This is a genomic window from Pseudofrankia asymbiotica (genome assembly GCF_001983105.1).
Classification (GTDB): Bacteria; Actinomycetota; Actinomycetes; order Frankiales; family Frankiaceae; genus Pseudofrankia; species Pseudofrankia asymbiotica.
In genome coordinates, this window is sequence record NZ_MOMC01000042.1 from 57,672 (window position 1) to 108,497 (window position 50,826).

Annotated in this window: 38 protein-coding genes and 1 tRNA gene (1 of these 39 cut by a window edge); 10 read left to right on the top strand and 29 right to left on the bottom strand. The window is 73.0% G+C overall.

The window, feature by feature from the left end; genetic code table 11:
- The 20 genes from BL253_RS20490 to BL253_RS20590 form a co-directional block, all read right to left on the bottom strand.
- Nucleotides 1-213, bottom strand: the 5' end (the start) of a protein-coding gene (locus BL253_RS20490; protein WP_076818742.1) for a F0F1 ATP synthase subunit gamma. 684 nt of this gene lie to the left of the window's left edge; 213 of the gene's 897 nt are visible here — the first part of the coding sequence; its start codon is at nt 211-213; its stop codon lies beyond the left edge, outside the window.
- Between the two features lie 4 nt (nt 214-217).
- Entirely contained in the window at nt 218-1,870 is a 1,653-nt protein-coding gene (gene atpA, locus BL253_RS20495; protein WP_076818743.1) for a F0F1 ATP synthase subunit alpha, read from the bottom strand.
- A gap of 171 nt (nt 1,871-2,041) precedes the next feature.
- Nucleotides 2,042-2,890, bottom strand: a complete 849-nt coding sequence (locus tag BL253_RS20500) for a F0F1 ATP synthase subunit delta (protein WP_076818744.1) — start codon at nt 2,888-2,890, stop codon at nt 2,042-2,044.
- 2 nt (nt 2,891-2,892) lie between these two features.
- The gene (locus BL253_RS20505; RefSeq protein ID WP_076818745.1) at nt 2,893-3,477 is read right to left on the bottom strand and encodes a F0F1 ATP synthase subunit B; all 585 of its coding nucleotides are present in this window, start codon (nt 3,475-3,477) and stop codon (nt 2,893-2,895) included.
- Nucleotides 3,478-3,490: 13 nt separating this feature from the next.
- A complete protein-coding gene (locus BL253_RS20510) occupies nt 3,491-3,733 on the bottom strand; it encodes an ATP synthase subunit c family protein (protein WP_007514724.1) in 243 nt (80 codons plus the stop codon).
- A 64-nt stretch (nt 3,734-3,797) separates the two neighbouring features.
- Nucleotides 3,798-4,691, bottom strand: a complete 894-nt coding sequence (gene atpB / locus BL253_RS20515) for a F0F1 ATP synthase subunit A (protein WP_076818746.1) — start codon at nt 4,689-4,691, stop codon at nt 3,798-3,800.
- Nucleotides 4,692-5,268: 577 nt separating this feature from the next.
- The gene (locus BL253_RS20520) at nt 5,269-5,574 is read right to left on the bottom strand and encodes an AtpZ/AtpI family protein (protein WP_076818747.1); all 306 of its coding nucleotides are present in this window, start codon (nt 5,572-5,574) and stop codon (nt 5,269-5,271) included.
- Between the two features lie 19 nt (nt 5,575-5,593).
- Complete coding sequence (locus BL253_RS43890; RefSeq protein ID WP_241834968.1) at nt 5,594-6,163, bottom strand: Cg1360 family ATP-synthase-associated protein; 570 nt, start codon at nt 6,161-6,163, stop codon at nt 5,594-5,596.
- A gap of 157 nt (nt 6,164-6,320) precedes the next feature.
- Nucleotides 6,321-7,454, bottom strand: coding sequence for an MraY family glycosyltransferase (locus tag BL253_RS20530; protein WP_076818748.1), 1,134 nt, complete (start codon nt 7,452-7,454; stop codon nt 6,321-6,323).
- Between the two features lie 224 nt (nt 7,455-7,678).
- Nucleotides 7,679-8,335 carry an L-threonylcarbamoyladenylate synthase gene (locus tag BL253_RS20535; RefSeq protein WP_076818749.1) on the bottom strand — a complete coding sequence of 219 codons (657 nt, stop codon included), beginning with the start codon at nt 8,333-8,335 and terminating at the stop codon, nt 7,679-7,681.
- A 148-nt stretch (nt 8,336-8,483) separates the two neighbouring features.
- On the bottom strand, nt 8,484-9,593 hold the full coding sequence (locus tag BL253_RS20540) for a N5-glutamine methyltransferase family protein (RefSeq protein WP_076818750.1): 1,110 nt from the start codon (nt 9,591-9,593) through the stop codon (nt 8,484-8,486).
- Nucleotides 9,594-10,679: a peptide chain release factor 1 gene (gene prfA / locus BL253_RS20545; RefSeq protein WP_076818751.1), complete on the bottom strand. Its 1,086-nt coding sequence runs from the start codon at nt 10,677-10,679 to the stop codon at nt 9,594-9,596.
- 284 nt (nt 10,680-10,963) lie between these two features.
- Nucleotides 10,964-11,200: a 50S ribosomal protein L31 gene (gene rpmE / locus BL253_RS20550; RefSeq protein WP_076818752.1), complete on the bottom strand. Its 237-nt coding sequence runs from the start codon at nt 11,198-11,200 to the stop codon at nt 10,964-10,966.
- Between the two features lie 185 nt (nt 11,201-11,385).
- The gene (gene rho / locus BL253_RS20555) at nt 11,386-13,710 is read right to left on the bottom strand and encodes a transcription termination factor Rho (protein ID WP_076818753.1); all 2,325 of its coding nucleotides are present in this window, start codon (nt 13,708-13,710) and stop codon (nt 11,386-11,388) included.
- Between the two features lie 697 nt (nt 13,711-14,407).
- A complete protein-coding gene (locus BL253_RS20565; protein WP_076818755.1) occupies nt 14,408-15,622 on the bottom strand; it encodes a homoserine kinase in 1,215 nt (404 codons plus the stop codon).
- Nucleotides 15,619-16,839 (bottom strand): threonine synthase, encoded by a 1,221-nt coding sequence (thrC, locus tag BL253_RS20570; RefSeq protein ID WP_076818756.1) that lies wholly within the window; start codon nt 16,837-16,839, stop codon nt 15,619-15,621. Before thrC ends, BL253_RS20565 begins: the two co-directional genes overlap by 4 nt.
- Nucleotides 16,836-18,119, bottom strand: a complete 1,284-nt coding sequence (locus BL253_RS20575) for a homoserine dehydrogenase (RefSeq protein WP_076818757.1) — start codon at nt 18,117-18,119, stop codon at nt 16,836-16,838. The genes thrC and BL253_RS20575 overlap by 4 nt, the downstream gene beginning before the upstream one ends.
- A complete protein-coding gene (gene lysA, locus BL253_RS20580) occupies nt 18,116-19,489 on the bottom strand; it encodes a diaminopimelate decarboxylase (RefSeq protein ID WP_476644117.1) in 1,374 nt (457 codons plus the stop codon). The genes BL253_RS20575 and lysA overlap by 4 nt, the downstream gene beginning before the upstream one ends.
- A 101-nt stretch (nt 19,490-19,590) precedes the next feature.
- Entirely contained in the window at nt 19,591-20,649 is a 1,059-nt protein-coding gene (locus BL253_RS20585) for a DALR anticodon-binding domain-containing protein (protein ID WP_076818758.1), read from the bottom strand.
- A 160-nt stretch (nt 20,650-20,809) separates the two neighbouring features.
- Nucleotides 20,810-21,196, bottom strand: a complete 387-nt coding sequence (locus BL253_RS20590; protein ID WP_076818759.1) for a response regulator transcription factor — start codon at nt 21,194-21,196, stop codon at nt 20,810-20,812.
- Between the two features lie 124 nt (nt 21,197-21,320).
- Between BL253_RS20590 and BL253_RS20595 the strand changes: the two genes are divergently transcribed.
- Nucleotides 21,321-21,392: transfer RNA gene (locus tag BL253_RS20595), tRNA-Arg, on the top strand.
- A 609-nt stretch (nt 21,393-22,001) separates the two neighbouring features.
- Here the strand turns inward: BL253_RS20595 and argS are convergent.
- Nucleotides 22,002-23,759 carry an arginine--tRNA ligase gene (gene argS, locus BL253_RS20600; protein WP_076818760.1) on the bottom strand — a complete coding sequence of 586 codons (1,758 nt, stop codon included), beginning with the start codon at nt 23,757-23,759 and terminating at the stop codon, nt 22,002-22,004.
- Between the two features lie 61 nt (nt 23,760-23,820).
- Nucleotides 23,821-24,594 carry a ferritin-like domain-containing protein gene (locus BL253_RS20605; protein ID WP_076818761.1) on the bottom strand — a complete coding sequence of 258 codons (774 nt, stop codon included), beginning with the start codon at nt 24,592-24,594 and terminating at the stop codon, nt 23,821-23,823.
- A 237-nt stretch (nt 24,595-24,831) separates the two neighbouring features.
- Between BL253_RS20605 and BL253_RS20610 the strand changes: the two genes are divergently transcribed.
- On the top strand, nt 24,832-26,607 hold the full coding sequence (locus BL253_RS20610; RefSeq protein WP_076818762.1) for an N-acyl-D-amino-acid deacylase family protein: 1,776 nt from the start codon (nt 24,832-24,834) through the stop codon (nt 26,605-26,607).
- 186 nt (nt 26,608-26,793) lie between these two features.
- On the opposite strand, the gene BL253_RS20615 is transcribed toward BL253_RS20610, so the two are convergent.
- Entirely contained in the window at nt 26,794-27,750 is a 957-nt protein-coding gene (locus BL253_RS20615) for a polysaccharide deacetylase family protein (RefSeq protein ID WP_081438493.1), read from the bottom strand.
- A 404-nt stretch (nt 27,751-28,154) separates the two neighbouring features.
- Between BL253_RS20615 and BL253_RS20620 the strand changes: the two genes are divergently transcribed.
- From BL253_RS20620 to BL253_RS20635, 4 genes are all read left to right on the top strand, one after another.
- Nucleotides 28,155-30,017: an ATP-binding protein gene (locus BL253_RS20620; RefSeq protein WP_096336053.1), complete on the top strand. Its 1,863-nt coding sequence runs from the start codon at nt 28,155-28,157 to the stop codon at nt 30,015-30,017.
- A 73-nt stretch (nt 30,018-30,090) separates the two neighbouring features.
- A complete protein-coding gene (locus BL253_RS20625) occupies nt 30,091-31,263 on the top strand; it encodes an exonuclease SbcCD subunit D (protein ID WP_076818764.1) in 1,173 nt (390 codons plus the stop codon).
- 156 nt (nt 31,264-31,419) lie between these two features.
- On the top strand, nt 31,420-34,776 hold the full coding sequence (locus BL253_RS20630) for an AAA family ATPase (protein ID WP_076818765.1): 3,357 nt from the start codon (nt 31,420-31,422) through the stop codon (nt 34,774-34,776).
- The gene (locus BL253_RS20635; RefSeq protein WP_081438490.1) at nt 34,773-35,948 is read left to right on the top strand and encodes a hypothetical protein; all 1,176 of its coding nucleotides are present in this window, start codon (nt 34,773-34,775) and stop codon (nt 35,946-35,948) included. The genes BL253_RS20630 and BL253_RS20635 overlap by 4 nt, the downstream gene beginning before the upstream one ends.
- Nucleotides 35,949-36,027: 79 nt before the next feature.
- On the opposite strand, the gene BL253_RS20640 is transcribed toward BL253_RS20635, so the two are convergent.
- From BL253_RS20640 to BL253_RS20660, 5 genes are all read right to left on the bottom strand, one after another.
- Nucleotides 36,028-36,999, bottom strand: a complete 972-nt coding sequence (locus tag BL253_RS20640; protein WP_241834969.1) for a TAXI family TRAP transporter solute-binding subunit — start codon at nt 36,997-36,999, stop codon at nt 36,028-36,030.
- A 318-nt stretch (nt 37,000-37,317) separates the two neighbouring features.
- On the bottom strand, nt 37,318-38,943 hold the full coding sequence (locus BL253_RS20645) for an esterase-like activity of phytase family protein (protein ID WP_076818767.1): 1,626 nt from the start codon (nt 38,941-38,943) through the stop codon (nt 37,318-37,320).
- Between the two features lie 231 nt (nt 38,944-39,174).
- The gene (locus BL253_RS20650; RefSeq protein ID WP_076818768.1) at nt 39,175-40,593 is read right to left on the bottom strand and encodes a sensor histidine kinase; all 1,419 of its coding nucleotides are present in this window, start codon (nt 40,591-40,593) and stop codon (nt 39,175-39,177) included.
- A gap of 7 nt (nt 40,594-40,600) precedes the next feature.
- Nucleotides 40,601-41,527, bottom strand: a complete 927-nt coding sequence (locus BL253_RS20655; RefSeq protein WP_076818769.1) for a response regulator transcription factor — start codon at nt 41,525-41,527, stop codon at nt 40,601-40,603.
- A gap of 540 nt (nt 41,528-42,067) precedes the next feature.
- Nucleotides 42,068-42,472: an MFS transporter gene (locus BL253_RS20660; protein WP_241834970.1), complete on the bottom strand. Its 405-nt coding sequence runs from the start codon at nt 42,470-42,472 to the stop codon at nt 42,068-42,070.
- Nucleotides 42,473-42,477: 5 nt separating this feature from the next.
- Between BL253_RS20660 and BL253_RS20665 the strand changes: the two genes are divergently transcribed.
- Nucleotides 42,478-44,931 carry a putative bifunctional diguanylate cyclase/phosphodiesterase gene (locus BL253_RS20665; RefSeq protein ID WP_241834971.1) on the top strand — a complete coding sequence of 818 codons (2,454 nt, stop codon included), beginning with the start codon at nt 42,478-42,480 and terminating at the stop codon, nt 44,929-44,931.
- The gene (gene aat / locus BL253_RS20670; protein ID WP_076818770.1) at nt 44,928-45,740 is read left to right on the top strand and encodes a leucyl/phenylalanyl-tRNA--protein transferase; all 813 of its coding nucleotides are present in this window, start codon (nt 44,928-44,930) and stop codon (nt 45,738-45,740) included. Before BL253_RS20665 ends, aat begins: the two co-directional genes overlap by 4 nt.
- Before the next feature lie 9 nt (nt 45,741-45,749).
- Here the strand turns inward: aat and BL253_RS20675 are convergent, their stop codons facing one another.
- Nucleotides 45,750-47,090, bottom strand: coding sequence for an aminotransferase class I/II-fold pyridoxal phosphate-dependent enzyme (locus BL253_RS20675; protein WP_338013731.1), 1,341 nt, complete (start codon nt 47,088-47,090; stop codon nt 45,750-45,752).
- 618 nt (nt 47,091-47,708) lie between these two features.
- On the opposite strand from BL253_RS20675, the gene BL253_RS20680 reads away from it, so the two are divergent.
- A complete protein-coding gene (locus BL253_RS20680) occupies nt 47,709-48,536 on the top strand; it encodes a class I SAM-dependent methyltransferase (protein WP_198946333.1) in 828 nt (275 codons plus the stop codon).
- A 139-nt stretch (nt 48,537-48,675) separates the two neighbouring features.
- Nucleotides 48,676-50,331 carry a hypothetical protein gene (locus BL253_RS20685; protein WP_241834972.1) on the top strand — a complete coding sequence of 552 codons (1,656 nt, stop codon included), beginning with the start codon at nt 48,676-48,678 and terminating at the stop codon, nt 50,329-50,331.
- Nucleotides 50,332-50,826: the final 495 nt, after the last annotated feature.

Below are 50,826 nucleotides of genomic sequence, written 5' to 3' on the forward strand. Positions count from 1 at the left end.
CCGTTCGGTCGTCAGCGGGTGGTTGATGGTCGACTGCGACGCCACCGCACTGATCACCCGGGTGATCTCGGCCGCGTACGGCCGGGACGCCGCGACCCGCGCGCGGGCCTTGGCGATCCGGGACGCCGCGATGAGCTCCATCGCCCGGGTGATCTTCTTCGTCGACTGGACCGTCCGGACACGTCGCCGGTACTCACGAAGCTGGCCTGCCACGTGATCAGACCTTCTCGACCGGCTTCGGGCGGTGCACCCGGATCGCTTCCTGCTCGATCTCTTCCGGCTCCAGCGCGTCGGGAGCGGCCTCGTTGACCAGCGGCTGGCCCGAGGAAAGGGTGAACTGCGACTTGAACTCGCCGATCGCCTTCTCCAGGTCCGCGATGGTCGAGTCATCGAGCTTGCCGGTCGCCCYGATGACGTCGTAGATGCCGGAGTACGACCGGCTGATGAAGTCGAGGAACTCGGCCTCGAACCGGCGGATCTCCCCGACCGGGATCTCGTCGAGCTTGCCGGTGGTGCCGGCCCAGATCGACACGACCTGCCGGTCGACCGCGAACGGCTGGTTCTGTGGCTGCTTGAGCAGCTCGACAAGCCGCGACCCGCGGGCGAGCTGGTCACGCGAGGCCTTGTCCAGGTCCGAGCCGAACGACGCGAACGACTCCAGCTCGCGGTACTGGGCGAGGTCGAGGCGCAGGCGGCCGGCGACGGACTTCATCGCCTTGACCTGTGCCGAGCCGCCGACGCGGGACACCGAGGTGCCGACGTTGATGGCCGGCCGCACGCCCTGGTTGAACAGGTCCGACTCCAGGAAGATCTGGCCGTCGGTGATGGAGATGACGTTCGTCGGGATGTACGCCGAGATGTCGTTGCCCTTGGTCTCGATGATCGGCAGGCCGGTCATCGAGCCGCCACCCAGCTCGTCGGACAGCTTGGCGCAGCGCTCGAGCAGCCGGGAGTGCAGGTAGAAGACGTCGCCCGGGTAGGCCTCGCGGCCCGGCGGGCGGCGCAGCAGCAGCGAGATCGCGCGGTACGCCTCGGCCTGCTTCGACAGGTCGTCGAAAACGATCAGTGCGTGCTGGCCGTTGTACATCCAGTGCTGGCCGATGGCCGAGCCGGTGTACGGGGCGATGTACTTGAAGCCGGCCGGCTCGTCCGCGGGGGCCGCGACGATCGTGGTGTACGCCAGCGCGCCGGCCTCGTCCAGCGTGTTGACGACCTCACGAATGGTCGACTTCTTCTGGCCGATGGCGACGTAGACGCACTTGACCTGCTTCTTCGGGTCGCCGCTCTCCCAGTTCGCGCGCTGGTTGATGATCGCGTCGATGGCGACGGTGGTCTTGCCCGTCTGCCGGTCACCGATGATCAGCTGCCGCTGGCCACGGCCGATGGCGGTCATCGCGTCGATGGCCTTGATGCCGGTCTGCAGTGGCTCCTTGACCGGCTGGCGCTGCACGACGGTGGGCGCCTGCAGCTCGAGGGCGCGCTCGCCGTCGGTGTCGATCGGCCCGAGGCCGTCGATCGGCCSGCCCAGCGGGTCCACGACCCGGCCGAGGAACCCGTCGCCCACCGGGGCCGCCAGGATGCGCCCGGTCCGGCGCACCTCCGAGCCCTCCTCGATGTGCGAGCCCTCACCGAGGATGACGCAGCCGATCTCGCCGACCTCGAGGTTGAGGGCGAGGCCGAGCACGCCGCCGGAGAACTCCAGCAGCTCGTTGGTCATGGTGTGCGGGAGGCCCTCGACCCGGGCGATCCCGTCACCGGTGAGGATGACGCGGCCGACCTCCTCCCGGTCGGCGGAGGTGGCCTGGAACGATTCGACATAGTCCCGGAGGGCGTCGCGAATCTCCTCCGGCCGGATGGTCAGCTCAGTCATCGCTTCGGTCCTTCATTGCGGGCAGGAGAATCGGCTGCCCAGCATGGGTATGTCCGGCCTTTGTCGGGACCGGAACGATCAGTTCGGAGCAGGCGAGGGACGCGGGGCCGCGCCGTCGGCGAAGATCGCCGGCGGCGTGGCCGCGTACCTGGTTCGTCATGCTCACCAGTGCTACCGCGCCAGGGCCTGGCGGGCGGCGGTGAGCCGGCGCAGCACGGACCCGTCGACGACCTCGTCGCCGACCCGCACGACGACGCCGCCGAGCACGGCCGGGTCGAGGTCGGTCTGCACCTGGATCTCCCGGCCGAAGTACCGGGACAGCGCCGCCCGCAGCCGGGTGAGCTGGCCGGCGTCCAGCGGCACCGCCGTACGCACGACGGCGACCACGCGGTCACGCCGCGCGGCGGCGATCCGGCTGAACTGCTCGATCCGCCGGGACAGGTCGCCGAACTCCCGGTCGGCCACGGCCTGCTTGGCCAGCCGCACCGTCACCGGGTGCGCCTTGCCGGTCAGCAGACGCTCGACGAGCGCCTCCTTGGCCGGCGCCGGCGCGGCCGGATCGGTGAGCGCGAGCGACAGCTCCGGGTTGTGGTCGAGGATCCGGCCGAACCGGAACAGCTCGTCCTCGACCTCGTCCAGCGCGCCCGCGGTGTCGGCGTCGACGAGCAGCGCCTCCACGGACAGCTCGATCAGGCCGAGCCGCAGGTCGAGGGGACGCTTCCAGCGGTGCGCCACGGCGGACTTGACGACGGTGAGCGTGGCCTCGCCGAGCCGGGCGGAGAACAGCCGGTCGGCCAGGTCCTCCCGGGCGCCGGCGGGCACGCTCGAGTCGGCGAACGCGCGCCGCAGCGTCAGGTCCCCGCCGAGCAGGTCGGCGACGGCGCGCAGCTCGGCCGCGATCCGCCCCGCGTCCGGCCCGGTGGCCCGACCGGCCGCGGTCCCGCCACCCGGCGGAACCGCGGTGAGCGCGTCAAGGGTGGCCCGCGCCGCGGCGAGAGCCGCCCGGCTGGGTCCCTCCATCGTCAGCCCCCCGACCCGGCGGGCGCGGCGGCGGTCGCGTCACCGGACGCGTCGAGCGCCGCGATGAAGTCGTCGATCAGCCGAACGTGCTCGTCCGGGCGGGCCAGCTCGTGTCCGACGATCTTGGTGGCGAGCTCGAGAGCCACGCCACCCAACTCGGAACGCAGCGAGTTGACGATCTGCGACCGCTCCGCGGCGAGCTGAGCCTCGCCGCGAACGCGGATCTCGGCGACCTCACGGTCGGCCTGGGCCCGCAGCTCCGCCACGATCTGGCGACCCTGCACAGCCGCCTCGTCGCGGATCCGCGACGCCTCGGCGCGCGCCTCGGCGAGCTGCGCACGGTACTGCTCCAGCAGCGCCTGCGCCTCCGCCTGGGCGGCCTCGGCGCGAGCCAGGCCCCCCTCGATGCGCTCGGTCCGAGCCGCGTAGAACGTCTGGATCTGGGGCTTGACCTTCCAGAAGAAGAAGGCCACGAGCAGCCCGAACGAAACAATGCCGATGATGAGCTCGCCCACCGGCGGAACCAGGACGTTCTCGTCGTCCGAGTGCTCCGCGGCGGCGAGCAGGACTGTCGACGTGACGCTCACGCTCGTCCTCGGATTACTTGAAGACGAACGGAACGACGAAACCGATCAGGGCGAGCGCCTCGACCAGGGCGAATCCGATGAGCATGTACCGGAAGGCGACCTGCTCGGCCTCGGGCTGGCGCGCGATGGCCTGCACGCCGAGGCCGAAGATGAGACCGATGCCGATACCCGGGCCGATGGCCGCGAGACCGTAGGCGACGGCACCGAGGTTACCGCTGACGGCGTCGGTGGCCGCCAGAACGACGGGTGAAGCCATGTGAGGTGTTCCTTATCCTGTCGGGCACCGGGACTCACCGGTGCGGGTCGGGGTGTCCGAAAACTCAGGAATGCGCCGCGACGGCCGCGACGGGCRCGGACTCGGGCTCGGGCGCTTCGACGCCGTGCTCGGCGTGCGCGTCCTCGTGGCCGCCACCGTGGGCAGCGATCGCGCCACCGATGTAGGCGGCCGTGAGCACGGTGATGATGTAGGCCTGCAGCAGGTCGATGACCAGCTCGAACCCGGTCATGATGACCGTCATCAGGAACGAGAAGGCGCCGAACACGTATGGCGGCCGCTGGATCATGTACTCCGCGCCGAGGCTGAAGATGAGGAGCAGCATGTGGCCGGCGAACATGTTCGCGAAGAGCCGGACCGCCAGCGTGAAGGGCCGCACGATCAGMGTCGACAGGACCTCGATCGGCGCGAGGATGAGCCGGATCGGCAGCATCGCCTGCGGCGCCGGGTCGACCATCTCCTTGAAGTACGCGCCCGCGCCGTTGGCCCTGATGCCGACCCAGTTGAAGAGCACCCAGGTGATGAGCGCCAGCACCATCGGGATGGCGATGCGCGAGGTGGCCGGGAACTGGGCCACCGGGATGATGGCGAGCAGGTTGCAGACCGCGACGAAGCAGAAGAGCACCATCAGGTAGGGCGTGTACCGTGGCCCGGTCTTCCCGATGATCTCACGCGAGATCTGGCTGTCGATGAAGTCGTAAATCGACTCGGCGAAGTTCTGCAGGCCACGGGGGACGATCGAGGCGCGACGGTACGCGAGCCAGAACAGGACCCCGACGAACAGCGCCGAGAAGATCACCAGCGCGGTGGCCTTGTTCAGGTAGAAGTTGARGGGACCCAGGTCCACGTCAAACCAGTGCGGCGGGTTGAAGACCGCTGTCGTGGGGCCTTCGAAGCCCTCGTCACTAGCGGCGAGGACGGCCACGCAACACACCTCCATGATCCAAATTTCAACGCAGTGTCATCGGGCGAACCAGGCCCGCCCCACGGCGGAGGGGACCCCACCCTACCGGCACCCTGAGCTCAGCCGCCCGAGTTGTACGCATCGTGAGCGTCGCCCGAGCTTAGAGACCAAAGATGCAGGTGGGCCACGGACGTGCGCGAAGGCATGATCGCATGTCCGTGGGCAGGCGCGGCCCAGCGACAGACCCGTCTCCGGCGGGGCCGACGGTGTCGGCGCCCGGTACCGCGAATACTATCCACACCTGCGCCATCGCGGCACGCGCTGCGATCCGCCCCGCGCCGGGTTCATCTACACGTTGCCGCGACGTTTCGGTCTGTTGTGCCCCCCTTGACGTTACGAGGGCGCGTGGACACGCGGAGCGACATTTCGGACAGTGGGTCGATCGCGCGAGCGCGCTGAGCGCCGGACCGGCGCCCATCTCCGGCCACACACCGCGACCACCATCGAAGACCGCGCCCCGGGCGCAGGCCTCACCTCCGGGATCAAGAACGACCCCGGGCCTTCTCGGCCGGTCCGGACCAGCCTGGACCAGCGCGGGCCGGGCGTGGAGTCGCTAACGGCRCAGCGCCTGGTAGATCACCAGGTAGAGCGCGGCGGCGAGGCCCAGGACGATCCCGATCGGCAGGAACACCTGGTGCAGGCCGGTCAGCCGGTCGATACCCCACCCGACCAGGCCCCAGAAGGCGATCCCGGCGCCGAGCGTCCCGACCGCGTTCCAGGCCTCCCCCGGAGCGTGCTCACGGTTCGGCGGCGGGTTCCCGCCCCCCGCCTGCCCGCGGCCCCCGCCCCGTCGGGCGTCGCCGGAGCGACGGTCACGCTCGCCGCCGCCGCCGGGCTCACGGCCTTCGTCCTTGTTCATCGCCTTTGCCGCCCGCCCGTCATCGACGCGAGTCCGGTCCCGGCGCGACGCGCGCCGGAGACGGGGCGGCACGTCGATCCGCCGAGCCGCCGGCGCCGGGATCGCGGGTGGCGAACGTGGCCGGGTCGAAGAACGGCACCCGGGTGTGGGTGGCGGCCCAGAGCTCGGCGCCGACCCAGCCGACCACGCCGGCCAGCACCGTCCAGGCCAGCGTCGGCAGGTTCACCGCCTCGACCCCGTCCAGCGCGACGAGCAACACACCGAGCAGGAAGATCTTGAAACCATAGATGCCGAGCGCGGCCGGCAGCAGCAGGTGGGGCGCCCGCCGGGCCACGAAACCCACCGCGATCTTGCTGACCGAGAAGAAGACCACGACGATGCCGATGCCGAGCGACGCCGCGGCGACGCCCGCCCAGCCCCGCAGGCTCGCGCCGAGCGCGACCGCGACGACGGCGATCACCGCGCTGATCATCAACCCCAGCCGGATGATCGGCGCGCTGGTCAGAGGAGACCGAGGGCCACCGCCCGCGCGAGGCTTCGTCCCCGCCGCGCGGCTGTCGGCGAGCACGTCGCCCGCTCTTCCCGTCACCAGCACGCTCCTCTTCGCGACCACCCGTGCCCGCCCGCCAACGCGGACGGGACGCTTCCACGGTATCGGGCGGCGGCCGGCGCCACTCCGGTCAGACAGGAGCACTGGCCCGGACAGGCCGGCGGCGAGACCGGGGAGCCGGGTGGCAGGTGTGGTGTCAGGTGGGGGTGCTCGTCGCGCTGGCMGCGCGGCGAGCGGTGCGTTGGCCGAGCAGGAGCAGCACCACCACGCCGAGCAGGCCGATCCCGAGAGTCGCCAGCAGGATCGGCAGCGGCGCCGACGAGAACGACGCGGCCACGACGCCGAAACCGACGAGCGCGGCCCAGAAGTACATGAACAGCACCGCCCGGACCTGCGACTTGCCGATCTCCAGCATGCGGTGGTGCAGGTGCATCTTGTCCGGCGCGAACGGTGAACGGCCCGCCCTGGTGCGGCGCACGACCGCGAGGCCGAGATCGAGGAACGGCACCATCAGCACGGCGAGCGGGATGGCGAGCGGGATCAGCGACGGCAGCGAGCGGGACGGGCCGGCGTAGCCGCCGTAGGCGACCTGGCCCGTCACCGTGATCATCGACGAGGCTGACAGCAGACCGATGAGCATCGACCCGGAGTCACCCATGAACAGTTTCGCCGGGTTGAAGTTGTGCGGCAGGAACCCGATGCAGACGCCGGCCGTGACGGCGGCCAGCAGCGCGGCCGGCGTGGCCCGGTAGATGCCGTTGAGGACCGCGAGCGAGTAGGCGTAGTAGAACGTCGCCCCGGCGGCGATCGCCGCGACACCAGCCGCGAGCCCGTCCAGGCCGTCGATGAAGTTCAGCGCGTTGACGAGGACGACGACGGCGAGGATCGAGATCGGGACGGCGGTCTCCGGGCCGAGGCTGAGCGTCGTCTCGCTGTCCCAGTTGATGGCGAACGAGAACTGCACCCCGAGCTGCACCATCACGGCCGCGGCGACCATCTGGCCCGCGAGCTTCGTCAGCGAGTCCAGCTCCCACTTGTCGTCGGCGACGCCCAGCAGGCAGATCAGCGTCGCCGCGACGAGCACGGCGCGAGGTTCGGACCAGTCACGCGAGACCTGGGACAGGAACGGCAGCCGGTCGGCGACGGCGAGGCCGGCGTAGAGGCCGGCCAGCATCGCGAGCCCACCCAGCCGCGCCGTCGGCAACGCGTGCACGTCCCGGTCCCGTACCCCGGCGACTGCGCCGATGCGCAACGCCAGCGCCCTCGCGACCGGCGTCGTCAGGTAGGTGACGGCCGCCGCGACCACGAAGACGAGCGCGTACTCACGCACGGCGCCATCCCATCCAGCCCCGACCTCCCATTACCGCGTTGACCGATGTGAGGGGTTCCCGCCGGTCCGTGCTCGCCGGCCTCGGTCGCGCGGGCCGGAGCGGACGGTGCCGATCGACGGTCCGCCTCAAGTGTCCCAGGGGATTCGTGGACCGGTGGTGGCGGCCTCCCAGGCCCAGCCGACCCGCGCGGCGGAGAGGACGGGGACGGCGAGGTCGGCCTCCGTCACGACGAGACCCCCGACGGCGCCTCGACCAGCGGCAGCACCGCGCGCAACGCCGCCAGGTCGATCGCGCCGAGCCGGACCACCCGGGGGACCTCGGTGGTGCAGTCGACGATCGTGGACGCGACGCCCACCGCGGCGGGGCCGGCGTCGAGATAGACCTCGACCTGTTCGCCGAGCTGGGCGACGGCCTCGTCCGCGGTGTTCGCGGCCGGCTGGCCGGACCGGTTCGCGCTGGAGACGGCCATCGGCCCCGTACGGCCGAGAAGGTCGATCGCGACCGGATGGAGAGGCATGCGCACCGCCACCGTGCCGCGGCTGTCCCCGAGATCCCAGCGCAGGGACGGAGCCTGCCGCACGATCACCGTCAGCCCGCCCGGCCAGAACGCCCTGGTGAGCTCGCGCACCGGCATGGTGACGTTGTTGACCAGGCCTTCCAGCGTGCGCCACGAGCCGATCAGAACCGGCACGGGCATGTCCCTGCCGCGCCCCTTCGCGGCGAGCAGGGCACGCACCGCGGACGCGTCGAACGCGTCCGCGCCGATCCCGTACACCGTGTCGGTGGGCAGGACGACGAGGTCGCCCCGGCCGACCGCCCCCGCGGCCGCCTCGAGGCCGGTCCGCCTCGCCGCCTCGTCCGTGCAGTCGAACAGCCGCATGACCCCTCGCCGAACTTGTCTCGCGCAGTCGTCCGGGCCGCCTGGACGGCGCCCAGACGTCGAGCCGCCCGTTCCGGGGGCTGGCCCGCCCCCTGGGCCACCAACCTACAGCCGGGGCCGCCGCGGCCGAGCCGCGAGATCGCCCGGCCTACGTCCAGCGTGCCGTGACGAAACGGTCGCGACCCACGAGATCGCGGTGCGTGACGATCTCGCGCCACCCACCGACCGCGGCCAGCAGCTCCCGAACGGCCGGGCCCTGGCCGTCGGCGTGCTCCATCGCGAACAGTCCGCCTGGGCGCAGCAGGCCCGCCGCGGCGGCGGCCACGGCGCGCGGGCCGGCGAGCCCGTCCCCGCCGCCGCCCCACAGGGCCCAGGGCGGATCGTGGTCGCCTACCTCAGGAGTGACCGCGGCCCGGTCCGCGTCCGGCAGGTAGGGCGGGTTCGAGACGACGGCGTCCACCCGCCCGGTCAGCCGGGAGAGCGCGGTCAGCACGGGCACGGCCGCCCAGCCCGCCGGCGCCGGAACACCCGCGGCGGCGGGCGTTCCGGCGCCGGCGACGTCGGCGGCATGCACCTCGACGGGCAGTCCCGTGCCGGCGGCGTTGCGCCTCAGCCACCGCAGCGCCGCGGGGTCGGCCTCGACCGCGTGCACCTCGGTGCCAGGCACCTCGTCGGCGAGCGCGAGCGCGATCGCCCCGGACCCGGCGCACAGATCCACGCAGACGAACCGGGGGCGACCGCCCGCGGGGGCGTCGGCGCCCGCGTCGGCGCCGGTGGCGACGTCCGTCCGCTCGCTCGGCCGCCGCGTCCCGGCCGTCAGTTCCTGGGACCTCGGCCGCCGGTCGCGCGAAGAAGGAGCATTTTCGCGCGCCCTTTGGCCCTTCAGCGCGTCGATCACCCAGCCGACGACCGTCTCGGTCTCCGGCCGGGGCACGAAGACCCCGGGGCCAACGGCGAGCGCGAGATGACGGAAGTAGGCCTCGCCGGTGAGGTGCTGCAGCGGCACCCGCCGCGCCCGGCTCGTGACCAGGCCACGCAGCCGCTCGGCGGCGCCCGGCGCGATCTCCCGAACCAGCGGGAGCCGCCCACGCGCGACCCCCAGCACGTGCGCGGCGAGCAGCTCGGCGTCGACGCGCGGGCTAGCGACACCCGCGTCGGCGAGCCGCCCGGTCGCCCAGGCGAGCTCAGCCGCCAGCGGGACGTCGGCGGTTCCGGCCGCGGAGCGCGCCGGGACCGCCGGGACCGCCGGGCCGCTCACTCAGCCGCCCTCGTCGGGGCTTTCCGCGAGCCTCTCGGCGAGGTCCGCCGCGACGAGCGCGTCGAGCACGTCGTCGAGCTCGCCGTCGAGAACCTGCTCCAGGTTGTGCGCCTTGTAGCCGACCCGATGGTCGGCGATCCGGTTCTCCGGGAAGTTGTACGTCCGCACCTTGTCCGAACGGTCCAGGGTGCGGACCTGGCTGGCCCTTGCCGCGGACTTCTCCGACTCGGCCTTTTCCCTCGCTATGGTCAGCAACCGGGCGCGCAGAATCCGCAGCGCCGACTCCTTGTTCTGCAGCTGGCTCTTCTCGTTCTGGCAGGAGACGACGACCCCGGTCGGCATATGGGTGATGCGCACCGCCGAGTCGGTGGTGTTGACGCTCTGGCCACCGGGTCCCGACGAGCGGAAGACGTCGATGCGCAGGTCGTTCGCGTCGATCTCGACGTCGACGTCCTCGGCCTCCGGCATGACGAGCACGCCCGCGGCGGATGTGTGGATACGCCCGGCCGACTCGGTCACGGGCACCCGCTGGACGCGGTGCACGCCGCCCTCGAACCGCAGCCGGCCGTAGACGCCCGGCTGGCCGGGGGGAACCTGGCCGCGGTACTTCACCGCGACGCTGATGTCGCGGTAGCCGCCCAGGTCGCTCGGGTTGGCGTCGAGGATCTCCGTCTTCCAGCCGCGCCGCTCCGCGTAGCGCAGGTACATCCGCAGCAGGTCGCCGGCGAACAGCGCGGACTCCTGGCCGCCCGCTCCGGCCTTCACCTCGAGAATCGCGTCCCGGCTGTCGTCGGGGTCGGCGGGCACGAGCAGGGCCCGCAGCCGCTGGCGCTGCTCGGCGATGGCGGCCTCCAGGTCCGCCACCTCGGAACGGAACGACGCGTCCTCGGTGGCCAGCTCCCTGGCCGTCTCCAGCTCGCCGTTCGTGTGCTCCATCTCACGCGCGAGTTCGACGACGGCCGCGAGCTCCGCATAGCGTCGCCCCAGCCCGCGCGCCTCCGCGGCGTCGTTGTGCACGTCGGGGTCGGCGAGCCGCTTCTCGATCTCGGCGTGCTCGGCGAGCAACTTCTCCAGCGCGGAGGCCATCAGCAACCTTTTCAACAAGTCGGCGGTATGAAGCAGGAACGGCGCTCGTCCGGTCCAAACCGGACGAGCGCCGCATCGCCGCGACACCAACCGCGGTCCCTGGCCCGTCAATCAGGCCTCACGAACCCGATCCCGACGCTCTGAGCGTCACTCAGCCGCGGGACGGCCCCGTTCAGGACCGACCCGATGCTGTGGACCAACTCCGGACCAGGTGGGAGAGAGCGCGGCGCCCGGCCGAAGGCTCCCGCCGGATCGGCGGAGCCGGCGGCGCCCAGGCGCCCCGCCTACTTAGTGCCGGATACCGGCTGGCCGGGCTGGCGCTTGCCGAACCGGCGCTCGAACTTCTCCACCCGGCCACCGACGTCGAGGATCTTCTGCTTGCCGGTGTAGAACGGGTGGCACTGCGCGCACACCTCGACGTTGATCGAGCCGTTGTCCTTGGTGCTGCGCGTCGTGAACGTGTTCCCACACGTACAGACCACAGTGGTCTCGTGGTACGTCGGGTGAATGTCAGCCTTCATGGTCCCTCTTCTCACATGGCCGCCGGGTCGCCGTCGCAGCCGCTACGGCGTGAACCGGAGCCTCCAACCGGCCCAAGTCTGCCAGACCTGGTGCCTGGGTCACGGTGCCAGTGGCCTCAACACCACTGGCACCGTTCCTAGTCCCATCCCGGCGCCGGGCGCGGAGCGCCGGGCACCGGACCGCGCTAGTCCTGCGACGGGGTCGACTTGGCTATCTGCATGAGGAACTCGTAGTTCGTCCTCGTCTGCTTGAGCTGGCCCAGCAGCAGCTCGATCGCCTGCTGCGGCTCGCGGGTGTGCAGGACGCGCCGCAGCTTGTGCATGATCGCGAGTTCGTCGGGCGCGAGCAGGATCTCCTCCTTACGGGTGCTGGACGCGTCCACGTCCACCGCCGGGAAGGTCCGCTTGTCGGCGATCTTGCGGTCCAGCTTGAGCTCCGCGTTACCGGTGCCCTTGAACTCCTCGAAGATGACCGTGTCCATCGTCGACCCGGTCTCGACGAGGGCCGTCGCGATGATGGTCAGCGAGCCGCCGTTCTCGATGTTGCGGGCGGCGCCGAGGAAACGCTTCGGCGGGTAGAGCGCCGTCGAGTCGACACCACCGGACAGGATCCGGCCGCTCGCGGGCGCCGCGAGGTTGTACGCGCGGCCGAGCCGGGTGATGGAGTCGAGCAGCACGACGACGTCCTGGCCCAGCTCGACGAGCCGCTTGGCCCGCTCGATGGACAGCTCCGCCACGTTCGTGTGGTCCGACGGCGGCCGGTCGAACGTCGAGGCGATGACCTCGCCCTTCACCGACCGCTGCATGTCGGTGACCTCCTCCGGCCGCTCGTCGACGAGCACGACCATGAGGTGGCATTCCGGGTTGTTCGTCGTGATCGCGTTCGCGATCGACTGCAGCACCATCGTCTTGCCGGCCTTCGGCGGGCTGACGATCAGGGCCCGCTGACCCTTGCCGATCGGCATCACCAGGTCGATGACCCGGGTGGTCATCACGTTCGGCTCGGTCTCCATCCGCAGGCGGTCCTGCGGGTAGAGCGGGGTGAGCTTGGTGAACTCGGGGCGGCCGCGGGCCTCCTCCGGGTCCATCCCGTTGATGGTGTCCAGCCGGACGAGCGCGTTGTACTTGTCGCGACGCGCCTCGCCCTCCTGCGGCGCGCRCACCACGCCGGTGATGGCGTCGCCGCGGCGCAGTCCGTGCCGACGGACCTGGGCGAGGCTGACGTACACGTCGGCCGGGCCCGTCAGGTAGCCACTGGTCCGGACGAACGCGTAGTTGTCCAGGACGTCCAGGATGCCGGCGACCGGGATGAGGACGTCGTCCTCGCGCAGGACAGGCTCGTTCTCGACCGTTCCGCCCTGACCGCGGCGGTTGCGGCCGCGCTCACGGAAACGGCCACGCCTGCGGCTGCTGTCGTCGTCGTCGTCCTGCTGCTGCTGAGCGGCCCGGCTGCCCTGGCGGTCGGGCTGCCGATCGGCCTGACGGTCCGAGCGGTCGGTCCTGTCGGGCCGGTCCGACGGACGGTCGCCCTGACGGGTGCTCTGACGGTCCGTCTGCCGGCCGTTCGCGCGGTCGGCACGCTCGTGCCGCTCGCCCTGCGCCCTCTCGCCACGATCCGGACGCTCACCGCGATCCGGACGCTCACCACGGTCCGCACGCGCCCGAGGGGCCGCGTTCTCGTCGCGATCCGCACGCTCGCCACGGTCCGCACGCTCACCGCGGTCCGGACGCTCACCGCGATCCGGACGCGCCCGAGGGGCCGCGTTCTCGTCGCGATCCGCACGCTCGCCGCGATCCGCACGCGCCCGAGGGGCCGCGTTCTCGTCGCGATCCGCACGCTCGCCACGGTCCGCACGCTCACCGCGATCCGCACGCTCGCCGCGATCCGGCCGCTCACCGCGATCCGCACGCGCCCGAGGGGCCGCGTTCTCGTCGCGCGCCACGACCGGCGCCGACGGCTCCTCGGCCTGGGTGGGCCGCTCGGCGGCGGGAGCCTCCGGCTCCGTCTCACGAGCGGGCATCTGAACAAGCTCGCCCTGCTCGGGGCTTCCGGTGGCGCGCACCACTCGCCGCCCGCGGGTGCGTGGCGGGGCGGTGGCCGGCGTCTCGGTGCTCGTAAGGACGGTGGCCTCCTGGCCGCTCTCGACGACGCCGTTCGGCGTGGGCGGGCCGCCGTTCTGCGCGTTCTGGATGGCCGCGATCAGCTGGCCCTTGCGTAGCCGGCCGGTGCCCGGGATTCCCAACGAACTGGCCATGGACTGCAACTCCGGCAGAAGCATCGCCTGCAGGCCCGTACCGTTGCGGCGACGGCGAGGAACGGCCGAGCCAGGAGTGTCCTCGTCGGCCGCGCTGGCCGACGGCGTACGGCCGTCCCCGGATACACCGCTGTCCATCGGCGCCGGCGCCGGCGCCGGCGCGGCCGGCGCGGCCGGCTGGCTGACGGGAAGCGGTGCGGGGGGCGCCGCGGACTCACGTGCGCTCTCAGGCAGCACGTCGGTGGTGTCGCTCAAGGTTTTCCTTCCCTGAAGGAACCGGCTCCTCTCGAGCCGGGTGATGCATATGGACCTTCGACCATCCGCTCCACCACCTACGTGGATGACAGATGAAGGAGATGTCGCCGCTGGCCGGCCCGAATGACGCGGCCGTCGACGAGGCGGAGGGCCCGGACCTCCCAGCGGACCTCCCGCTAGACCTGCTGGACCGGCTCCGCCAATCCGGCGGGGACCCGGGTTCCGTCGATCCGTCAGGAACCCGTGGCTTCGCCGATCCGGAAGGAGCCCGGGCCACGGACGAACCCGGAATCCCCGGGCAGAGGGTCCGGGGTCACCCCCGGGCAGACATCGCGGGTCAGCAGGGAAGCTGACCAAGGTCAGCGACCAGGCTCACCCACCACGTCACCGGTGTCGAGCCGAGGCAACGACGAGGAGGCGCGGGCACCGGAATCCTGTACCAGGACGGACCAGAGAGCTCCAGCCAGACCGGCGGGGCGAGCACGCGCCGCGGCGCGGCGGGTGCAGCCATCAGACTATCCAGACGGAGACACCTCGGCAACAACCTGGGGTTGCGCAGGCTTCCCGATGTGGGTTCCCCGTACTTCCACGGTACTCGCAGTTCGCCGCTACGCAACGGCCGTCACCTAACGTCACCGAGATCACGGTGCAAACCGCAAAATTGGGGCACAACCTCCCCCTAGAGGACAGGGCGCGCTCAGCGGCGTGTCATCACCCGGACACCGTCCCGGTCGACGGCCAGCGGGAGGACGGCGAATCCCGGCGCTGAGACGCCGACCGCGGCGGCCGCCTGCTCGCCACCGACCGCGAGCGCCAGCACGGTCGGACCGGAACCGGACAGGACCGCCGCCACTCCGGCGGCACGCAGCCGGTCCACGAGAGCGGCGGATTCCGGAACCGCCGGCRGCCGGTAAGGCTGGTGCAGTCGGTCCTCGGTGGCCGCGAGCAACAGCCGGGCCCGGGCTGCCCGGACGTCCGCGGCGTCGGCACCGCCCGCGCCGGGTGTCCCGCCCGCCAGGGCGGCCGCGGTGAGATCGGTCTGGGTGAGCGCGAGCGCGAGAAGGCCCGCGCGGCCGGTCGAGAACGCCGCGTCGGCGTGGGCGAGCCGATCCGGCAGGCGACCGCGCGAGTCGGCCGTGGAGGTACGCACCGAAGGCACGAAGGCGACCGGGCGCAGGTCCGCGACCGGCTCGGCCCGGTGCGCGACGGGACCCGCCGGCCCGGTCCAGGCCACGGTGAGACCGCCGAACAAGGCGGCGGCGACGTTGTCGGAATGTCCCTCGATCGCCGTCGCCACCCGCAGCGCGGCCGTGCGGTCGAACCCGGCCGTGTCCACGGCCGGGCCGCCGGGCCCACTGGGACGCGCGGCACCGGCCCGGCGAGGGCCGGCCGCGCCGCCGCCAGCCGCGCCGCCACCGGAGACGCCGCCGCCGGAGACGCCGTCGAGGTAGGCGGCGGTGTCGAGAACGCACGCGGCGGCCACGCCCGCGACGATCGCCGCGGCGGACGAGCCGAGCCCGCGCCCGTGCGGCACCCGGTTGACGCAGCGCACCGTGAGCCCCGGCTGCGGACGGCCCAGCTCGTCGAAGGCGGCCCGGATCGCCCGTACGACCAGGTTGTCCTCACCCCTCGACACGTTCTCGGCACCTTCGACGGTCACCGAGAGCCCTTCGGGGCGCAGCGTCACCTCGACGTCGTCGTAGAAACCAAGCGCGAGCCCGAACGCGTCAAAGCCCGGTCCGAGGTTGGCGCTGGTCGCCGGCACCCGGACCAGGACGCCGGCCACGGGCACGCCGGCAGCCGGCACGCCGCCGGCCGGCGCCGGCGCGCGAGCCGGCCCGGTGCCGGGGCCCACGCCGACGCGGCCCCCGGCACCGGAGGCACCGGAGGCACCGACGGTGGGCAGGGTCACGACCGCCGTAGCCCGAGCGCCTCAGCGGCGCCGGCGACCGTCGGGCGGATCGTCTCCGGCTTGGCCGCGCCGCTGATCGCCCAGTCCGGGTCCTTCAGGCCGTTGCCGGTCACGGTGCAGACGATCCGCTGGCCGGGGTCGACCTTCCCCTCCGCGTGCGCGGCGAGCAGGCCGGCCACGCTCGCCGCGCTCGACGGCTCGACGAACACGCCTTCCTTGCGGGCGAGCAGCCTGTAGGCCGCCAGAATCTGGCGGTCGTTGACCGCGTCGATCAGTCCGCCGGAAGCGTCCCTGGCCTCGACGGCGAACTGCCAGGACGCCGGGTTGCCGATCCGGATGGCCGTCGCGATCGTCTGCGGGGAGGTGACGACGCTGCCACGCACGATCGGCGCCGCGCCCGCGGCCTGGAAGCCGAACATCCGCGGCCGACCGGTGCCCTCGACCGCGTCCGCCTCGAGGTAGCCGCGCCAGTAGGCCGTGATGTTGCCGGCGTTGCCCACCGGCAGGCAGTGGATGTCCGGAGCCAGGCCAAGCGCCTCGACGATCTCGAACGACGCGGTCTTCTGGCCCTCCAGCCGGTACGGGTTGACCGAGTTGACCAGCGTTACCGGATAGGTGTCGGCCAGCTCGCGCGCCACGCGCAGGCAGTCGTCGAAGGAGCCGTCCAGCTGCAGCAGCCGCGCGCCGTGCACCAGCGCCTGCGCCATCTTGCCGAGCGCGATCTTGCCGCTGGGCACGAGCACCGCGCAGACGAGGCCGGCGCGGGCCGCGTAGGCGGCGGCCGAGGCGCTGGTGTTACCGGTCGAGGCGCAGATGACGGCCCTGGAGCCCTCGCCGACGGCCGCGCTGATCGCCACGGTCATGCCGCGGTCCTTGAACGAGCCGGTCGGGTTGGCGCCCTCGACCTTCAGGTGGACCTCGCAGCCGGTCACCTCGGACAGGTGCGCCGCGGGGACGAGCGGCGTGCCGCCCTCCAGCAGGGTCACCACCGGAGTGCCGGCGTCCAGCGGCAGCCGGTCGCGGTACTCCTCGATGATTCCCCGCCACCCGCGGTGGGCGACATGGGCTCGGCCGCCCGCGCCGCCGAGCGGCGGCGAGCCCGGCGCGGCCCCCAGGTCGGGGCCCCCGTCCGCACCCGCCACCCCGGCCGGGCCGGGCTGTCCGCCGGCCTCGGCCGGCGGCCGCGCCGATGACGTGGTCGTGGTCGTGGTGATCATGGCTCACCTCCCTCGACCCGCAGCACCCCGGCCACCGCGCGCACGATGTCCAGGCCGCGCAGGTCCTCAACAGTCGCCGCCAGCGCCGCGTCCGCGGCGGGATGCGACACCAGCACCAGGCTGGCATCGTCTCCTCGACCGTCCTGGCGCACGCTGCGGATGGACACGCCATGCCTGGCGAACGCGCCGGCGACGGTCGCCAGCACGCCAGTCTTGTCGGTCACGTCCAGGTTGACGTGGTAGCTGGTGGTGGTCTCGCCCATCGGCAGGACCGGGAGCTGGGCGTAGGCCGACTCCCCGGGCCCGCGCCGCCCGGCGACGCGGTTGCGGGCGACCGCGACGAGGTCGCCGAGCACCGCCGAGGCGGTCGGCGAGCCACCAGCGCCGCGGCCGTAGAACATCAGCTGCCCCGCGGCCTCCGCCTCGATGAACACCGCGTTGAACGCCTCGCGCACCGCGGCCAGCGGGTGCGAGCGGGGCACCATCGCCGGGTGCACCCGCACGMTCACCCCCGGGCGTTCCGAGGAGCGCTCGGCGATCGCGAGGGCCTTGACGGTGCAGCCCATCGCGCGGGCGCTGGCGATGTCGGCCGCGGTGACCGAGCCGATGCCCTCGCGGTACACGTCGTCGAGCGTCACCCGGGTGTGGAACGCCAGCTGGGCGAGGATCGCGGCCTTGGCCGCCGCGTCATAGCCGTCGATGTCCGCGCTTGGGTCGGCCTCGGCGTAGCCGAGCGCGCCCGCCTCCTCCAGCGCCTCTGTGAACGACGCGCCGGTCTCGTCCATCCGGGTGAGGATGTAGTTCGTGGTGCCGTTGACGATGCCGAGCACGCGGCGCACCCGGTCGCCGGCCAGGCTCTCGCGCAGGGGGCGCAGCAGCGGGATCGCGCCAGCGACCGCGGCCTCGTAGTACAGGTCGACGTCGGCCGCCGCGGCGGCGTCGTGCAGCGTCGACCCGTCGGAGGCGAGCAGCGCCTTGTTCGCGCTGACGACGGACTTGCCGGAGTTCAGCGCGCCGAGCAGCCAGCTGCGCACGGGCTCGATGCCCCCGACCACCTCGACGACGATGTCCACGTCGTCGCGGGCGACCAGGCCCGCGGCGTCGGTCGTGAACAGCGAGGCGTCGACGGGTACGTCCCGCTCGCGGCCGGCCCGGCGGACCGCGATGCCCACGAGCTCCAGCGGCTCGCCGACCCTCGCGGTCATGTCGGCGGCCTGCTCGTGCAGCAGCCGGACGACCTCGGAGCCGACCACGCCGCAGCCCAGCAGTGCGACTCTCATCGCCCGGCCTCCCCAGGTTTCGAGCCCTCGCCCGCGGCGCCGTCGACGTCATCGACGTCATCGACATCGAGGCGCAGCAGGTCGTCCTCGGTCTCGCGGCGGACGATCACCCGCGCCGCGCCGGCGCGCACCGCGACCACCGGCGGGCGGCCCACGTGGTTGTAGTTGCTGGCCATCGAGCGGTGGTACGCGCCGGTGGCCGGGACGGCGACGAGATCACCGGGGGCGACGTCGGCCGGCAGCGGCACGTCGTGCGCCACCACGTCCCCGGACTCGCAGTGCCGGCCGACCAGTGTCACCACGTGGTGCTCGGCCGAGCCCGGCCGGGAGACCAGGCGGGCCGTGTAACGCGCGTCGTAGAGCGCGGTGCGGATGTTGTCGCTCATCCCGCCGTCGACGCTGACGTAGGTGCGAAGCCCGGGCAGCTCCTTGACGGTCCCCACGCGGTACAGCGTGACCGTGGTCGGCCCGACCATCGCCCGGCCGGGTTCCACGGCCAGCCGCGGCACCGCCAGCCCCGCGCCGGCGCACTCCTTGCCGACGATCGTGTGCAGCCGGTCGGCGACCTCCTCGACGGCCAGCGGGGCGTCCTCGCCGGTGTAGGCGATGCCGAGGCCGCCGCCGAGGTCCAGCTCCGGCAGCTCGACGCCGTGCTCGTCACGCACGGTGACGAGCAGGCCGACCATCCGGTGCGCGGCCAGCCCGAAGCCGGCCGTGTCGAAGATCTGCGAGCCGATGTGGGCGTGCAGGCCGACCAGTTCCAGGGCGTCAGCCGCCCCCAGCACCTGGCCGACCGCGGCCGTCGCGGCGCCGCTGGCCAGCGAGAACCCGAACTTCTGGTCCTCCTGGCCGGTGGCGATGTACTCGTGGGTGTGGGCCTCGACGCCCGGGGTCACGCGGATGAGCACACGCTGACGGATGCCGGCGGCGCGGGCGATCCCGGCGAGCCGGTCGATCTCGACGAACGAGTCGAGGACGATCCTGCCGACGCCGTGGGCGACGGCCCGGCTCAGCTCCTCGACGGACTTGTTGTTGCCGTGGAAGAGCAGCCGCTCCGGCGGGAAGCCCACCGAGGCCGCGACCGCCAGCTCGCCGCCGGTGCAGACGTCGAGGCTCAGGCCCTCCTGCGCCACCCAGCGGGCCACCGCCCGGCACAGGAACGCCTTTCCCGCGTAGTAGACGTCGCCATCCGGGAAGCCGGCCCGCCAGGCCCGGGCCCGGGCGCGGAAGTCGTCCTCGTCGAGGAGGAACGTCGGCGTGCCGAACCGGTCGGCCAGTTCGTCCACGCGCAGCCCGCCGAGCCGCAGCACCCCGTCGTCGTCGAGCGTGGCCGTCGCCGGCCATACCTGCTCCTCCAGAGGCGCCCCCACCGAGGGACGCGCGATGGCGGAGCCTCGCGCGGCCGGAGGCCCATCAGATGGCATCGCGGGCACGGCTGCGCCAGCGGGGGGTCGCGACATCGAGCTCACACTCACATTCGTTGCGGGGCGGAGACGCCGAGCATCCGCAGCCCGTTCGCGAGGACGACCCTCGTCGCCTCGACCAGCAGCAGCCGGGCACCGGTCAGCGGCGTCGGCTCCTCGTCCCCCTGCGGGAGTACCCGACAGGCGTCGTAGAAACGGTGGTAGGCCCCGGCCAGCTCCTCCAGGTACCGGGCCAGCCGGTGCGGCGCGCGCAACGTGGCCGTCGAGGTGACCACACCCGGCAGCTCCCCCAGCGCCCGCAGCAGGTCCCCCTCCCGCGGGTGGCTCAGCAGCGCGACCTCCACGGCCTCCAGGACCGCGGCGGCCTCCGGCGCCGTCGCGCCGCCGCGCGCCGCCGGGATTCCCAGCTGGGCCGCGTTGCGCAGCAGCCGGCAGGCCTCGGCGTGCGCGTATCGCACGTCGAAGGCCGGGTTCTCGGGGATCTGCCGGGCGGCCACGCCCAGGTCCAGGTCGAGCGGCACGTCCAGCGGCGAGCGCACCAGCAGGTACCGCGCGGCCTCGCTCCCCACGATGCCAGCGAGATCCGCCAGCGCCGCCACGGCGACGGGACCGGCGGGAGGCGCGGGGACGACGTCGAAGCCGGCGGCGGCGAGCAACCGAGCGAGAGCGTCCGCGACCACCGCCCGCCGCGCCAGAGCCAGCGGCGACCGCTCCCCCGAGCCGGCGGCGAGCACGGCATCCACCTGGACACCCCAGTGCCCGCCGGCACGGCCGTAGGCGTCACCCTCCCGCACGATCACGCGAGCCAGCTCACCGAGCGCGGCCGGCGCCAGGCGGATGTTGAGAAATCCCGGATCGGCCACCTCGACCTCGGCGATCCCGGAGCCCCGGCACAGCCGGGCGGCCAGCAGATCCGCCACCTCGCGCGCCGGGCGCCGGGCGGCCCTGGCGAGCTCCAGCGCCGCGGCCGAGGCGTAGTCGCCGTGTTCCGGGTTCCTCGGGCGCCGCACCGGGACCGTCGCCGGGATCGCGACATCGATCGCACCGTCCGCGACCACGTCGCGGACGGCCGACACGATCGCGTCTGCGACGTCGGCGGGGGTCATGCCGCGATGCTATCGGCGCGTCCGGACAGTCGGCGTGACCAAGGAGGCCGGCAAGATCACATCGGCACCCTCGGGCGACCGGCCGATGACCGGTCGCCGATGCCAGATCGGACACCAGGCTGCCGGACGGTGCAGGCCACGCCAGCCGCCAGCCGGCGCGTCAGACCGGCTGGCCGGCCGCGAGCCGCTGGATCACACCGATCAGCTCATCGGGATCGAACGGCTTCGTGAGGTAGCAGTCGACGCCGACGCGGGCGCCACGGCGCAGGTCCGCCTCCTGAGCGCGAGCCGTGAGCACGACCACCTTGATGCCCGCCGTCGCCGGGTCGTCACGCAGCCGGCTCGCGACCTCCCAGCCATCCACCTTCGGCATCATGATGTCCAAGGTGATCACCGCCGGGTCGATCTCACGGATCCGTTCCAGGCAGTCCGCCCCATCCACCGCGGTGTGGACCTCGAACCCCTCCAGCTCCAGATTCACGACCACGAGCTGGCGGATCACCGGGTCGTCGTCGACGACCAGGACACGCAAAGGTTCGAAGTGCACGCCGGAAGCTTACGGCGCGCCCGCTTCCCGGTCCGCCGTTCGGACCTGGTACGGTATGCCTCGTTGCCAAGGCGATCCGGGCAACCGCGCACGGGGTCCAGCACCCCGTCCAGACGGCCGGTCCGCCCCCGTAGCTCAGGGGATAGAGCACTGCCCTCCGGAGGCAGGTGCGCAGGTTCGAATCCTGCCGGGGGCACACGATCGGGGTTGCCTGTTCGCGAACCCTCCGGGTTTGCTCCCGGACTCCCGCGCCATTTCGCTCCGGGGCCGAGCCCCGGACCCCACGCCACGTGGTGGATTGCCTGTTCGCGAACCCTCCGGGTTTACTCCCGGACTCCCGCGCCATTTCGCTCCGGGGCCGAGCCCCGGACCCCACGCCATGTGGTGGATTGCCTGTTCGCGAACCCTTCGGGTTTACTCCCGGACTCCCGCGCCATTTTGCTCCGGGGCCGAGCCCCGGACCCCACGCCACGTGGTGGATGCTGTACGAGCCTCCCCGAGGGACGGGTGCGAAAGTCCAGGTCGTAAGCGCGATTTAGCGGCGGCCTGGTTGCCGGTCTAGATCTTGATCACGGTTACATATACCTGTGGTCAGTCTGGCTGGACCTTTACCTGGCGGACGAGGACATCCCGATACCGGGCACGGACAAGACCGCCGGCTTCGCGTTTCTCCGGAGCGCGACGTTTCTCGCCGAGGTCGCGGTACGTCGCCGGCCCGCTCCGACGGGCGCCACGGACGGTGGTTGCTGAGCGGCAGGCACCCGGATCGGTCCGGGTGCCTGCCGCGCCGGCGACGGGCTCCGTGTCACATCCGCTCGGGCGCCGTGATGCCGAGTAGGGACAGGCCGTGGGCGAGGGTGCGGGCCGTCAGCTGGCAGAGGGCCAGCCGGTTGGAACGGACCGGCTCCTCGGCGTCGAGGACGCGGCAGGACTCGTAGAAAGTGGTGTAGTCCCGCGCGAGCTCGTACAGGTACCCGGACAGGCGGTGGGGCTCGAGGGTCGTGCTGACCTCGTTCAGCGTGGCGCTGTAACCGTCGAGCCGGAGAATCAGGGCTCGTTCCGCGGGTTCAAGGGCCACACCTGGGTCGACGGTCACCTCGGGGTCGCCCGCCCGCCGCAGGATCGACCGGATCCGGGCGTGCGCGTACTGCAGGTAGACGCCGGTGTTCCCGTTGAACGCGACCATGCGGTCGGGGTCGAAGACATAGTCCTTGAGCCGCGACGTCGACAGGTCGGCGTATTTGACCGCGCCGATGCCGGCCAGCTCGGCGATCTGGTCGAGGTCGGCGGCCGCCAGCTCCGGGTTCTTCTCCGCGACGACGGCGCGGGCACGCGCGACCGCCTCGTCGAGAAGGTCCATCAGCCGGACGGTGCCGCCCGCCCTGGTCTTGAACGGCCGGCCGTCCTTGCCGAGCACGGTGCCGAAGGGGACGTGCTCGGCGTCGACGGCGTCGGTGAGCCAGCCCATCCTGCGGGCGGCCTCGAAAATCATCCTGAAGTGCAGCGCCTGCCGGGAGTCGGTGACGTACAGCAGCCGGGTCGCCTTGAGGTCGTGAATGCGGTGCCGGATCGTCGCCAGGTCGGTGGTGTCATAGCCGTAGCCGCCGTCCCGCTTGCGGACCATCAGCGGCACCGGGCTGTCGTCGGGGCCGACGACCTCCTCGGAGAAGATCACCAGGGCGCCGTCGCTCTCCACCGCCAGCCCGGCCTTCACCAGCTCGTCGATGGTCTCCCCGAGCAGGGAGTTGTAGAACGACTCACCGACCGAGTCCTCGGGCCGCAGCAGGACGCCGAGGCGGTCGTAGATGACCCGGAAGGCCTTCTCGGACTCGGCGACGATCTCCCTCCACTTGGCCAGGGTCGCCGGGTCGCCGGACTGAAGATCGACCACCCGCTGGCGAGACCGGTCGGCGAAGGCCGGCTCCGCGTCGAACTCCTTGCGGSCGGACTTGTACAGCTCGTCCAGGGCCGACACGGACGAGGTGCCGGCGGACAGCTCGTCCTGGTGCMAGGCGGCCTCGGGATGCTCGTCGAGGTACTGGATCAGCATCCCGAACTGGGTGCCCCAGTCCCCGAGATGGTTCTGCCGGACGACCTCGGCCCCCAGGAAACCCAGGACCCGGGCGAGGCTGTCGCCGATGATCGTCGTCCGCAGATGGCCGACATGCATCTCCTTGGCGATGTTCGGCCCGGAGTAGTCGACAACGGTCCGCCGGCCGTCGTCCGGCAGGCCGACTCCCAGGCGAGAGCTCGCGAGCCGCGCCGCCACCTGCCCCCAGACCACCGCGTCGGGGACCCTGATGTTCAGGAAGCCGGGACCGGACACCTCGACCGTGCCGATCGGCCCGTCACCCAGGGCCGCGACCAGCTCGGCGGCGAGGTCCGCCGGCCTGACCCGCGCCCGCTTGGCGAGAGCCAGCGCGGCATTCGCCTGGAAGTCCGCGTGCTCCGACCGCCGTACCACGGGGTCCGCTCCCGCGAGCTCGGGGCGCGCTCGGCCGATCGCCCCGGACACAGCGCCGGCGACCTGGCTGAGCAGCGGCAGCACCTCGTGGTTGCTCACAGCGACTCTCCTCCTTCGTCGTCCACCATTCTTCCAGGCGCGCCAACTGGGTTTCGGCTGGTCACACCACCGGTCCAGCGCCGCTCGCCGGTCCCGCCGGTCCCGCCGGAACCGGCCGTTGTTCCGTTTCCGGCAGGCCTGGATGCGAGCGTCGCCCCGCTGACGGAACCGAACAGCCTGAGCGTCTCGATGAGGAAACGCCCCGTTGGGACGCCGAGAAGCCGCAGGGCGGGGCGGTGGTTGACGGCCACCACCGTGGCGGAGGAGATGGCCAGCGCCCACCAGGCGGCGGCGAGCCGACGCGCGCCGGCGGGGGCAGGCTGGCGAGATCCAGGCGCAGCCGGTGGATGTGGAACGGGACGTGCGCCTCCTCGTCCGCGAGGATGCGCGCGGCGACCTCGCGGGTCAGCTGGTCGTCCGTGCCGTCGCGGATGGCCTGGTAGTAGCGCAGCGCGCACACCTCGGCGACGGCCAGCACCATCACCTCACGCGGCAGGCCGGCACGCCAGCGCAGCGACCGGAAGGCGGCGTCACTCCAGTGCGCCGCGATGGCCGGCCGGTCGCCGGCGGCGAGCAGCCGGCCGAGCAGCCGCGCGTGGTCGCGCTCCTCGTCGACGAACAGCCGCGCGGCCGCGAGGTAGTCCGCACCCGCGCGCGTGGCGGCGCGGATCATCCCGTCGCCGTCGCCGCCCTCGCCGACCTGGAACCTGGCGAGGCTCGCCGCCAGCGCCGCCGGGATCTCGGCGCCCTGGTTCCAGTCCGGGTCACGCCGGTGCCTGTTGGCCTCGAACCGGCACCGCCAGCGGTCGAAACCCTGGGCCGCGTCGTCGGGCATGAGGCAAGGCTGACGGCGAATTGCCGTCAAGGCCAGAAATGTCCGTCTGCTGACGCCGTTGTCGTCTCGTCGCCCGCGGTGGAGCCGGGTTGGGCGGGACCGTTCCCGGGCCGGCCGCCCCTTCCCTCGAACGGCGATGCGAGTCACACTGTGGATATTGTATATGTTCCTTCGGTACCGATGTGGTGACGCCTTGGCGTCGCGCCAGGTCAACCGCCTCGAAGTGGAGAATCCGGAATGCTGGACTCGAAAATCGTCGGCGGCCTGGTGGTGGACGGCACGGGGGCGGCGCCGTTCCGCGCCGACATCGGCGTCAAGGACGGGCGGATTGTCGACATACGCCGGTCCGACGGTTTATCCAGCGGAATCGGGACCGAGGCCGCCGAGACTCTCGACGCGACCGGCAGGTACGTCCTTCCGGGGTTCGTCGACATCCACACCCACTACGACGGGCAGGTCACCTGGGACTCGCTGCTTGAACCGTCCAGTTCGCATGGGGTCACGACCGTGGTGTCCGGCAACTGTGGCGTCGGCTTCGCGCCGGTGACCCCGGGCCGCGAGCCGTGGCTGATCGAACTGATGGAGGGCGTCGAGGACATTCCGGGCACGGCGCTCACCGAGGGGATGACCTGGGGCTGGGAGTCCTTCCCCGGCTACCTCGACCGGATCGCCGAACGCGAGCTTGCCGTCGACTTCGGCGTCCAGGTCGGGCATGGGCCCGTCCGGGCCTACGTCATGGGCGACCGCGGCGCCCACAACGAGGCGGCGACCGGCGACGACATCGCCGCGATGGCCCGTCTCGTCCAGGAGGCGGTCGAGGCTGGCGCGCTTGGTTTCTCCACGTCGCGGACGGTCGCGCACCGGGCGATGAACGGCGAGCCCGTTCCGGGGACCTACGCCGCCGAGGACGAGCTGTTCGGGCTGGGCCGGGCGATGGCGCACGGCGGGCGGGCCGTCTTCGAGCTGGCGCCGACCGGCTCCGCCGGTGAGGATCTCGTCGCGCCGGCACGCGAGCTCGACTGGATGCGCCGGCTCGCCCAGGAGATCGACCGCCCCGTCTCCTACGCCCTGCTCCAGGTCGACGCCGCGCCAACCCTGTGGCGTGAGCTGATGGAGACCTCCGCCGCCGCGTTCGAGGCGGGATCGCCGCTGTACCCGCAGATCGCGGCCCGTCCGTTCGGGATGCTCATCGGCTTCGCCGGCCACCACGCCTTCACCCACCGGCCGTCGTTCCGCGCTCTCGCGCGCCTGTCCCCGGCGGAGCGCGGCTTCGAACTGGCGAAGCCCGCGGTCAGGAAGGCGATCCTCTCCGAGGAGGACCTGCCCGTCGACCGGACGAGGCAGTTCGACGGCATGAAGGACATGATCGCCTTCAGCCTGGACCGGCTCTACGCGATGGGCGACCCGCCCGACTATGAACCGACCCGTGAGCGGACGGTCGCCGCGATCGCCGGGCGGCGCGGCGTCAGCGGCCTTGAGGCTCTCTACGACCTGATGCTGGAACAGGCCGCCGGCACCGATCACCCGGCGACGTCGATGCTGATGATCCCGTTCTTCAACTACGCCGACGCCAGCCACGACGTGATCCGCGAGATGCTCACGCACCCGGCCGGCGTGTCCGGTCTGTCCGACGCCGGCGCCCACTGCGGCATGATCTGCGACGCCTCCTATCCGACGTTCCTGCTCACCCACTGGGTCCGCGACCGCCACCGCGGCGAGCGGCTGGCGCTGGAGCACGTCGTGAAGAAGCAGACCGCCGACACCGCCGCCCTGTTCGGCCTCGGCGACCGCGGCGTCCTCGCCCCGGGCAAGCGGGCCGACCTCAACGTCGTCGACCTCGACCGTCTCACCCTGCACACCCCGCGGATGGCCTACGACCTGCCCGCGGGCGGCCGCCGCCTCGTCCAGGACGCCTCCGGCTACGCCGTCACCATGGTCGCCGGCACTGTCACCCGCCGGGACGGCGTCGACACCGGTGCCCGCCCGGGCCGCCTGGTCCGCGGCGCCCGCTGACCAGGCGGCCCGGGCCGGGAGTGTCCGGAAGGGCGAGAGCCCGCGCGAAACCCGCCGCGTGGGCGCGTCGAGGCAGGTGGAACGGGAATCCGGATCCGGATCTGGACCCCCACTCCACCTGCCTCAAGGACCCCTGATCACCCCGGCGCCGCCGGGCGCCGCCGGGCGCGCGGGGTGAGGTACCGGCTATCCGAGGAGGGTGTCCAGGGTGGCGAAGGCGTAGCCGCGGTCGCGCAGGGCGCTGATGATGCCGGGCAGAGCGTCGGCGTCGAGCGTCGAATGGTCCTGCGGGTGCGAGCCCAGGTGCATGAGCACGATCTCGCCGGGCTGGAGCGCGTCCAGGACGCGAGCGGCGACGGAGGCGGCGGTGCGTCCGCCCGAGGTGCCCTGCCAGCCGAGGGTGTCGACCGTCCACCGGATCGGCACATAACCGAGCGCGTTCACGGCGGCGATGTCATGCGCGTTCCGGTCCCCGAACGGGAAGCGGAAGAACGGCCGCGGGTCCTTGCCGCCCGCCGCCAGGATGTCGCGCTCGGCCCCCAGCACCTCGCCGCGCAGCGCGACGTCGTCGATCTTGGTGAAGTACGGGTGGGTCGACGAGTGGTTGCCCATCCGCCCGCCCGACGCCGCGATGTCGCGCACCTTCGACGGGAAGCTGTTCGCGAACTGCCCGGTGAGGAAGAACGTGCCCGCGACGTGCTCCCGGGCGAGCGCCGCCAGGATCGGGGCGACGCCGTCCGCGTTGGCGCCGGCGTCGAAGGTCAACGCGACGATCTTGCGGTCCGTCGGGACGCGCTCCCAGTCCTTGCCGAACACCCCCGCGGGCAGGCCTGTCCCCGGCGTCGGTGGCGGAGGGCCAATGGTGCTCCGTCGCGGCGTCGGCAGCGGCGGCGGCGGCAGGGCCGGCACGGTGGTCGGCCGGTTCGGCTGTCCAGCGGACGGGCTGGGCACCAGCGTGCCTCGCGACGAGCTCGCGCTCGGGCCGTCCGGTCCAGCGACCCCGGTCACGGCGGCCGTACCCGTGGCCGTGGCCGTGGCCGAGCCGGGAGCTGGCCTGGCCGGTGAATCGCCGCCGCAGGCCGCGAGCGCGACGACCAGGCAGACCGGTGCGCACCAGGCGGCCGCGCGGTGTCCGCGCGTCATGGTGAGTCTGACGTCCGCCTCGCCCGCGCGGTTGCCCGTGATCAACGACGGGTCCGGAAGCGACGGGTCCGGGAGTGGTGGGTCCGGAGGTGGCGGGTCCGGAACCGATGGGCTTGGCGGAGACGACCCGGGCGAAACGCCGAGAGCCAAGCGCCGGCGAAACTGTCCGGAACACGGCATATGGTGCCCTCGACGCGCGCTTCACGGCTCGGGTACCGGGCGGCCCCGGATCGGATGCGGCAAGACACGCCGAAGTCGGGCGAACACGCCTCGGCCGTGGCCGGCCGGATAATGCGGGGCTGGCGTGATCGCGGTCCGGGCGGACGCGCTCCGAGCACGAGAACGCGTACCTGGCCGAGCGAACGCCGGCCGGCAGGCCGCGCGACGGTGGAGGTGACGTACCCGTGACGGTGACGGATGCCGGTGGTCGCGGTGGCGCGCCGCCGAACGGCGCGCGGCAGCCGCGCCCGGACGACGCCGCCGCCGCGCCGGGCGCCCCGGCCGCCGCCACCGCGCCGGCCAACCCCCCGGTCGGGCGGGTCATGGGCACGGAAGAGGCCACGCCGCTGCTCTTCCACGTCGCGCTGAACGAGGGCAGTTACCTGCAGCTGGACGACGTGGTGGTCACGGTCCGCACCGTGCCCGGTGTCGGGCCGGTGATGACGGCCGGGGTGGTCACGCAGGTCGAGGCGCGGCACGAGGGCGCGAGTTTCGACTCGGACGTGTTCCTGATCGCCGAGGGCGTGCTGCCCGCCCAGGTGCAGGAGATCGCCGAGGTGACGACGACACGCCTGGAACCGGAGATCTACGTCCCGCCCCGCCCGGGCGAGCTGGTGCGGCGCGCGACCGGCGACGAGCGGGCGATCGCCCTCTACTTCGACCAGATGGAACGCCAGGTCCCGGTCGGGCTGGGCCGCGACGGCACGCCGATCTACATCAACCTGGAGTTCCTCGACGGCACCCGCGGCGCGCACGTCTCCATCAGCGGCATCTCCGGCGTCGCGACGAAGACCAGCTTCGCGCTGTTCCTGCTGTACTCGGTCTTCCGCTGCGGCGTGYTCGGCCGGGCGGCGGTGAACGCCAAGGCGCTGGTGTTCTCCGTCAAGGGCGAGGACCTGCTGTTCCTGGACCGGCCGAACATCCGGCTGACCGACGAGGTCCGCGCGGTCTACGCCCGGCTGGGGCTGCCGGCCGAGCCGTTCGCGTCCGCCGGTTTCTTCGCCCCGCCGCTGCCGGGCGACACCACCGGCCGGCCGCACGTCGCGGCGCGGACCTCCGGGGTGAGCGCGTTCTGGTGGACCCCGCTCGAGTTCTGCCGGGAGGAGCTGCTCCCCTACGCCTTCGCGGACTCAGAGGACGACCGCCAGCAGTACACGATGGTCGTCCACCAGGTCACGAACCGGCTGCGCCTCGACGCGGTCCCGTTCGGCGCGGACGGCRCCGTCAAGGTCGAGGGGCAGGTCCTGAGGACCTACGAGGAGCTCGTCGACTTCGTCATCGACCGGGTCAACGACGAGGGCGCGCGGGCGAAGTGGGCCGGCCCGGCGACCGGCGCCGGCACGGTGAACGCGTTCGTGCGCCGGCTGCGCTCGTCGCTGCGGGCGCTGCGCACGGTCATCCGGGCCGATATCCCGGACACCTCGGGCCGCCGGGTCAGCACGACCGGCCACCAGGTGACCGTCGTCGACCTGCACAACCTGCCGGAGCGGGCACAGCGGTTCGTCGTCGGCGTGGTGCTCGCGGCGGAGATGCGGCGCAAGGAGGACGCGGGCCCCGGCGGGCTGCTGTTCACGATGCTCGACGAGCTGAACAAGTACGCGCCGCGCGACGGGACCAGCCCGATCAAGGAGGTGCTGCTCGACATCGCGGAACGCGGCCGGTCGCTGGGCATCATCCTGGTCGGCGCGCAGCAGACGGCGAGCGAGGTGGAACGGCGGATCATCGCGAACAGCGCGATCCGGATCGTCGGCCGGCTCGACCCGGCGGAGGCGTCCCGGCCGGAGTACGGGTTCCTGCCGCCCAGCCAGCGAGCCAGGGCGACACTGGCGAAGCCGGGCACGATGTTCGTCACCCAGCCGGAGATCCCCGTCCCGCTGGCCATCACGTTCCCGTTCCCGGCCTGGGCGACCCGGCCGTCGGAGGCGGGCGACGACGGCGGGCCGGAGGCGCCGCCCGCGCCCGGCGGCGGGCCGGCGGTGCCCGCGCAGTCCCGCCAGGACCCGTTCAGCCGGCTGCCCGACCCCGACGACGACCCACCACCGTTCTGACCACCGCCACCGCGCCGCTCGTCCACCGGCGGGCGCGCCCCGCGCCCGGCCGCGCCGCGAAGGACCGCTCGCCATGAGGTTTCTGCACACGTCCGACTGGCACATCGGCAAGTCCCTGAAGGGCCGCAGCCGGCTCGACGACCAGGAGGCGGTGCTGCGCGAGGTCGTCGGCATCGCCCGCGCTCACGAGGTCGACGCGGTTCTGGTGGCGGGCGACGTCTACGACTCGGCGGCGCCGTCGGCGGAGGCGCAGCGGCTCGCCGTCCAGACCCTGCTCGGCCTGCGCGGCACCGGCGCCGAGGTGATCGTGATCGCCGGCAACCACGACCACCCACGCTCGTTCGAGGCGTACCGGCCGCTGATGCGAGCGGCCGGGATCACGATGGTCGGCACGGCGCGCAGGGCGGAGAAGGGCGGGGTCGTCCCGTTCACGGCCCGTGGCACCGGTGAGCCGGTGCGGGTGGCCCTGCTGCCGTTCCTGTCGCAGCGCTACGCGGTGCGCGCCGCCGAGCTGGTCACCCAGACGCCGGCGCAGAACGCCGCGAAGTACGACCAGATGGTCCGTGACCTGCTCGCCGCGCTTTCGCAGGGCTTCGACGACAACGCGGTCAACCTGGTGCTCGCGCACCTCACGGTGACCGGCGGGAAGCTCGGCGGCGGCGAACGGCTGGCACAGTCGATCTTCGACTACTACGTGCCGGCGACCGCGTTCCCCGCCGACGCGCACTACGTCGCGCTCGGTCACCTGCACCGCCGGCAGACGCTGCCGGCGCCCTGCCCGGTGGAGTACTGCGGCTCCCCGCTCGCCGTCGACTTCGGCGAGGAGGACTACGTGCCGGTGGTCCGGGTCGTCGACGCGGCGCCGGGCGTGCCGGCGAAGGGCGTCGACATCCCGGTGACGGCCGGGCGGCGGCTGCGGACGGTGCGCGGCACCGTGGCGGAGCTCGCCCAGGCGGCGGCCGAGTACGGCGACGCGCTGCTGCGGGTGTGGGTCCGCGAGCCCGCGCGCGCCGGGCTGCGCGAGCAGGTGCGGGAGCTGCTGCCGAACGCGCTCGAGGTGCGCATCGACCCGGAGTTCGCCGCCGCGGCCACCGGCTCACGGCCCAGCCGCCCCGCGGACGGGCAGCGCGGCCCGTCGGACCTCTTCCACGAGTACCTCGGCACGCAGAACATCGCCGACGACCGGGTCGAGGCACTCTTCGCCGCCCTGCATGACGAAACTGTCGGAGCCGACCGGCATGGTTAGCCCCACGGCCCCGGGCGTCGCCGCTGGTCGGGAGGCCGGCGCCGGTCGGCACGGCTCGCCGGGGCACGCCGGCCGAGCGGCGGCCGGGACGGGCGAGGGCCGAGGACGCGGGCACCGAGGACGCGGGTACCGAGGAGCGCCGGAGGGGGAGAGCTGATGCGGCCGGTGTTGCTGGAGATCGCCGGTTTCGGCTCGTTCCGGGACGCGGCGGAGGTGGACTTCGCCGACGCGGACTACTTCGCGCTCGTCGGGCCGACCGGGTCCGGGAAGTCGACGGTCATCGACGCGATGACGTTCGCCCTCTACGGGTCGGTGCCCCGGTGGAACGACCGGCGGATGGTCTCGCTGGCGCTCGCGCCGACGGTGGCGCGCGGCACGGTCCGCCTGGTCTTCGACGCGGCCGGCAGCCGCTATGTGGCGGCCAGGGAGCTGCGCCGGATGGCCAGCGGCGGTGTCACGGTGCGCAATGCCCGGCTGGAGAGGCTCGCCGACGCGGCGGGGCTCGGCGCGCCCGGCGAGCAGACCGAGGTGGTCGCGGCGGACTCCGAGGTGAGCAGGGCCGTCGAGGCGCTGCTCGGCCTGAGCTTCGAGCACTTCTGCTCCTGCGTCGTGCTCCCCCAGGGCGACTTCGCCGAGTTTCTGCACGCCAAGCCGGCCGACCGGCAGAAGATCCTCACAAAGCTGCTCGGTCTCGGCGTCTACGACGAGATCCGCGTCGCGGCCAACAACCGTGCCACCGAGCAGCGGCACCGAGCCGAGGTGCTCGACGAGCGGTTGGCCGGCTACCGCGACGCCACCGAGGAGGCGGAGACGAGCGCCGCCGGCCGGGTGGACACGCTCGTCGAAGTCGCCGGCAAGGTCGACGCCGCCCTCGCCAGGGCCGCCGCCAGCGCCGCGGCCGCCCAGGAGGCGGCGGCCGAGCTGACCCGGGTCCGCGACGAGCGTGACCTGCTGGCGGCGGTCCGGATGCCGGCGGGCGTCGTCGAGATCACCTCCCGGCTGGCCCGGGCCAGCCGGGCCGCCGCCGAGGCGGCCGAGCGACGGCACGCGGCCGAGCGGGCCGACACCGCGGCCCGCGACGACCTGGCCGCGGCACCCGAGCGCGCCCCGCTCGAACAGGCCAGCCGCGACCATGCGGAGCTTGCCCGGCTGCTCGCGGCCCACCCCGAGGCCCAGGCGACCCATGCCGCGGCCCGTGCCGCCCTCGGCAGGGTGACCGCCGCGGTCGCCGAGACCCGCAAGGCCCGGGAGGCCTCGGCCGCCGCCCGGGACGAGGCCTCCCGGCAGGCCCAGGAGGCGGCCGGCGAGGTGGCCCGCCTGCGCGCCGACCGTGACCTGCTGGCGAGCGTGCGCACCCCGCCGGGCGTCGTCGCGGCCGCGGGGAGGCTGCGCGCGGCCCAGCGCGCCGCCGCCGAGGCCGGGCGGCACCGCCAGGCGGCGGAACGGGCGGACGACGACGCCCGGGCCGCGCTGCTCGCCGCTCCCGACCGGGCGGCCCTGGAACGCGCCCGCGACGCGCATCACGAGCTCGGCCGGCTGCTGCCGGCACGCGCCGAGGCCGACCGGGCGCATGTGACCGCGAGACGCGCGCTGGACGCGGCGATCACAGCGGTTGACAATGCCCGCCGCGGTCACGGCGACGCCGCCGCCGCGCTGGAGCGGGCCCAGACGGGCGACCTGGCCGCCGCGCTGCGCCCGCACCTCGTCGCGGGCGAGCCCTGCCCCGTATGCGAGCAGGAGGTCGTCACCCTGCCCGCCGCCGCTCACCCGACGGCGCTGGCGTCGGCGCGCGCGGCGCTCGACGCGGCCAGGAAGGCGCTGGACGCCGGCGAGCAACGCTCGGCCGAGGCCGGCCGGGCCGAGTACGAGGCCAGGCTTCGGCTGCGCCAGCTCACCGAGCGCGAGGACGAGCTGCGACGCGGGCTCGCCGACGCGCCGAACGAGGAGGGCGTCGCGGCGGGTCTCGCCGAGATCGCCCGCCGCGAGCAGGTCGCCGCGCACGCGGCCCGCGAGCTGGCGGCGGCGCGTCAGGACGCGGACGCGGCCGACCGGGCGGCGGCCGGGCTCGCGGCGGCGGGCGCGCGGGCACGCGCGGAGCTGGCGGCGGCCCGCGATCCGCTGGTCGCCCTGGGCGCGCCCGGCCTCGTCGACGAGCCCGACGACCCGACCGGCGGGACCGGCGGGACCGGGGTGGACCTGGCCGGAAGCTGGGCACGGCTGGTCGGCTGGGCCGGGGAGTTCGCGGCCGAGCGGACGACGCAGCTCGGCGGCGCGGCGGTCCGCGAGGCGGCCGCCCACGAGGCCCTCACCGCCGCCGACCGCGCCCACGCCCAGGCTTCGTCCGCCGCCGACCGGGCCGAGCGCGACCAGGTCGCGGCCCTGCACGACGAGCGCACCGTGGCCAGCCGGCTGGAGTCCCTGGACGCGCGGATCACCCAGCTGCGTGCCGCGCTCGCCGGTGCTCCCGCCGCCGCCGAGGTGGCGGCGGCGCTCGCCGAGCTGGACCGGCGCGCGGGGGCGGCCAGGGAAGCCGATCACCTGCTGCGCGCGGCCCGCGCCGAGGCCGACACCGCCGCCGCCGAGCTGCGCCTCGCCCAGGACGCGCTGCGCGAGGCCCACGCGGTGCTGGCCGGGACACGCGATCGGGTCGTCGCGCTGGGCGCGCCGGCGCTCGCCGGCCATGACCCACTCGCCGACTGGGCGTCGCTCACCGGATGGACGGGCGCCGAGACGGCCGCGCGGGAGCGGCGGCTGCCCGGCCTGGGCGACGCCGTCAGCCGCGCCGAACAGGCGAGGGACGGCGCGGCACGCGCGCTGACCGAGCTGCTCGCGGCGCACGGAGTCGAGCCGCCCGCCTCCGCGGCCGCCGACGCCGCGGCGCGCGCGGTGTCCGTGGCCCTGGAGCGAGCCCGGGCGGACCGGCATCGGATCGCCGAGCGGCGCGCCGAGGCCGCCGGGCTGCGCGACGGGCTGACCCGGGCGCGGGAGGCCGAGCAGGTCTCCCACCAGCTCGGGATGTTGCTGCGCTCGAACGGGTTCCAGCGCTGGCTGGTCGCCGCGGCGCTGGACACGCTGGTGGCCGACGCGTCGCTGACGCTGGCGGAGCTGTCGGGCGGGCAGTTCGAGCTGACCCACGAGGACGGCGAGTTCATCGTCGTCGATCACACCGATGCCGACTCCCGCCGCCCGGTGCGCACCCTGTCGGGCGGGGAGACGTTCCAGGCGAGCCTGGCGCTGGCACTGGCACTGTCCGCGCAGCTCACGATGATGGCGGCCGCCGGCGCGGCGCGACTCGACTCGATCTTCCTCGACGAGGGGTTCGGCACCCTTGACGACGCGACGCTCGACGTCGTCGCGACGACCCTGGAGAACCTGGCCGGCGGCGGCGCGGGCGGCGCCGGCCGGATGGTCGGCATCGTCACGCATGTCCACGCGCTGGCCGAACGGGTCCCCGTCCGTTTCGCGGTGAGCCGCGACCAGCGCACCTCCACTGTCACCAGGGAGAACGCTTGACGACCACCACGGGCCCCATCGCCTCGGGCGTGGCGCCTTTCGCCGCCCGGGGCATGCGGTTCAGCGTCGACGCGTGGGACCCGAGCTACGGCACCAGCGTGGCCGGGGATGACCTCGCGGACTCCAGCGCGCGCGTGGAGGTGAACCTCGAGGTCCGAGCGGCGGCGTGGCGGCCCATGGCCGTGCCCGCGGCCAGGGGACGGTCCGTCGCCGTGCCCGCGGCCGTGCTGTTCGTGGACGGAGTGCGCCGGGTCGAGGCGAGGGCGTGGATCCATGACCTCGCGCCGAGCGGCGGCCGGGCGACCGCCGCCGCGCCGGCCATCTGCGCCTCGTACGCCTGCGGCGTCGTCTGCTGCTGCGGTCAGGGCGCCCACCTGCTGGGGGCCCATGTCCGCCGCGGCCTGTTCACCGCCGCCAGTCACGCCGTCGACCTCACCACCGGCGGCGGCCGGTACCGCGTCAGGACGGCCAAGGACGGCCCCGACGGTCCCACCCTGGCGCTGCAGCAGGAGATGCTCGAGCTGGAGGTGCGGATCGCCGCCAGGGCCCGCGGTACCCATGAGCTGGTCCAGACCGTCGATGACGACGACCATCCGCTCGCGGACGTCCTCCCGGGCGAGTTCGGCGAGGGGTTCGGCGGCCAGGACGGCCACGCCGGTCAGGCCAGCCAGGCCAGCCAGCACACCGCCGACCGGTCCGCCGGGCAGGCGGACGACCTGCTCGTCGTCGACGGCCCGCTGCGCGGCCGGACCCGCCTGCCCCGCATGCTGGGCTTCGTCAAGACCCACCACACCCAGTACCTGCCGGCGGCGCAGCACGCCGTCGTCGGCACGCTCGACCGGGCGGAACGCACGCCGATCTTCCTGCTGAACAACCGCCGGGACGCCAGCTGGGACCGGTTCACCTGGTACCTGCGGCTTCCCAGCCGCCCGGGTGCTCCCTGGGCCGGCGTCGCCCGCGTCGAGTGCCGCGCCGACCTGCCCCTCGACGAGGCCGTCGCGCTCGCCGACCTGAGCCAGGCCGTGCTTCCCCGGTTCGCCTCCCAGGAGTTCAAGGACGGCCGCGCTCCCCAGAACCTGTACCCCATCGCCGGGCTGGAACGGGCGCTGCGCCGCCGCCTCGGCGACGCCCAGCTTCTCTACCGCTCGCTGCGCCGCGCCGCCGCCGGCTGACAGTGGTGCCCGCCCCCGCCGGGGTGCCTGCCCCTGACAGGGGCAGGCACCCCGGCGGGGCCCGTGGGGGCGGGCGCCCTCAGCTCTTGGTAGCGCGGTAGTAACGCAGGGCGCCGTCGTGCAGCGGGATGGGCGCCGTGGCGATGGCGCTGCGCCGGTCCAGCGCGTAGGCGACCGGCACCCGGTCGGCGATCTCGGCCCGCGCGTCGAACAGGATCCTGGTCACCTCCTCGACCAGTCCCGGGTCCGTGTCGGCGCGGGTGACGAGCAGGTCGGGCACGGYGACCGTCGGCGTGTCGACGGCGTCGCCCGCGAGGTGGTATGTGTCCGCGAGGATGGCCCCGGAGCGGTAGACCGGGTMCCACTCGGCGTGCAGGCCGGCGGCGAGCTGGCCGAGCGGGACCAGGCGGATCGGGGTCTTCGGGGGCAGCTCGGTGATGCCGGCGGTCGGCAGCCCGCCCGACCAGAAGAACGCGTCGATGGCGCCGCCCCGCAGCGCGGCCACCGACTCGTTGATGCCGAGCCGGCTGACGCTCAGCGATGCCGGGTCGATCCCGGCGACGGAGAGCATCCGTTCGGCGATCAGCTCGGTGCCCGACCCGTCCGAGCCGACCGACACCCGCTTGCCGGCGAGGTCCGCGATGGCGCTGATCGGGGCGTCCGCGCGGACCACCAGGTGCACGTAGTCGTCGTAGATCCGTGCCAGCGCCCGGATCGGCACCCGCTTGGTGAACGGCGCCCGCCCGTCCACGGCGGAGGAGGCGGCGTCGGCGGCCGTGAACGCGAAGACGTTCGCCGACCGGGCGACCTGGCGCACGTTGTCGACCGACGCCGTGGTGGCTATCGCCTGCGCCTGCACTCCGTCGAGGCGGCGGTTGACGGCCGCGGCGAGCTCCACCCCGTAGGTGTAGTAGATGCCCTTGGTCCCGCCGGTCAGGATCATGATCGTGCCGTGCCGGTACTGGTTGTCCTGCCCGTCCCTGGCCACGGCGTAGACGGCGGCGGTGGTGGCGACGAGCACGGCGGTCGCGGCGGACAGGACGGTGAGCACGCGCCGACGCGTCAGCCACCCGCGCGTCGGGCGCCCCAGTCGTAACCGCCTCATTACCGGACGACGATACCCGGACACGGCTACCCACAGTAGGGACGGCCGGCCTACGCCCGCGGCGCTCACGGGCGATCGGGCACGCTCCGCGGCACCGCTCGGGGAGCTCAGAACTCTGAAGGCGCAGAACTCGAAGGGCTCAGAGCGCGAGGCTCGGAAGACCAGCTCGGAAGGGCTCGGCGGACGGGCGCGCCCGGGCGGGGCGGGGGGCGTGGCCTGGCTGGCGCCAGCCAGCCAGGCCACGGAAATGCCTGTCGGCCGGAACTACCTCCTGCCGGCGGTGACGGTGATGGTCACCGTGGCGGTGCTGGAGTAGCTGCCGTCGACCTTGGACATGTCCACCACCAGGAACGAGCCGTCGTCCTGCTTGCCGTTCGGCAGGATCTTCGCCTTGAGTTGGAACGGCGCGGCGCTGTTCGTCAGACCGGAGATACCGAAGTCGCTGTCGTTGGCGACGACCAGCGTCCTGCCGCCATCCGTCGTCGCGACTCCTTCGACCTTGTCGTGGCCGAAGAAGCCGCCCGTCGGGTCGAGCGTGCTGACCAGGCCAGCGAAGTYGACGTACAGCGACTTCTTCACCGGAGTGATGCCGGCGGCGGCCAGTGTCGAGAGCGCGGCGGCGGTGGTGGACTCACCGACGGTGCCCTCGATGGTCTTCTGAGCCGAGCCGAGGAGCAGACCGCCCTGGCTGGCGACGTAGGTGGCGCCCGGGATGTTGGCCTTCGGGCCGACGTCGGTCGCGCCGGTCAGGTCAATCCTGAAGCACTTCTTGAACGCCCCGGGCTCGAACTTCCCGTCGCGCTCGTCGACGAGGAACGTGTTGTTGGACAGCGCGGTGATCTCGGACACGGCGCCCGTATTCACCTTCGGGTCGTCCAGCAGGTAAAGGTACTCGCGCGTGGCCTTGGTCTTCAGGTTGTAGGTCACGATCCGCAGYGGCGCGACGTTCACCGGCTTCCCGGACAAATCACGCTGCTGCAGCGCCGACTGCACGATCCCGACCAGCGTGTCGCCGTCGGGCGTGATGGTCAGGCCCTCCATGCCGCGGTTCGGCATCCGCTTGCTCAACTCCGCGGGCAGCGAGCCGTCGAACGGCGAGAGCCGCCCGATCTGCCGGCCGTTCGCGTCGAAGTGCGTGATGTACGGGCCGTACTCGTCGGAGATCCAGAAAGTGCCGTCGCGCAGGGCCACGAGGCCCTCGGGGTCATAGCCGTAGGGGCTCGCCGCGAGGGTGGTGCCGTTCAGGTCCAGGATCGTCTCGCCGGTGGTCGCCTCGGTGCTGACCCGGCCGTTGTACGGGGAGCCGTCCGCCGCGCGCAGCGGGATCGACCGCTCGAGCTTCGCGACGCCGTCCTTGAGCCGGAACTTGCCGATCGCGGGGGTGAAGTCGGGCAGCGGCTCGACCTTCGCCCCGTTCGGGCCGTCGACGTTCGGTCCGCGGTCCGTGACGCCGTAGAACTCGTCGCCGCCGCCGTGCGGGGCCGGGTAGAGCGCGGAGCCGTACGCCCCGCCGCTGATCTTCACACCGCCGATCGTCGCCAGTGACGGCAGTTGGGTGTCGTACCGCGTGACCGCGTCACTCACCGTGTAGGAGAAGGAATCCGTACCGATGAAGCCGGGGTTCGGCTTGTAGGTGAACGTGCCGTCTGGTTCGAGGGTGAGCGTGCCGTTGGCGGGCTTGGTATTCGTTACCAGTTCCAGGTTCTCGCCCTTGTCGTTGCGCAGGATGCTGTCGCCATGGCCGCTGGCGGTCAGCGTCCGGCCGGCCTGGACCTGGTAGCTGTCGTCCTTCGCCAGCGGCTCGTCGCCGCCGGCCTGGGCGATGCCGCCCCCCAGCAGCGCGACGGCCACCGCCCCCGCGGCGGCCGAGGTCAGACGTATGCGGTTCATCCAGTTCCCCCACTGTCCGGCGCGTGCCCGACGGCACGCCGTCGGCGAGCCTCTATCCCGCCGATGGCCAGACGTGGTCCCCGGGGTGGAGTAACGGTTAACCGGCAAAAACGTATTGTTCCCACGTCCCGACGACTTCCTGGGGGGAGCCCGGCGGACGGCGGCAACCCACGCCAGGCACCGCGTCGAGCCCGCGCCGCCCGGCCGCGAGCCGGACGCGGAACCGRCACGTCAGGAGGCCGGCACCTTCGCCGGGAGCGTCACGGCCGCGAGAGCGGCGAAGGGCCGGCGCGGGACGCGCAGGGTCACCGCCAGGCCGGTGGGCTCCACCAGCGCGACCGACAGGCCGCCGCCGGAGGCCTCCAGCAGCGCGATGGCGATGCTCAGGCCCAGCCCGGAGCCACCGACGTTCACGTTGCGCGGGCTGCGCCAGAACCTCCGCCCGACGGCGGACAGCTCCTCGGGCGCGACGCCGGGGCCCTGGTCACGCACGACCACCCGCACCGAGTCGGCGTCCCGCAGCACCACCACCTCGACGGTGGAGCCCGCCGGGGAGAACTTGATCGCGTTGTCGACCACCGCGTCGAGGGCGCTGCCGATCGCCGTGCGGTCGGCGTACCCCATGGCCTCGGACAGTCCCGTCTGGCCGAGGACGATCTGCCGCGACGTCGCCACCGGCCGCCAGGCCGACAGCCGCTCGCGCGCCGCGGCGGCGACGTCGAACAGCACCGGGCGGGTGGCCGCGTGCTCGGCCTGGGCCAGCGCGAGCAGCTCGTCGAGCACCTCGGTCAGCCGGCGCCCCTCGGCCCGGGTCTCCTCCAGCTCGTCGAGCCACTCCGGGGGCAGGCCCAGCCCGATGGTCTCGATCCGCAGCAGCAGCGCCGAAAGCGGGTTGCGCAGCTGATGGGACGCGTCCGCGACAAAGGCCCGCTGCTGGGAGATGACCTCCTGCACGTGGTCGGCCATCTCGTTGAACGCGCTCGCGAGCCGCCGCAGCTCCGGCGGCCCGACCCGTTCCAGCACCCGGGTGGACATCTGGCCGGTGGCGATCGCGTGGGTGACCGCGTCCAGGCTGTCGATCGGCGCGAGCAGCCACCTGGTCAGCCGCAGCGCGACCGCGAGGCACAGCAGCAGCGCCGCCAGCTCGCCGAGGCCGAGCAGCAGCCAGCGGCGCACCACCTGGCCGCGCAGCCGGTCGGTCGGGGAGACGGTGAGCGCCGCCCCGACCACGTCCCCGCCCGCGAGCACCGGCTCGGCGATCACGAGGGGCCGATCCTGCCAGGGCCAGATCTGCGCCGGGTTCTCCCCCGCCCGCCCGAGTAGCGCCGCGTTGAGCTGCGCGCGCACCCGCGGGTCGGGAGCCGACGGCACGACACGGGAGGCCGCACGGACGGTGACGTCACGGCCGTAGATGACGGCCTCGACGCCGTATACCTGGTCGTAACGGACAAGCTCACCGGTCAGGGCCCGGGTGCCGTCGGGTCCCGGGTTCTGCCCGGCCATGCCGGCGAACCGGGTGGTGTCGCCGAGCCGGTCGAAGAACATCGCCTGCTGACGGCCCTCGGCGATGCTGCGCGCCAGCGGGATGCCGAGCACGACGAGCGCCGCGGTCATCAGCGACAGCAGGATCACCAACAGCCGGACGCGCACGAGACGATCAGGCCCGCCGGCGACGTTTCACGGCGGCCGCGGCGGCCAGCTCCGGCACGGCCGCGTCCTGCTCGGCCGCGTCCTGCTCGGCCGCGGCCACGGCGGCACCGGTGCCGGCAGGGGTGACCTCGGCGGGCGGGGGCGCGGGAGCGCCCGCCGCCGCCAGCCGGTAGCCGACACCCCGCACCGTCTGCACGACGAACGGGTCGCCCACCTTGGCGCGCAGCGAGGCCACGTGCACCTCGAGCGTGCGCGAGGCCGACTGCACCGACGAGCCCCAGACCTCGCTGATCAGCTGCTCGCGCCGGAACACCACGCCGGGCGCCCTCGCGAGCTCGGCGAGCAGGTCGAACTCCTTGCGGGTCAGGACGACGGCCCGCCCGTCGTTGCCCGTCACCTCTCGGCTGTCGAGGTGGATGCGCAGGCCGCGGGTCTCGACCACCCGGCCGACCTCCGCCACACCGGCGGTGACGGCCGCTCCCGCGGAGCCCGCGCCACCAGCCGCCCGGCCGTCCGGCCGGCTGGGCGTCCCGCCCAGGTGGCCGGCCGTCTCGGCGTCGGCGGGGGCGAGCGGGTCGGGCCGGGAGCGGCGCACCACGGCATGGATCCGAGCGATCAGCTCGCGCAGGTCGTAGGGCTTGACGATGTAGTCGTCCGCGCCCAGGTAGAGCCCGTGGATGCGGGCGGACAGCTCGGTCCGCGCGGTCACCATGATTACGGGGGTGTTGGACACCTTGCGAATCCGGCCGCAGACCTCGAAACCGTCGCGGTCGGGCAGGCCCAGGTCCAGCAGCACCAGATCGGGCCGGGTGTGCATGAGATCAAGGGCGCGCGCGGCGGTACGGGCCCGGACGATGTCGAAGCCGTGCCGGCCGAGCACGCTGGACAGAGCCGCCGCCACGCGGTCATCGTCCTCCACGATCAACAGCCGCATGGGGCACTCCCGTCCGGCGACGTCGCGCGCACCTTACCCGCGGTCCGCCCTCCTGGTATCACCACCGCGGCCGGCCCTCATCGCGCCGCCCGTCCTGCCTCGACAAGTTAGCACTCCCGTCAGCTCCACCCCCGGGTCRTGTTAATTCGGGTCGCTTGTAGCTCGGGACATCGTCCCGTGGATGGTCGGTGGCTCGCGGGCGAAGCTCGGTCACCCCCGGGATAAATGGGCGCTCTGAGGGTAACCGCACACCCGGGCCATTACCCCGGTCGTGGTGGTGGGCAGCGTCTTGTTCAGCATTTCCCRCCCGCCATTCGGGAAAGGAGCCGTTGACATGCCTCCTCCCGCCATCCCATGGACACAACGCCATCCGCCGGCGCGGCGAGCCCGGTCCGCGCTCATTCCATTTCCGGCTCGCTCCGGCCTACGCCGACAGAGTCAGGAGGTCAGGAGGTCAGGAGGTTAGGAAGTCGGGAGGTCAGGAAGTCGGGAGGTCGGTCCGGCCTGGCCCCCAGGCGGCGGGATCGTGGGGATGGTGGCTCAGCCGGCGGGGGCGGGCAACGTGTCGTCCGCCGGGCCGCGCGCGATGACGTTTCGGCGCGCCCGCCGCCCGCGCGGCGCGGCGTCCGCCGACCCGGCGCCGATCGTCGCGGACAGGAACGCGGCCACCAGGCACAGGAACGCCGCGCCGTACCAGGCCGCCGTGTAGGTACCGGTCACCCCGCGTATCCAGCCCGCGGCGATGGCCGCCACCGCGGCGCCGAGCTGGTGCGAGGCGAACACCCAGCCGAAGACCACCGGGGCACGCTCGGGACCGAACTCGGAGCGGCACAGCGCGATCGTCGGCGGCACCGTGGCCACCCAGTCCAGCCCGTACACGACGATGAAGGCGATCATGCTGGGATGCGGCGCGGCGCCACCGCCGGCGCCCGCGAGGGCGAGCACCTACGGTGATCACCATCGGGCCCCCGTCGCGCCGGTACCGGATGATCCGCGTCGCCCAGATCCTCCTGCTGGTCGCGGCCGTGTTGCTCGCGGCCTCCGGCTTCACCCAGGCCTCCTGGCTCGACGCGGTGGCCTGGCCGCTGCGGAACACGTTCAGCCTCGCGGTAGGCCTGCTGTGCGTCCTGCGCGCCGTGATGATCCGTGGTGACCGGGCGCCCTGGGCGGCCCTCGGCGGCGGGCTGATCCTGTACGGCGCCGCCACGCTCTGTTCCTCCGTCACCGGGCACCTCATCGAGGGCGAGCAGCAGGCCATCGCGCCGTCGGTCATCGACGCCGGCTGGTTGGCGTTCTATCCGGCCTGCTACGCGGCCGTCATCCTGCTGCTGCGCCACCGGCTGCTTCGGCTGCCCAGGAGCCTGCTGCTCGACGCGCTGATCGGCCTGCTCGGGGTCGCGGCGCTCACGACCGGCCTCGGCGTGGTCATGAAGCGGCGCGAGCCCGAGCTGGGACTCGGCGACCTGCTGATCGCGCTGGTCTATCCGCTCGCCGATCTGCTGCTCGCGTTGCTGGTGCTCAGCGTGTTCGGCCTGCTCGGCCGCCGCGCCGGCCGGGTGTGGTGGCTGCTCGGCTGCGGCATGCTGTGCTTCGTCGCGGCGGACACCGCGCTGGCCTCGCAGACGGCGACCGACGGCGGGTTCTCCCCTGGCGGCCCGTCGGACGTCCTGTGGGCGCTGTCCCAGCTGCTGCTGGCGTTCGCGGCCTGGCAGCGCCAGCCCCGCATGCCTCCGGCCAGGGCCGCCGGTTGGGGCATCATGCTCATCCCCACGGTGCTCGCCCTCACCGCTCTCGGCATCCTCGTGGCCGGTGCGACCGTGAGCCTGCCGCTGGTCGCCGTTCTGCTCGCGGCCTGTACCGTGATCGCCGCACTCGGGCGGGCGGGGCTCACGTTCGTCGAGATGCAGCGGCTGGCCGAGTCCAAGGCGCTGGCGCTGACGGATGACCTCACCAACCAGCCCAACCGGCGCGGCCTGGACGAGCGGCTGCGCGCCGCCATCACGCGTGCCACCGGCGCGGGGCACTCGCTCGCCCTGCTGCTCCTCGACCTCGACCGCTTCAAGCTCGTCAACGACTCCCTCGGCCACAAGGTCGGCGACGAGGTGCTCGTCGAGGTCAGCGGGCGCATCGCCACCGCGCTGCGCCCCGGTGACGTGGTCGCGCGGCTCGGCGGCGACGAGTTCGCCGTGCTGCTGGAACGGACCGACGGTGCCGGCGCCCAGCTGGTCGCCGACCGGGTGCGCGCGGCGCTGAATGACTACTTCCACGTCGGCACGCTCACGATCCCGGTGACGGCGAGCATCGGCGCCGCGGTCTACCCCGACCAGGCGGCCGACGCCGACGAGCTGCTGGCGCGTGCCGACATCGCCATGTACGCCGCCAAGAAGCGGCACACCGGCGTGGAGCACTACGACCCGGGGGCCAGCGACGCGTCGCTGGTCGAGCTCACGCTGACCGAGGCGCTGCGGGACGGCATCGGCGGCGACCAGATCGAGGCGCACTTCCAGCCGAAGGTCGAGATCGCCACCGGCCGGATCCGGTCGGTGGAGGCGCTGGCGCGCTGGAACCACCCGGACCGGGGCCTGCTCGCCCCGGACTCGTTCGTGCGGCTCGCCGAGCATGCTGGGCTGATGCGCCCGCTGACCACCGCCGTGCTCGGCCAGTCATGCGCCCAGCTGGCGAGCTGGCGCTCCGCGGGCCTCGACGTCACGGCCGCGGTGAACATCTCCGCGACCGACCTGCTCGACCAGGCCTTCCCCGACCATGTGCGCGGCCTGCTCGCCGCGCACGGGCTCAGCGCCGACGCGCTCGAGCTCGAGCTCACCGAGACCACGCTGATGCTCGACCGCGCCCGGGCGAGCGCGGTGCTCAACGAGCTGCACGACCTGGGCATACGCATCGCGGTGGACGACTATGGCACCGGCTACTCGACGCTGGCCTACCTGTCCGGGGACTTCCCGGTGGACGTGCTCAAGCTTGACCGGTTCTTCGTCAGCCGGCTGGAGACCAACGACGTGGCTCGCAAGATCGTCCGTTCGACCGTCGACCTCGCGCACGACCTCGGACTGCGGGTGGTCGCCGAGGGCGTCGAGACGGAGAGCGGGCTCGCGCTGCTGCGCGACTTCGGCTGCGACCTGGCCCAGGGCTTCTTCGTCGGCGAGCCCGGCCCGGCTGAGCACGTCACCCCAAGGCTCGCCTCGGCCACGATGCCCGCCGCGCCTCCCGTGACCATCACGGGCGGCGCCCAACCGGCGGGATCCGCCGGGCCGGCCGGCGCGCGGCCGAGGCCGACGATGGCGACGACCGCGCGAACCGTTCCGGCCCAGCCGGCCGCCGACGGCCCCGGGGGCGCCGGATCACCTTCGCCGGTCCGGCGGGAACCCCGGGCCGGCTCGGAGCCGTGAGCCTGACAGCGCGGCCGGCTCAGCGCGGCCCGAGCTGGTGGGACACGCTGCCGCTGGCCGAGGGTCCGCCCGACGGGCCGGTGGCCCTGGGCGGCAGCGCCACCCCGGACGCCCTCATCGGTGCCTACCGGGCCGGCGTGTTTCCGTGGCCGACGGAGGATGTCCAGACAGCCCGGCAGTCGCGCCAGTTCACGCTCGCGCCGCGCGCGGTGGGCCGGGGCCGCGGGCGCCGGTCGCGGCTCGGAACCCTTCCGTGGTGGTGCCCCGACCCGCGGGCGGTGATCCCCGTCGGCACGGTGCGCGCCGTCAGGTCACTGCGCGCCCGGATCCGCTCGTGCGGCTGGACGACCACGATGGACCGGGCCTTCGACGAGGTCGTCGGCCACTGCAGGCGCACGCCGCCCGAGGTCTGGATCACCGACGAGCTGCGCGCCGGCTACGCCCAGCTCCACGCGCTCGGCTGGGCGCACAGCCTGGAGGTGTGGGCGGCCGACCGGCTGGTCGGCGGCACGTTCGGCATCCTGGTCGGCGGGGTCTTCGTCGGCGAGTCGATGTTCCACGGCGAGACCGACGCGTCCAAGATCGCGCTGGTGGACCTCGACGCCCGGTTCGCCGCCGCCGGTGGCCGGCTGCACGACGTCCAGATCGCCAGTGACCACCTGCGCACGCTCGGCGCCGTCGAGATCCCGCGGGACCGCTATCTGGCGACGCTGCGGGCGGTCCGCGACGACGACATCCGGCTCGTCACCGACCAGCTCCCCGTCGACCGCCTGCTTCCTCGACCACCCGCGGCCCCCTCCTCACTCTGAGGTACCAGGTCAGGTCGTCGTCGGGGCGTCCGCCGGGTCCCAGTCGTCCGCCGCCCGGCGCAGCGGGAACCGGTCGGCCGCCGCCGCGATGACGCCCAGCAGCTCCTCGATCTCCTCGTCCGTGTTGGCCGCCGTGACCGAGATCCGGAAGCCGGTCTCACCGCGTGGCACGATCGGGTACGGCACCAGGGTGGCGAGGATGCCCCGCTCGAACAGGAAGCGCCCGAGGGGCTCGATCAGGTCGGGGTCGGCCAGCGGGACCTCGACGATCGGGAACCCGGTCGTGTTCAGCGTGTCCAGGCCGAGCGCGCGGACGCCGTCGAGCACCCGCGCCGTCCGCCGGTACAGCTGGGCACGCCGTTCGTCGCCGTGGGCCGCGTTGAATCGCAGGCCCGCCTGCGCGGTCGCGAGCGAGGCCACCGGAGGCGGGCCCGAATACGTGTACGTTCCCGCGGTGACCCGCAGGAAATGCCTGATCTCGGGCGGGCACGCGACGAAGGCCAACAGCGACGAGTAAGCCTTCGAGAATCCGCCGACGAGAACCAGGCCGTCGTAGTCATGGTCGAGGTGGCGCACGATGCCGTTGCCCCGCGACCCGTAGGGCGAGAGCTCGTCGACCGACCGCTCTCCCAGCACCCCGAAGCCGTGCGCGTCGTCGATGTAGAGGACCGCGTCGTACCGATGGGCGAGGTCGGCGAGCTCCGCGAGCGGCGGGCCGTTGCCCGTCATGCTGTTCACCCCGTCGACGCAGATGACGCGGGGGTACCGGTCACTCGCCGCGAGCTTGAGGGCGAGGTCGGACAGGTTCTCCTCACGGAACCGGATGACCTGCGCGCCGCGCGCCGACGCCATCCGGGCGCCTTCGTGGATCGTCTGGTGAGCGCGACGCTCCAGAAACACGGCGCCGGCGCCGGCGAGGGCCGGCAGCACCGAGAAATGAATGTGGCTGATGGTCGGCAGAAGCAGGGTGTCCTCGGCGCCGAGGAGCTCCGCGAGCTCCTCCTCGATCTCCGCGAACAGCCGCGGGTTACCGACCAGCCGACACCAGCTGGGATGGGTCCCCCAGCGGGCGATGTACTCGGGGATGACCGCGCTGATCTCGGGCTCGAGGTCGAAGCCGAGATAGTTGCAGGACGCGAAGTCGATCAGCCAGCGCTCGCCCACCCGGATGCGCCGGCCGTCGATCTCGTCCACGACCGGGTCCCAGAACGGGACGCGGCCACGCAGCCGGTGCATCTCGGCCAGCCTGCCCGGCGGCTGGTCCAGCACCCGACCGAAAGCCGGCGCGAGCGATTTCCCGACGGTCGGGACTCCCGCCGATGCCGGGCCCTCGACTGTGTGCGCGGGCACGAACACGATCACTCCCTGCGCGACCGCCGGCATGGCCCCGGCGCGGGCACAGATCGTCTCGCGGGTCCGGGCAATACGGGCGATACGACTCTTGTAGCAAATCGGACTTTAGATATTTCAACATAGCGAATGGGATCAATGACGTCTATAGATATCCATCCGCGGTCTGATCAACGCGGTCCGTCCAGGTCGGCGGCACCGAGATCACGCCAACGCCAGCTGTCGACGGCCGACCACTGACCGCCGGGAAAGACTTTCGGATGATCCGGCGCCGGAGGCCCGCGCCGAGTTCGACCTCACGCCGCGGCGGTCTGGGGCTGACGCCGTCAAGGCTGAGGCCGTCAGCGCGGTGTCGGCATCGGCCGGATCGCCGCGCCTGCCCGACCGACACCTCGGGCCGATCCCGCCCGTCGGCGGCCGGGGTCGGTCTCGCCCCTCCGAGGAAGCCACGCCGACGCCCGCGAGCCGACGCCGGCAGGCTGTGTGAGATCAGCCCCAGCGAGGCATCCCGCATCCGTCGGAGTCCCGAATGCCGGCGGCGAGAACCCGCCGGCGGAGCGCTCCCGCGGTGACCTGCCCACCGCATTCATCATGTCGGATGGGTGTTAGTGTCCGCCTATGGTTGACGTGGCCCCAGATCCGCTACCGGCCTCGACGGCACCTACTGCCGAGTCGACGGCTGCGGAAGCGACGCGACCGCGAGCGGCGACGCTGCCCACCGTGCCGTATGTCGGCTGGGGCCTGCGTCGGTCCTGGACCCTCTTCTCGGAGCACCACAGGAAGCCCGTCGACCCGCCGGCCAGCTTCTACCGGCTCATCGCCGCGGACTCCGTCCGCCAGCTCTCCCGGTACACCTCGGTCGCCGGGCAGGACGTCCTCGACGTCGGTGGCGGCCCGGGTCACTTTCGGGACGCGTTCCTCGAGGCCGGCGCCCGCTACTGCTGGGTCGAGCCGGACGTGTCGGACCTGGCGGTCACCGACGTTCCGGGCCGGATCCGGGGCAGCGCGCTCGCGCTGCCGATACGGACCGACTCCGTGGGCATCACCTATACGTCGAACGTGCTGGAGCATGTGCCGGACGCCTGGCAGATGTGCTCGGAGCTCGTCCGGGTGAYCCGCCCCGGGGGGCTCATCTACCTCAGCTACACCACCTGGCTCTCCCCCTGGGGCGGCCACGACACCGCGCCATGGCACTACCTGGGCGGCCGCCGGGCCCTCGCCCGTTACGAACGGCGCAACGGCGAGCTCCCCAAGAACATCTATGGCGAGACCTTGTTCCCGGTGTATGTCGCCGATGCCCTCGCCTGGGCTCGTTCCCGGCAGGACGTCGTCGTCATCGACGCCCTGCCGCGATACCTGCCGGACTGGTCCAAGCCGCTCCTGAAGGTTCCCGGGGTGCGAGAGATCCTCACCTGGAACCTTCTGCTGGTCCTCCGCAAGATATGACCACCGMCACCGCCACCGCCGGGAGCCCGGTGGACCCACCAGGTCGCCTGGGCCAGTCACTGGTCCCGACTCGAGCGATCGCACCGCTGCCGGACCCGCGTTAGCCCACGCACAGGCCCGACAAGGAGTAGTGCCACGCGTGACGAGCCGCGGGCGCTACGACGTCTCCAGAGCGCCCGGTGGCGGACCGCCGCGGCCAGGCGCCCGCCCCACTCGCCGGCGGATCGCGGCCGCCCTCGGGCTGGGCACCGCGGGCCTGGGAGCCGCGGCCTTCGGCGCCACGGTCGGACTCCGACAACTCCTTGGGGCGGAGAAGGACACCCTCGGCATCCTGTCGATTTTCGGCGCGCCGGACAGCTTCGGTGAGCTGGCGACGTCCGCCACGATCGAGACGGTCGACGTACCCGGTTTCGGCTTCGGCCCCGGCCAGTCGGCGTTCATGGCCGCGGTCTCCGACGACGGCACCGTGTTCATGGGAACGACGCCGTTCAGTGACAACCAGCTGATCCCGACCGCGGCCAGCATGGAAGTGGGCGTCTTCTACCCGGAAGCACGTCGATTCTCCCGGTTGACGATTCCGACGACCGCTGGCCACCTCCTTGTCACAGACCCGGCCCTTCGGGAGGTCGGTGGCGCGGATGTCGCCGATGTAGTCGTCGTGCCCGACCCGGTCGCCGGCGATCGGGTGGTGCTGGTTTCCGCCGTGGCGTACCACGRCTGGGACACCCGAGCTCACGGCGAGTTCCCCAGCTTCGGGCAACTGCTGCGCGACCGATCCGGCGACTGGCGCTACGAACGATCGCTGTCCCGGACGGCCACCGAGCTCGCCGGGCTCGCGCCGCCAGCGGTGGCCGCCGGCGCCTTCCCCACGGGGAAGGCCACCGCGCCCCCTTCGGCTCGCGGGCTGGCCTCGGTGGCGCGGCTCCCGCGCTCGGGCCACCTTGTCGTCGCGCAGTACCTCGGAAACGGAGGGAGGATCAAGTCGGGCGCGTTGCTCGTCGTCGACCTGGAAGGGCGGACCCGGGCCTGGTGGCAGTACCCACCGACAACCCCGCTGGGTGTCCCGACCGTGGTGAACCCGCGCGAGGTCGTGACCGACCCGACCAGCGAGCCGGATGACGAACGGTTTGTCCTGATCAGCGACTGCTTCACCGGGGGCKCGCCGCAGCCGTTCCCGGTGCAGGAGTTCTCCTATTCGGCGAGCACCGGCCAGATCGTCCCGAAGAGTGCGGCCGTGCGGGCCGCGCAGGACGGATCCCGAATGGAGTCCGCCYGTTTCGACCTGGCCGGGAACCTCTACGTGGCGAGGACGAAGGCCGACGGCCTGCGCGCGGACCCGATGGCCGTCTACACCAAGACCGGCCCGGAGCGCAGCCTGGTGACGGCGGCGCCGGCCACGGGCGACTGGCCCGGCTTCTTCGGAATCGAGTGCCGCCCCGACCACCTGCTCCCAGAGACAGGACGGGGCGGCCTCGTGCGTAGCCTGACGACGGACCCGACCAGCGGAGCCATCCTGCTCGCCGGCCTCGGCGGGATGCTTCAGGTCGTCCGGCCGGCCGGCTCCGGCCACGAGATGACCTTCCGCACGTCGGCCATCGACATCGGGCTGTCGCGGCTGCGCGGCTCGGCGACCCGGTACGTCGGAGTCCGGCGGGCCGCGGTGGACGCCCGGCGCAGAACACTCTGGCTCCCGGTGAACCAGGTGGTGCTGGACAGCATCCCGTGGCCGTACCCGCCGTTCAAGCTGGACCAGTGGCTGATCCGCGTCGACCTCGACCTCCTGCTCCACCGCTGACTGCTCCGCCGCTGAGCGAGCCGGGCACGATGGGAGCCATCAGGACATCGCGCTGGTCATCCCTGAAGGAGCGGGGCCGGTCAAGACGATGCTGGGATCTGTTTTGGCTGGTTGTGGGCGTGCGGGGGTTGGCCGCCGTGGGGTCGGCGGCGTGTGGGAGGGGCAGGCAGCTGTRCCTGCCGTTGTGTGCTGCCCGCGGGTTCGCAGAGGCTCCGGGGTCAGGGCCCGTGGGCCCCGGAGGGGACCCGGTCGCCGTAGGCGATGCGTGAGCAGCCTTGACGCTGGAGGGGCGGGCCCGCACGCTGCGTCGCGGACCCCACGGCGGCCGGCCGGGTGACCGAGATTTGGCGTGGGGTTTGGGTGCGGCCGTCAGGCCGCTCGACTGCTGTATGTGTCTGAACTGGGAAACGGTTTCCTTTCAGACGGGTAGGGGTGGTGCGGTTTCGTCTCCATCCCGAATCGGTGTCGGGGGCAGGTTCGGCTGCCAGTCATCCC

What these genes read in the sequence shown, in the direction of transcription:
- BL253_RS20500 (WP_076818744.1), bottom strand. Translation starts at nt 2,890, where the DNA reads ATGGAGGGACCCAGCCGGGCGGCTCTCGCCGCGGCGCGGGCCACCCTT.
- BL253_RS20510 (WP_007514724.1), bottom strand. Translation starts at nt 3,733, where the DNA reads ATGGCTTCACCCGTCGTTCTGGCGGCCACCGACGCCGTCAGCGGTAAC.
- BL253_RS20535 (WP_076818749.1), bottom strand. Translation starts at nt 8,335, where the DNA reads ATGCGGCTGTTCGACTGCACGGACGAGGCGGCGAGGCGGACCGGCCTC.
- prfA (WP_076818751.1), bottom strand. Translation starts at nt 10,679, where the DNA reads ATGGCCTCCGCGCTGGAGAAGTTGCTCGCCGAGCACGCCGAGATCGAG.
- rpmE (WP_076818752.1), bottom strand. Translation starts at nt 11,200, where the DNA reads ATGAAGGCTGACATTCACCCGACGTACCACGAGACCACTGTGGTCTGT.
- thrC (WP_076818756.1), bottom strand. Translation starts at nt 16,839, where the DNA reads ATGATCACCACGACCACGACCACGTCATCGGCGCGGCCGCCGGCCGAG.
- BL253_RS20585 (WP_076818758.1), bottom strand. Translation starts at nt 20,649, where the DNA reads ATGACCCCCGCCGACGTCGCAGACGCGATCGTGTCGGCCGTCCGCGAC.
- BL253_RS20605 (WP_076818761.1), bottom strand. Translation starts at nt 24,594, where the DNA reads ATGCCCGACGACGCGGCCCAGGGTTTCGACCGCTGGCGGTGCCGGTTC.
- BL253_RS20610 (WP_076818762.1), top strand. Translation starts at nt 24,832, where the DNA reads ATGCTGGACTCGAAAATCGTCGGCGGCCTGGTGGTGGACGGCACGGGG.
- BL253_RS20615 (WP_081438493.1), bottom strand. Translation starts at nt 27,750, where the DNA reads ATGACGCGCGGACACCGCGCGGCCGCCTGGTGCGCACCGGTCTGCCTG.
- BL253_RS20625 (WP_076818764.1), top strand. Translation starts at nt 30,091, where the DNA reads ATGAGGTTTCTGCACACGTCCGACTGGCACATCGGCAAGTCCCTGAAG.
- BL253_RS20630 (WP_076818765.1), top strand. Translation starts at nt 31,420, where the DNA reads ATGCGGCCGGTGTTGCTGGAGATCGCCGGTTTCGGCTCGTTCCGGGAC.
- BL253_RS20655 (WP_076818769.1), bottom strand. Translation starts at nt 41,527, where the DNA reads ATGCGGCTGTTGATCGTGGAGGACGATGACCGCGTGGCGGCGGCTCTG.